Annotated in this window: 46 protein-coding genes (1 of these 46 cut by a window edge); 23 read left to right on the top strand and 23 right to left on the bottom strand. The window is 45.7% G+C overall.

Annotation, left to right across the window (positions count from 1 at the left end):
* Positions 1-682: the 5' portion of a multidrug effflux MFS transporter gene (locus tag EKG39_RS10345; RefSeq protein WP_126505664.1), read on the bottom strand. Its footprint begins 476 nt before the window's first position; 682 of the gene's 1,158 nt are visible here — the first part of the coding sequence; it begins with the start codon at positions 680-682; its stop codon lies beyond the left edge, outside the window.
* 101 nt (positions 683-783) lie between these two features.
* Here EKG39_RS10345 and EKG39_RS10340 point away from each other — a divergent pair, with 101 nt between their 5' ends.
* The gene (locus EKG39_RS10340; protein ID WP_126505663.1) at positions 784-1,566 is read left to right on the top strand and encodes an AraC family transcriptional regulator; all 783 of its coding nucleotides are present in this window, start codon (positions 784-786) and stop codon (positions 1,564-1,566) included.
* A 108-nt stretch (positions 1,567-1,674) separates the two neighbouring features.
* Here the strand turns inward: EKG39_RS10340 and EKG39_RS10335 are convergent, their stop codons facing one another.
* Positions 1,675-2,538, bottom strand: a complete 864-nt coding sequence (locus EKG39_RS10335; RefSeq protein WP_126505662.1) for a nuclear transport factor 2 family protein — start codon at positions 2,536-2,538, stop codon at positions 1,675-1,677.
* A 366-nt stretch (positions 2,539-2,904) separates the two neighbouring features.
* Between EKG39_RS10335 and EKG39_RS10330 the strand changes: the two genes are divergently transcribed.
* Positions 2,905-3,576: a Crp/Fnr family transcriptional regulator gene (locus EKG39_RS10330; RefSeq protein WP_126505661.1), complete on the top strand. Its 672-nt coding sequence runs from the start codon at positions 2,905-2,907 to the stop codon at positions 3,574-3,576.
* A 357-nt stretch (positions 3,577-3,933) separates the two neighbouring features.
* Here the strand turns inward: EKG39_RS10330 and tsgA are convergent, their stop codons facing one another.
* Entirely contained in the window at positions 3,934-5,112 is a 1,179-nt protein-coding gene (gene tsgA, locus EKG39_RS10325) for an MFS transporter TsgA (protein WP_126505660.1), read from the bottom strand.
* A 128-nt stretch (positions 5,113-5,240) separates the two neighbouring features.
* A complete protein-coding gene (gene deoD, locus EKG39_RS10320) occupies positions 5,241-5,945 on the bottom strand; it encodes a purine-nucleoside phosphorylase (RefSeq protein ID WP_126505659.1) in 705 nt (234 codons plus the stop codon).
* A gap of 282 nt (positions 5,946-6,227) precedes the next feature.
* On the opposite strand from deoD, the gene EKG39_RS23380 reads away from it, so the two are divergent.
* Positions 6,228-6,389, top strand: coding sequence for a hypothetical protein (locus EKG39_RS23380; RefSeq protein ID WP_185817566.1), 162 nt, complete (start codon positions 6,228-6,230; stop codon positions 6,387-6,389).
* Positions 6,332-6,769 (top strand): hypothetical protein, encoded by a 438-nt coding sequence (locus EKG39_RS10315; protein WP_126505658.1) that lies wholly within the window; start codon positions 6,332-6,334, stop codon positions 6,767-6,769. The genes EKG39_RS23380 and EKG39_RS10315 overlap by 58 nt, the downstream gene beginning before the upstream one ends.
* 17 nt (positions 6,770-6,786) lie before the next feature.
* Here the strand turns inward: EKG39_RS10315 and EKG39_RS10310 are convergent, their stop codons facing one another.
* The gene (locus tag EKG39_RS10310; protein ID WP_126505657.1) at positions 6,787-8,589 is read right to left on the bottom strand and encodes an HD domain-containing phosphohydrolase; all 1,803 of its coding nucleotides are present in this window, start codon (positions 8,587-8,589) and stop codon (positions 6,787-6,789) included.
* 369 nt (positions 8,590-8,958) lie between these two features.
* Positions 8,959-9,321, bottom strand: coding sequence for a putative quinol monooxygenase (locus EKG39_RS10305; protein ID WP_012143602.1), 363 nt, complete (start codon positions 9,319-9,321; stop codon positions 8,959-8,961).
* 567 nt (positions 9,322-9,888) lie between these two features.
* Between EKG39_RS10305 and EKG39_RS10295 the strand changes: the two genes are divergently transcribed.
* Positions 9,889-10,587 carry a pseudouridine synthase gene (locus EKG39_RS10295; RefSeq protein ID WP_126505656.1) on the top strand — a complete coding sequence of 233 codons (699 nt, stop codon included), beginning with the start codon at positions 9,889-9,891 and terminating at the stop codon, positions 10,585-10,587.
* A gap of 16 nt (positions 10,588-10,603) precedes the next feature.
* Here EKG39_RS10295 and EKG39_RS10290 read toward each other — a convergent pair whose 3' ends face one another.
* Together EKG39_RS10290 and EKG39_RS10285 are read right to left on the bottom strand one after the other, a co-directional pair.
* Positions 10,604-12,085: an FMN-binding glutamate synthase family protein gene (locus EKG39_RS10290; RefSeq protein WP_126505655.1), complete on the bottom strand. Its 1,482-nt coding sequence runs from the start codon at positions 12,083-12,085 to the stop codon at positions 10,604-10,606.
* A 221-nt stretch (positions 12,086-12,306) separates the two neighbouring features.
* Complete coding sequence (locus EKG39_RS10285) at positions 12,307-13,977, bottom strand: phosphoethanolamine transferase (protein ID WP_126505654.1); 1,671 nt, start codon at positions 13,975-13,977, stop codon at positions 12,307-12,309.
* Between the two features lie 212 nt (positions 13,978-14,189).
* Here EKG39_RS10285 and EKG39_RS10280 point away from each other — a divergent pair, with 212 nt between their 5' ends.
* From EKG39_RS10280 to EKG39_RS10245, 8 genes are all read left to right on the top strand, one after another.
* Entirely contained in the window at positions 14,190-14,630 is a 441-nt protein-coding gene (locus tag EKG39_RS10280; RefSeq protein ID WP_246028468.1) for a hypothetical protein, read from the top strand.
* 291 nt (positions 14,631-14,921) lie between these two features.
* Positions 14,922-16,283 carry a multiheme c-type cytochrome gene (locus EKG39_RS10275; protein WP_126505653.1) on the top strand — a complete coding sequence of 454 codons (1,362 nt, stop codon included), beginning with the start codon at positions 14,922-14,924 and terminating at the stop codon, positions 16,281-16,283.
* Between the two features lie 79 nt (positions 16,284-16,362).
* The gene (locus tag EKG39_RS10270) at positions 16,363-18,357 is read left to right on the top strand and encodes a diguanylate cyclase domain-containing protein (protein ID WP_185817565.1); all 1,995 of its coding nucleotides are present in this window, start codon (positions 16,363-16,365) and stop codon (positions 18,355-18,357) included.
* A 256-nt stretch (positions 18,358-18,613) separates the two neighbouring features.
* Positions 18,614-19,498 (top strand): AraC family transcriptional regulator, encoded by an 885-nt coding sequence (locus EKG39_RS10265; RefSeq protein WP_126505651.1) that lies wholly within the window; start codon positions 18,614-18,616, stop codon positions 19,496-19,498.
* Between the two features lie 540 nt (positions 19,499-20,038).
* A complete protein-coding gene (locus EKG39_RS10260; protein WP_126505650.1) occupies positions 20,039-21,652 on the top strand; it encodes an Ig-like domain-containing protein in 1,614 nt (537 codons plus the stop codon).
* Positions 21,653-22,228: 576 nt separating this feature from the next.
* On the top strand, positions 22,229-23,875 hold the full coding sequence (locus tag EKG39_RS10255; protein ID WP_126505649.1) for an amidohydrolase: 1,647 nt from the start codon (positions 22,229-22,231) through the stop codon (positions 23,873-23,875).
* Positions 23,876-24,262: 387 nt separating this feature from the next.
* Positions 24,263-25,159, top strand: coding sequence for a type IV pili methyl-accepting chemotaxis transducer N-terminal domain-containing protein (locus EKG39_RS10250; RefSeq protein ID WP_126505648.1), 897 nt, complete (start codon positions 24,263-24,265; stop codon positions 25,157-25,159).
* Between the two features lie 28 nt (positions 25,160-25,187).
* A complete protein-coding gene (locus EKG39_RS10245) occupies positions 25,188-26,864 on the top strand; it encodes a methyl-accepting chemotaxis protein (RefSeq protein ID WP_126505647.1) in 1,677 nt (558 codons plus the stop codon).
* Positions 26,865-26,967: 103 nt separating this feature from the next.
* On the opposite strand, the gene EKG39_RS10240 is transcribed toward EKG39_RS10245, so the two are convergent.
* Both EKG39_RS10240 and EKG39_RS10235 read right to left on the bottom strand, forming a co-directional pair.
* Positions 26,968-27,474: a GNAT family N-acetyltransferase gene (locus EKG39_RS10240; protein ID WP_126505646.1), complete on the bottom strand. Its 507-nt coding sequence runs from the start codon at positions 27,472-27,474 to the stop codon at positions 26,968-26,970.
* Positions 27,475-27,704: 230 nt separating this feature from the next.
* Positions 27,705-28,958 carry a YeeE/YedE family protein gene (locus tag EKG39_RS10235; protein ID WP_126505645.1) on the bottom strand — a complete coding sequence of 418 codons (1,254 nt, stop codon included), beginning with the start codon at positions 28,956-28,958 and terminating at the stop codon, positions 27,705-27,707.
* Between the two features lie 645 nt (positions 28,959-29,603).
* Between EKG39_RS10235 and EKG39_RS10230 the strand changes: the two genes are divergently transcribed.
* A complete protein-coding gene (locus EKG39_RS10230; protein ID WP_126505644.1) occupies positions 29,604-30,539 on the top strand; it encodes a substrate-binding periplasmic protein in 936 nt (311 codons plus the stop codon).
* Positions 30,540-30,649: 110 nt separating this feature from the next.
* On the opposite strand, the gene EKG39_RS10225 is transcribed toward EKG39_RS10230, so the two are convergent.
* The 4 genes from EKG39_RS10225 to EKG39_RS10210 form a co-directional block, all read right to left on the bottom strand.
* Positions 30,650-32,011: a DUF3300 domain-containing protein gene (locus EKG39_RS10225; RefSeq protein ID WP_126505643.1), complete on the bottom strand. Its 1,362-nt coding sequence runs from the start codon at positions 32,009-32,011 to the stop codon at positions 30,650-30,652.
* A gap of 202 nt (positions 32,012-32,213) precedes the next feature.
* Complete coding sequence (locus tag EKG39_RS10220) at positions 32,214-33,572, bottom strand: ATP-binding protein (RefSeq protein ID WP_126505642.1); 1,359 nt, start codon at positions 33,570-33,572, stop codon at positions 32,214-32,216.
* Between the two features lie 43 nt (positions 33,573-33,615).
* Positions 33,616-34,311 (bottom strand): response regulator transcription factor, encoded by a 696-nt coding sequence (locus tag EKG39_RS10215; protein WP_126505641.1) that lies wholly within the window; start codon positions 34,309-34,311, stop codon positions 33,616-33,618.
* Between the two features lie 45 nt (positions 34,312-34,356).
* On the bottom strand, positions 34,357-34,683 hold the full coding sequence (locus tag EKG39_RS10210; RefSeq protein WP_126505640.1) for a PepSY domain-containing protein: 327 nt from the start codon (positions 34,681-34,683) through the stop codon (positions 34,357-34,359).
* A 307-nt stretch (positions 34,684-34,990) separates the two neighbouring features.
* On the opposite strand from EKG39_RS10210, the gene EKG39_RS10205 reads away from it, so the two are divergent.
* From EKG39_RS10205 to EKG39_RS10195, 3 genes are all read left to right on the top strand, one after another.
* Entirely contained in the window at positions 34,991-35,920 is a 930-nt protein-coding gene (locus EKG39_RS10205) for a choice-of-anchor H family protein (protein ID WP_126505639.1), read from the top strand.
* A gap of 101 nt (positions 35,921-36,021) precedes the next feature.
* Positions 36,022-36,558 carry a hypothetical protein gene (locus tag EKG39_RS10200; protein WP_246028467.1) on the top strand — a complete coding sequence of 179 codons (537 nt, stop codon included), beginning with the start codon at positions 36,022-36,024 and terminating at the stop codon, positions 36,556-36,558.
* A gap of 219 nt (positions 36,559-36,777) precedes the next feature.
* Positions 36,778-39,213, top strand: a complete 2,436-nt coding sequence (locus EKG39_RS10195) for a TonB-dependent receptor (protein ID WP_126505637.1) — start codon at positions 36,778-36,780, stop codon at positions 39,211-39,213.
* Positions 39,214-39,357: 144 nt separating this feature from the next.
* Here EKG39_RS10195 and EKG39_RS10190 read toward each other — a convergent pair whose 3' ends face one another.
* Positions 39,358-39,792, bottom strand: a complete 435-nt coding sequence (locus EKG39_RS10190) for a carboxymuconolactone decarboxylase family protein (RefSeq protein WP_126505636.1) — start codon at positions 39,790-39,792, stop codon at positions 39,358-39,360.
* Between the two features lie 146 nt (positions 39,793-39,938).
* Between EKG39_RS10190 and EKG39_RS10185 the strand changes: the two genes are divergently transcribed.
* Positions 39,939-40,847 carry a LysR family transcriptional regulator gene (locus EKG39_RS10185; RefSeq protein WP_126505635.1) on the top strand — a complete coding sequence of 303 codons (909 nt, stop codon included), beginning with the start codon at positions 39,939-39,941 and terminating at the stop codon, positions 40,845-40,847.
* Positions 40,848-40,860: 13 nt separating this feature from the next.
* On the opposite strand, the gene EKG39_RS10180 is transcribed toward EKG39_RS10185, so the two are convergent.
* The 8 genes from EKG39_RS10180 to EKG39_RS10145 all read right to left on the bottom strand — a co-directional run bounded on the left by EKG39_RS10180 (position 40,861) and on the right by EKG39_RS10145 (position 49,833).
* Positions 40,861-41,112 (bottom strand): hypothetical protein, encoded by a 252-nt coding sequence (locus EKG39_RS10180; protein ID WP_126505634.1) that lies wholly within the window; start codon positions 41,110-41,112, stop codon positions 40,861-40,863.
* A 174-nt stretch (positions 41,113-41,286) separates the two neighbouring features.
* Positions 41,287-42,921, bottom strand: a complete 1,635-nt coding sequence (locus EKG39_RS10175) for a methyl-accepting chemotaxis protein (RefSeq protein WP_126505633.1) — start codon at positions 42,919-42,921, stop codon at positions 41,287-41,289.
* A gap of 170 nt (positions 42,922-43,091) precedes the next feature.
* A complete protein-coding gene (locus EKG39_RS10170) occupies positions 43,092-44,228 on the bottom strand; it encodes a hypothetical protein (RefSeq protein WP_126505632.1) in 1,137 nt (378 codons plus the stop codon).
* 366 nt (positions 44,229-44,594) lie between these two features.
* Positions 44,595-45,932, bottom strand: coding sequence for an MFS transporter (locus EKG39_RS10165; protein ID WP_126505631.1), 1,338 nt, complete (start codon positions 45,930-45,932; stop codon positions 44,595-44,597).
* Positions 45,933-46,438: 506 nt separating this feature from the next.
* A complete protein-coding gene (locus tag EKG39_RS10160; protein ID WP_126505630.1) occupies positions 46,439-46,726 on the bottom strand; it encodes a ferredoxin family protein in 288 nt (95 codons plus the stop codon).
* Positions 46,723-48,015 carry an FAD-dependent oxidoreductase gene (locus EKG39_RS10155; RefSeq protein ID WP_126505629.1) on the bottom strand — a complete coding sequence of 431 codons (1,293 nt, stop codon included), beginning with the start codon at positions 48,013-48,015 and terminating at the stop codon, positions 46,723-46,725. The genes EKG39_RS10160 and EKG39_RS10155 overlap by 4 nt, the downstream gene beginning before the upstream one ends.
* Positions 48,016-48,106: 91 nt before the next feature.
* On the bottom strand, positions 48,107-49,048 hold the full coding sequence (locus tag EKG39_RS10150) for an FAD-binding protein (protein WP_126505628.1): 942 nt from the start codon (positions 49,046-49,048) through the stop codon (positions 48,107-48,109).
* A gap of 11 nt (positions 49,049-49,059) precedes the next feature.
* The gene (locus EKG39_RS10145; protein WP_126505627.1) at positions 49,060-49,833 is read right to left on the bottom strand and encodes an electron transfer flavoprotein; all 774 of its coding nucleotides are present in this window, start codon (positions 49,831-49,833) and stop codon (positions 49,060-49,062) included.
* A 1,116-nt stretch (positions 49,834-50,949) separates the two neighbouring features.
* Here EKG39_RS10145 and caiT point away from each other — a divergent pair.
* The 5 genes from caiT (at position 50,950) to caiD (ending at position 57,561) form a co-directional block, all read left to right on the top strand.
* Positions 50,950-52,494, top strand: coding sequence for an L-carnitine/gamma-butyrobetaine antiporter (gene caiT, locus EKG39_RS10140; protein ID WP_126505626.1), 1,545 nt, complete (start codon positions 50,950-50,952; stop codon positions 52,492-52,494).
* A 58-nt stretch (positions 52,495-52,552) separates the two neighbouring features.
* Positions 52,553-53,689 carry a crotonobetainyl-CoA dehydrogenase gene (gene caiA, locus EKG39_RS10135; RefSeq protein ID WP_126505625.1) on the top strand — a complete coding sequence of 379 codons (1,137 nt, stop codon included), beginning with the start codon at positions 52,553-52,555 and terminating at the stop codon, positions 53,687-53,689.
* Positions 53,690-53,899: 210 nt separating this feature from the next.
* Complete coding sequence (gene caiB / locus EKG39_RS10130; protein WP_126505624.1) at positions 53,900-55,126, top strand: L-carnitine CoA-transferase; 1,227 nt, start codon at positions 53,900-53,902, stop codon at positions 55,124-55,126.
* Positions 55,127-55,136: 10 nt separating this feature from the next.
* Positions 55,137-56,690, top strand: coding sequence for a crotonobetaine/carnitine-CoA ligase (caiC, locus tag EKG39_RS10125; RefSeq protein WP_126505623.1), 1,554 nt, complete (start codon positions 55,137-55,139; stop codon positions 56,688-56,690).
* A gap of 85 nt (positions 56,691-56,775) precedes the next feature.
* Positions 56,776-57,561, top strand: coding sequence for a crotonobetainyl-CoA hydratase (gene caiD, locus EKG39_RS10120; RefSeq protein WP_126505622.1), 786 nt, complete (start codon positions 56,776-56,778; stop codon positions 57,559-57,561).
* The last annotated feature ends 110 nt before the right edge of the window (positions 57,562-57,671 follow it).

Raw genomic sequence — 57,671 nt, 5'->3', positions numbered from 1 at the left:
GTGCCAAAGCGTAATAGCTGAACAGCATCAGGTTAAACTGGGCGACCAGCGCCGCACTGCGCCATATCTTTCTGTCCCTCAGCATGCGTTTAGCCAGTGGCCACAACTCGACTCTCTTATCCGTTTTCACTTGGGTCTCAGGTAAAGCTTTTACACTTATCAGCAAAAGTACTACGGCTAACAGCAGCAGTACGCTGAATACGCCCGTGTGTCCCAGGCTTTGGGCAATAACGCCCCCAGCCAATAAGCCTATGACCGGGCTGATAGATATCCCCATACCCATAAGAGAGAAGACCTTGCCAAGCTCTGCAGGCTGGTAGCTGTCCCGTAACATGGTCTGGGTGACAACCGAGCCCACGGCGGCGCCGAACGCCGAGATGATTCGACCCAGCAGCAGGAGCTCGAAGTGTTTGGTAATTATGGCTGTCAGTGCACCTATGCCATAGGTTAGCAGGCCATAAAGCATGGCTCTTCGGCGACCCAGAATGTCACATAATCGGCCCCAGAACACTACGCCGAGGGCGAAGGCGATAAAGTAGACCGACAGGGTCTGTGAAGCCGTTTGCATATTCACGGCAAAAGCCTTGGATATGTGCGGCAGTACCGGGCTATAGATGGTTTCTACTATCTGCGGAAACATCAGCAGGGTAACCATAAGCCAAATTGGCGGGAGTTTCTTCATCGGTTGTTACTCGTTAACAGCTTTTCAATGACGGCAAGTATATTGATGTCACCGATGTCCGGTTATAATGATAAGAACAGAAAATATCAAAATAGAGACATATGGCATTTATCAAGCAGGAGAACCGTTTCGATGTAGATACCTTAGATCTGCCTGTGGTGGGTATCGCCGCCGATGTGGGCCGGCACGATTCGGGGATGCATAGTCACCAAATGGCTCAGCTGTTATATGCGCCACTTGGCTGCATGAACATCACCTTAGATAACACTCAGTGCATATTGCCGCCGACTAAGGCGGCATGGATCCCGGCGGGTGTCGAACACTGCGTTCAAATGCGTAATGTTGTGGCCTATCGCTCTGTCTATTTCGATATACGTGCGTTTCCTGATTTATCACAAGGGGTGAAGATCATCTCGGTGAATGCCTTACTGCAGGCGTTGATAGAAAGGATGGCAATGTGGGAGTGGGATAAGCCGATTAAGGAGCAAACTGCTGCCATGGCACTGTTAGCTGAGGAGTTGGAAGCGGCGCCAGAGGAACCTCTGCTTTTGCCTTTGCCAACAGACCCGCGGTTGAAGTCATGGTTATCTGCGTTGCGATCCGGGGAGGAGTTACCTTTAGCCCTGAAAATAATGGCGAAGGAGATTGGTGCCAGTGAGAAGACCATATCCCGGATTTTCAGTAAGCAGACCGGAATGCCCTATCAGGCGTGGCGCCAGCAGTGGCGATTACATGGTGCCATCGAGCGATTAGCTCTGGGGGGCTCGGTATCAGAGGTCGCCTTCTCGTTAGGCTTTTCCAGCGATAGCGCCTTTATCAGCTTCTTTAAACAACATCTGGGAAATACGCCGAGCCAATATATAAAGGTTAAAACAGCCTATTAACCCCTCGGGTTACTTACCTTATAAATCAATAGAAAAGTGCCCGATATTCAATGCAGATATCGGACACTTTTTAGACTTTTAACTTAGCGCCTTGGCGTGAATAGCGACTTAAAGACCGCCAAACTTGCCGTTGTTGTTCTTCCACTGTGAAATAGGCGCGATAGTTTCAATCACATCCCAATGTTCGGCGACTTTGCCATTTTCTATGCGAAACAGGTCGTAGAATGAGGTTTCTGCGCCGCCCAGAGTTCCCTCGCTGATGCTCAATACGAAATTACCTTCGCCGAGGACTTTATAGTTCTTGGTATAGATCATCTCTATCCCTTGTTGGGCCATGGCTTCGATCGCCGCACCTAAGCCAGACACACCGTCCCCGATCTGCGGGTTATGCTGCAGGTAGTTGTCACCATCGAAGTAGTTGGCCAGTTTATCGAACTCACCTTTTACCAATATGGTATCGACAAAATCGGTTACCAGGGCTTTGTTTTCTGCCGTTTTATCTAAATCTGTTACCGTCGTTGAACCATCTATCTGGCTATGGCCGCTCGGGTTGGGCTGCTCGGACTTAACGATGAGATTATCCCAGTGCTCGACAATGACGCCATCTTCGAAGCGGAACAGGTCGAACCCTATCTTGGGTCCGAAGAAGTTATAATCGGTATGAGTAAAAACGAACTCCTCATCTTCGAATGCGCGAACTACATTGACCCTGGCGCTGCCTTCGGGTAACGCCTGTAGTACGGCGCCAAATCCTGCCAGGCCATCGCCGACAGCGAGGTTATGTTGGGTGTATTCCAACGGGTTAATGTATGAAATCGCCTGTTCATCGCCGGTTTCTATGCTGTTGAGTACCGCAACGGCCTTGTCTTTATTAGATAGAGTCATACTTTCCTCATTTGAGTTGGAATCATCGTTACACGCCGTTAGTGAAACTAACGCCATTACCAGTGCGCTCGCTATGGTCTTTTTCATTGTTCTCCCTCATCTCAATGTTTGTTTTTCTTGATGGGATAAGCTTAAACTTCTGCTCAAAATAGCTGCAGGTTAATCGCGGCGAATAAATGGTGAATATCGAACCTTTGTGCTCATATGTGATTCACAGCCTCTATCCTCCCCCCGCTCTCTTCCGAGCCGCTGCAGAGTTACTGCTGAGTTTTGTAGCCTGGTTTTTGGTGTTTTAAGTGGCCTTGGCAGTTAATTGAGCCCGGTTGCATGAGTAGTAAGAGCGGGAAGGGGAGTTTGAACTAGCCTGTTTATCCCGCTTAATCTCGCATTAGTAATATGCTCGGGTATAATGGCTACATAGGCTAATTCAATTTTATTTCTATTTTATTCACTATGCAGTTAAAACCACTTTCGAAAGGTCGCTTTCATACGCTTTGGCAGCAGGAACATGCCGAGGTTGAGCAGATCATGCTCGATTGCATCAGTGAAACTAAAGTTGTGCCAGCTCATCAGAAACTGATGCAGCAGGGTCAGAAGGTGAGTTCACTTATCTTAGTGAAACAGGGGCGTGTCTCATTAGGGTACTGCGCCCGTAACGGTCGCAGCTTTCAGCTCGGAACTATGGATTGTGACTCACAGCTATTCGGTGAGATGGAGTTTTTTAGTGGTTACCTGTGTCAGCTTGATATTATTGCCGAAGAGAATGTAGAAATTGAGGTTATTTGCGGCGATAAACTGCAACAGGCGTTAACCAACAAACCTATGTTTGCGCTTTTCTTTGCCAGTGCCATTGCTATCGATTATCAAGACACTATAGATATCCTGACTCGTCGCATGTTATATCCTATAGCTTATAACATCGCTTATGATCTGTATCATCAGCATCTTAACGATCAACCTGTCGACGGCTTTACTAAGTGCTACCTTGAGGCCGAGAGGTTTGCGACAACCGATCGTGTGTATCGTCGCTCGGTAAAGAAATTGGAGGAGTTGGGGCTGATTAAAAGAGATAAGGAGGGCATAGTTATCTGTGATTTCGAAGGGCTAAAAGCCTATATCGAATAGCCTAGCTATTTATTTCGACCTGTTTATTTTGAGCTCTTTCTATCTACTTTTCTAATTCTATCTATGGATGAGAATAAAAGCCCTGCAAGCTTGACGATTAACTTACAGGGCTCCTGTCGCTTTCAATTCAGGCAATTTTAGATAAAGACAAACTACGCTGTTTATCATTCTGTTGACTGGCGTTCATCATCAACAAACTCAGCCGTTTGGCACGTCTCATCCTGATTTTTCGCATTCTTGCCTTCACTCGAATCGTTCTCTTGTTTCGCATGTCAGTTTGTTACTCAACCGGTCATTGTTCAAGATTGCAGTTGCGGCAATTATACCTATTTAAATCGGTATTTCACCATTAACAAGTTAAGCCCTTGCTAATTTGTTTACCGCTGTCTGACGTCGAGATATGATGAGCATACTTAAGATCATGGCGTAAATAACAGGGATAGCATACATCACGGTTTGCAGACCGATAATGGTTTCAAACATGGAGCTTATTGCCGGACTGAACATGGCACCTGCACTGCCGCTGATTAAAATGAAGGAGACATTTTTACTGCTGGCCTGCTTCACAAATGAGACGCCGTAGGCGATAAATGAGTTATAGAGCGCCGCACAGACGAAGCCGTAGCCGTACGTGAGGTACGACATCCATTCCAGTTTATCTGTGGTGACAATCACACTGGTGATGATTAAGGCCAGAGTCATCATTCCCATAAGGAAGTGTTGGATCTTCACCCGCGATACAATCGCAGTGGAGATAAGGGCGCCAACCAAGGCGGCCGACCAGTATTGAGTGATGATGCTACCCGCTTCTTCAAATGGAATATCGAACTTCTGTTTGACAAACATCGGAGCCCAGGTCAGGAAGGTATAGAGGGCCAACATGCCCAGAAATAGACCGATACCTGCACTGATTATTGAAAAATTCCATTCAGATTTTTCATCGCTATTTTCCCCTGAATCCTTATCTACTGCGCTCTCACACAGGTCGAAGTTAGTCATCAGGGCCATCATTGCCGTACCTAAGGCAACTAAACCAACGGCCAGGTAGCTGTAACTCCATGATAGTGCATTGCTCAGGGCGTACGTGGTAATGAGCGGAAATACCACTCCGGCGACATTAAATGTGGCATCTTGTACCACTAACATAGTGCTCTGGATCTTGTCTTTCCAAACCGAGACTACAATCGTGCCTGCGATACACAGACCCACACCGCCACATAGTCCGATAAGTGTCATGGCCATCATGACCACACTTAAAGATGAGGTGAAGTGCAGCGCCGTGGCGCTCAGGGCGATAGTCAGATAACTCATCAGGGTGATACGTTTAACGCCTATCTTCTCAATCAGGAAGAAGGCTGCAACGGTACCCGCTAACGCGCCGCCGTTGAGTAGGGAGAAAATTGAAGCGACTTCATTGACGTTAGCCGAAAATTTTTCTGCGATAGGTTCGATCAACATACCGAACTGAGTGGCAAAACCCGCCATGATAAAGTTGGCGAGAAAGCTCAACAGGGTGAGTGATATTTTGTTTTTCATCATCGTTCCTAAGTGTCTTTTATAAGGCTCGCAGTTGATCCATTATTTGTTTTTTTATTGGCACGTCATAAACTGCCATTAATGATATCGGTATACTGCGAGCGTGGACTGATAAGGCGTGTCTTGTATTAGCTACATGCAGTCTCTAAAGCCAACTCAATCATTTGGTTAAATGACAGCTGACGCTCTTCGGCTGATGTCTCTTCGCCGGTGAGGCAGTGATCTGACACGGTTAGAATGGCTAAGGATTCGATGCCCTGCTGGTGGGCCAAACCATAGAGACCGGCTACCTCCATATCTATACCAAGTACGCCGAAACGCTCCAGTGCCGGGATCATATCTTCATCGGGGTCGTAATACATATCGCCACTGAAGATGTTACCCACCTTGACGCTGATCTCTTTTTCAACCGCCGAAGTATAGGCCTTGTGAAGCAGGTCGAAGGTGGCCGAGGTCGCCATCTGGTAACCGCTGCTGCGCTTTGCATTAGTGGGAGAGTCAGTGCCTGCCGCTTGCGCCAGGATCACATCGTGTAGCTTCACATCCTGTTGGGTCGCGCCTAAGCTGCCGACACGAATGATACGCTTCACACCGAAGTCGTTAATCAATTCATGGGCGTAGAGCACCATAGAGGGGATCCCCATGCCATGGCCCATAACAGAGATACGCTGGCCCTTGTAAAAGCCTGTATAGCCCAGCATGTTACGTATGTTGGTGATCTCGACGGCATCATCGAGGAATTTCTCAGCAATGTACTTTGCTCTCAGCGGGTCGCCAGGCATGATAATAGTTTCGGCAAAGTCGCCCATCTGGCCGTTAATATGTGCAGTCATCAGTATTTTCTCTCTTACGTTATCAGACATAAGTCATAAATTGACTCGATACTACGACCGACAGCGGTAAGGCTATTAGGACAAAAGTCCGCAAGGGGAAATTAAAGTGAGAATATTTGAACTGATACAAAGGAGGGGGGAGTGAAAGGTTGGAAGTGATTGATGGGAGGTGATGCTTAGTTGGGGCGCAGATTTTCTCTGACCGGTTAATGGACCCGTATCTAAGCAAGTTTATCCATATTGTGTAAAATCAGATGGTGCATTTGGTAATTATGGTAAAAGATGAAAAAGTTATACGATGGTAAGAAGGTTAAGAAACAGGCTTTTATAGGCTGGTTGATCGCCATGACGGGTATTCTTCTGCAGTTTGTACTGGAAAACTTAGTGTGGGGAGAGAGTCGACCAGATATGGCGGCCTATATCGTAGGCGTCCCTTCGCCATAGGCGGGGTTATCTTTGCTCATGCACTTTTCACCATACTCTCGGGGGAGGAGCGTCATCCGTTAGATCGCCAGAGTGAAAATTTCGTCGATATCTATCAGGCGAATATGATCCGAATACGAAAGCACTTTAAGGTTTGTGCCGTCATTGCTGCGGTTGGTGTCGGCTTGCTGGTTCTGTTTTTTACCACTCACGTATCCATTTTTGGGGCGGGTTTTCCGCTGGTGATGCTCGGCATCTTCTTTTACGTTTTTGGGTTGTATCGTTGGGGGCGGTGTCCGGCATGTCATCATGTGGCAACCGATGGAACTGGCCGCTCCGTGCAGCTGAACTTATGTCAATGTCCCCATTGTGGTGCCAAGCTTGGGGCTGCAAAAACATAAGTTCGTCGGTATCGGATTTACTGGCTAATAATCAGTTGGTTATTTTCTAGCGACTCCTTTTCTCTATTAGCTGAAACTAACCAGTTATCCAGTTTATCGACCGAGCCGATACCGTCCTCTTTTATATTGACATGCAGGGTATCGAGCGAAATCTCTGTGCCTTCCAGCAGGGCATCAATCGGGCCTAACTCCCCCTCGATTGCATAGTGTTGCTTATGCAGTACGATAAAATCATCACCGTGTATCCTGAATATCAATGCGTCAGGAAATGAGCTGAGCAAGGATTGTGTTACATGGATAAGTATCTTATTGCCTCTCTCCCAACCCTGTTCTTTATTGTATTGAGTAAAGTTGGTCAATAAAATCAGATTAATGCAGTTATAGGGATCTTCGCTCTGCTTGTCACTGTTGATCAGCAGCATATTGTTAAGGTAGTCACGATTATAGGCGCCGGTTAACTGATCTTTGTAGAAGTAGGCAAATCGCTCTTTCTCTATCTCATTTACCGGCAGCTGGTTTGATTTCGGTCTGGCGATATCTTTCAGGGCTGTCTGAGCCGCCTCGACGACTTCAGCGTTAAACTGTTTATTTGCCAGCAGTTGAAGCTCTTCGAGTGCTGATTGAATAGTTTTTCTGCCCTTGTAGACGCGATCTGTCGTCATGGCATCGAATGCATCGGCCACGCTCATTATTTGTGACAATTTAGGGATCTGCTCACCTTTCAGCCCCTGAGGGTAACCGGATCCATCATACTGTTCATGGTGATGACGCACTATCTCGGCAATCCCCTGAAAGATATCTACCCGCTTTAACATCTGGTAGCTGGTTACTACATGCTGCTGAATAATCTTACGCTCTAAAGGTGATAGCTTGCCCGGTTTCAACAGGATAGAGTCGGGGGTAGATATCTTTCCCACATCGTGAACCATAGATGCGCGGTAGAGTTTATCTATGGCTTTAGCGCTGTAGCCCATCTGCTTTGCGATAAGCGATGCATATTGCCCAACACGTTTGGTATGACCGGCAGTATAGCTGTCACGATTTTCTATCATGTCGACGATGGAGAAAATGTGTTGCTCATAACTGGCTATTTTTTCTGAAATATACCGCCGGGTACGCCAGTACCCGAGCAAAATTGTGGCCACGCCAATCAACCAGACCACGACAACATAGGGGAGACTGGCTTTCAAGCGTGAAACTGCACTAGTGTAATAGGGAGCAAGTGCAATCGACGCCGATATTCCACCACGTACATCACCAACTGTATAGCCTTGATGACCATGACACTTCAGGCATCCCTCCTCGGTAAATAGCGGGATAATGAGCCGCATATGATCCTGACCATCGATGGGATGGATTTCGTGATGGGGAGTTCTGGTGTTTTCGATAATATTCAGAGAGTTAGACTCCCACTTGTCGGCTTTATTGTCGGGGTTGAGTGGCAAATTACTGATTATGCGTCCCTTCGTTCCGTAAAGCTCAGAGTAGTTTTTCATCGTCTGCTTGATTGCGTAAGCAGGATTCATGAGTGTTAACCACATACCAGCCTCAGTCTTTATATCACGGTTGGGGATATGGGAGAGGTAAGGGTTGGGCCTGGTCTGCTCGGTTATCGGTACATAGACCCCGCCGTGGGAAGTGACCCAGGAGCGGTAGGCCAGATCTTTTTTTATGCTTACAGTGGCTTCTTTGAATGCCAGCCTTTCGGCATGACGATTCTCCTGATTAAACCAATTTACCAGGATGGAAACGATTAAGATCGTCCAGACTAAAAACAGCGTTACTACAATGAATTTGAGATATGTGACTTTAGTATTCAACTATGACCCCGTTCTTCCATGACGCTATGCAACACCCAGTTCTCGTAAAACTCGGTTATCGTAAGAGGGTTCTGACCTTTCTCTGGAAAATGTTTTGATCCTATGTTTTTCAGGCTCAATAGATTTTTTGCCCACAATATCATCTCCCTGATTCTGTTGCAGAAAGGTTAAACTCCATCCTGAATTTAAGCAAGTAGAACAAACGTCGAATGTTAAGTATATCTATTTGATTTATTAGGTGCTGTTCGATTGCTTTAACTAGTTAGGTTTAGGGGGCTGCATGGCATTAGCTAGGTCTGTTGAGCATGGTACGGACGCTCTTACCTGCAGTTTATCACTGACAGGTAAGAGTAGAGGTGTTTCGGTATGTTATTTGGCGCCTAATCCAAAGATGGGGGCGTCGTAGTCGTATCCTTCGTCTGTGTATGCGGTGACGATGGCATCATCGACCAGGCCATCTTTTGCAATGACCTGTGTATTGAAGAAGTGGTGTATCTGTTTACGGCGGCCATGTGCCGCCCAACTCTCACCATCGGCCCATATTTCGTTAAACACTATGGGGTAGTTAGTCCGGGTGGCGCTGGGGTGGTCAATCTGACGTGTGAGCATATATTGAATGCAGCCTTGCTCACGCAGAGCATCTGGCTCGAGTGCTTTTAATACTTCAAACAATTCAGATTCTTTACCGGCTTTTGGGCGAAATTGTGCGATAACATAAACGCGAGTAGACATTGAATTGACCTCTTTTCATAGTTAAGAGAAGGGTTTAGTTGGCAAAAGTGGGGGAGAACCCCGTCAGTGTAAACTTACTCTAGTTTTAGACTCTAGTGTTCAGAAATTCTAGCTCATAGTGACTCGTGATGGCTAATACCAACCGGTATAAGAAAGTGGTCAACTCAGAGTTATTTTTGGCAGCATAATTCAAGGCGAAAGAGTGAGAGAATGGTGCTCCCTTTTGAACTCTCTCAACACAGAAGTAGGCTGCCAAAAACACTCCTGAAAGGCGAGTTTTAGCACTTGCGATACGGCGTTAACGAGTTTAAACCTAGTTTCACTATGTTTCTCACTCGTTGCGAGCAACATGGATGTTGCAAATGCCATTTATGCACGACTATATGGACATAGGAGGTAGAGTAGCGCATGGAGCAGTTACCGAGGAGCAATTAATGGCCTTGCCTCACAAGCGCTAAATTCTCGAAGAGTGACCACACCTTTATACCGATTGGTATAGTAGTTGAACTTAACATATGAATGAGGATAATAGCGGCCCTAGTTTCTTTTTATGTTGATAATTTTGTAATGCGCCTCGATAAATTTTTGTGTAAAAGTACTGAGTTGACTCGAGCCCAATCAGGTGAACTGATTGAGTCAGCTGAGGTGAGCGTTAACGGCGAGGTGATCACCGACCCAGCCGTTCAGGTACATGAAAATAATAGTATTACTCTGTCTGGAAAGTTACTCACCCCTAGGGCCTCGCGTTATATAATGATGCACAAACCCCTCAATACTCTCAGTTCAAATGTCGATGGCGATTATCCCTCTGTGATGAATTGTCTCGATATAGATAAGGTGTGTGACCTTCATATAGCCGGGCGATTAGATGCAGATACTACAGGGTTAGTCTTAGTTACCGACGATGGACGTTGGTCGTTTAATATTATTAATCCTAAATATCATTGTGAAAAAGTGTACCGGGTTAGCTTGCGCGACCCTATCAATGATGATGTCGCCGATAAATTTGCCTTGGGCGTGCAACTACAGGGGGAGATATCATTGACTCGCCCTGCGAAATTGGAGGTGCAGAGCCCCAAAGAGGTGCTGTTAACTATCACGGAAGGTAAATACCATCAGGTGAAGCGTATGTTTGCCGCCGTAGGCAACCGGGTTAACGGCCTGCATCGACAGCAAATTGGCGATATTACCCTCGATATTGAAGTCGGTCAGTGGCGGTATCTCACCACCGACGAAATTAATTCGTTTTCAGTGCTTCAGCTATAGTCCTGGCCGTTCGGAGTTATCGGTAATTTTCGTAGAGTTTATCCAGCGCGATAGATAGGCCATTTTCGGATACAATCCTTATATGTTTCTTGTCTATCTCTCTGGCATTACTCACACCGCATGAGTGGGCAATTAACCCTAAGCCGTAATGGATATGTTTGTTGTAGTTAGCGACTCTGAGGGTTTTGTCTTTGACATTTAAGCCTTGCTGTAAGCGTTTGTTATGGGTGGTGATACCCGTAGGGCAGGTGTCTTTATTACATTGCAGAGCCTGAATGCATCCAAGAGCGAACATAAACCCACGGGCCGATACAATAAAATCGGCGCCCAGAGCAAGCGCCCAGGCGACTTTGGAAGGGGTAATGAGTTTGCCTGATGCAATTACCTTGATCCTGCCTTTTAGTTGATGCCGTTCCAGGTGTTTTACGACCAGAGGTAAACTCTCTTTCAGTGGTAAGCCAACGTAGTCCATCAGTGATTGGGGGGCGGCGCCTGTTCCTCCATCAGCACTGTCGATAGTAATAAAGTCGGGGGCAGATTGTTCGCCGCGCAGGTCAATCTCTGCCAGCAGTTCATCAAACCATTCCATCGAACCGAACACGGCTTTAAATCCAACGGGCTTACCGGTCAGCTCTCTTATCAGCTCTATCATATCGAGCAGGTCAGCGACACTGCTTAGCTCTTTATGGCCATTGGGGCTTATCGAATCTTGCCCTTCGGGGATCCCCCGAATTGTGGCAATGTCGGCGGTGACCTTTCGGCCCGGTAAAATGCCGCCTTTCCCCGGTTTGGCTCCCTGACTGATTTTTATTTCAAACATTTTCACTTCCGGATGAGCGGCAATTTTATAAAGCTTCTCCTTGCTAAGTCTGCCCTGTTCATCGTTGACGCCGTATTTAGCTGTACCGATTTGAAAAACGAGATCGGCCTTTCCCTCCAGATGGTAGGGGCTCAGCCCACCTTCTCCTGTATTTAGCCAGCAACCGCACAAGTGGGCGCCATGGGATAGGGCCTGAACGGCGGGTTTAGATATGGCGCCATAACTCATCCCAGAGATATTAAAAATTGAACCCGCAGTGTATGGAAAACGGCATCCTTCGCCTATGGTTATTGGGCCGGGTGCCACGGAATCCTCCTCCAGTGTCGGAAAGGCGCAGTTCATAAACATGATGGTGCCCGAGGGGTCTAAGCTAAGTGTTGAGCCGAAAGGAATGGTGCGGTCGACATTTTTTGCCGCCTTATACACCCAGCTTCGTTCGGCGCGGTTGAAGGGCATCTCTTCACGATCCATCGCCATAAAGTACTGCCTGAAAAATGCACCTTGTTTTTCGAGAATATACCTGAATCTTCCTATAACTGGATAATTGTGACGAATGGCTTGTTTGTGCTGTTTGATGTCAGCTATATAGAGGTAGATAACGACCAGTGCGCCGGTACCTATGACAAAAATAAACAGACTCGCAAGGAAATCGAGACTAAGAAGAATGAAATCGCTCATTAATGGCTCCTTAGCCCTGCTTTAGTCTCACTACAGGTGGTTTATGTTTTTTGATAAGAGAGTCTCGGTCATCCGTTTCTACTGCTCCCATTAGTATAGTTACCGGGTGAGAAAAAGCCGGGTATGAGAAAGCTTGGTATGGTTATGATTTATGCCGATATACAGCCTATTAAAAGATGAAAAGTTGGAGGCTTGCTTTATCTCCAACTACTCGCCATTAGTTAATTATTTACTCGAGTGAGCCTCATACCTTCTTGAATCTGGGGAGTCATACAGCTTGCAAACATATCCAGACTTTTATCATATTGCGTCGAGTGAACATTCAACATACCCAACATACTATGGAAAATATTGTCGTGGCTGAAGGTATCTTTCTTAGCGCGGTTTTGAAGGCAAGTGGTATCAATATAGGGGCTGCGATGCTCGGGAAACCAGGCCAACAGAGGGATATGCTTTTGCTCTTCTGGGGCGAATGCATAGGGAAAACCGTGAAGGTAGGCACCGGACTCGCCGAGAGACTCACCATGATCCGAGACGTATAGCATAGAGGGTTGTACACTCTGTGGCAGGGCATTCAGACTCGATATGACCTCAGAGAGTACCAGATCGGTATAGGCAATCGTGTTGTCGTAGGTGTTGACCAGAGACTCAGGTGAACAGTTTTGTATATCACTTCTTTGGCAATCATCCTTGAAAGGGCGCGTTTCACTGGGGTAACGTTTGAAATAGGTCGGCCCATGAGAACCTATCATATGCAGTACAATCAGGGTGGTCGGAGCGCTTAGGTGTGCAAGTTTCTCTTGCAGCGGCTCAATCAGCACCTCATCGAAACAGTATTCGCCATCACAAAGAGGGTTATTGGATTTTACATCGATATTGATGGTGGGCACGCGTGCACACACACCTTTGCAGCCGTTGTTATCTATCCAAAGCACATCGACTCCGGCAAGCGATACCAGGTCCAATAAATTTTGTTCATATTCGGCATCAAGTTCATCGTAACTGCTTCTGGTCAATGTCGAGAACATGCAGGGGAGGGAGACCGCGGTTGCCGTACCACAGGAAAACATCTTCTCAAACGATATCAGTCCGAACTTTTCGGTGGCCTGATTAGTCGGCTTAGCATAGCCGTTGTATGAGAAGTTTTGAGCTCTCGCCGTCTCGCCCACCACCATGACAATCACCTTTTTCTGCCCATCACCAGCGCTATCCAGAGTGGGGTGTTCATCCAGGACTTTAAAGCTTCTCGGCTCAGTAAAGTAGTGGTCTCTCGTATATTTGAAACTGTCGACCAGATATGGAAAGGGGATCGAAGATTTTTGAAGGTGTCTGTTGTTGCGCCCGACTGAGGCGTAGTTGGGGTAAAAAATTGCGGCTATGATGAGGATTGAAAGGAGTGAGATAGTGATCAATTTTATTCTGGATATTAAAGATTTTATCCTTGGGTATTGCTGGACTTTTACACACAAGATAAATGTGGCCGGTAATACTCCGGTAAAGAGAGAGAAGGCTGCCACATGCCAGTTCAGGTAAGACATAGCCTCTGCGGTGTTGGTTTGTGCGGAGTTTTGGATCATACCGTAATCGAATACGACACCGTAACTCACCTTGGCATAGAAGACTAATGACGAGATAAGGGTCAAACCGATCAGGACGGGCTTTAGAATGGGTCTGGCTGAAAAAAGTGAAAACAGAATTGTACACAGGTTGAATGCCATTATCGGGACTGTAGCCAGAAACAGCAGGTTAAATTTTTCCAAGGACAGAACTGTGGTCGTCACCTCTTTAAGAAAAGGGAAGTTAAATACCAGAGTAAAGTAGAGTGCGACCAACAGAATAAGCTGATTAGTGCTCAACTGGCACTTTGAAAAACGATTAAACAAAGCTGACATGATTTAAAGCCCTAAGATAGAGATGAATTGCGGTGTGATTTTGATGCTCATCCCTAAGTGCTGGCAGAATATCACCGACATTGGCTCTGGAGTGTAAGCGGTTGTCCGCCTTGAGTAAGCGTTTGTAAGCATCCTGTAAGTGGAGGCCCAGGAAGCTAAATTGGAGGGGGTGAACTAGGCTTTAGATTGAGATTAATAGAAAGGAAGCGGCGATGAATAGAGAGCTGGTGTTCTTCAGCAAGCGAGTGCGAGCCGTTTTTCAGAAAAACGGAGATAAGATAAGTTTACCTTTCTTCTCCAGTTTCCCGAAGAACTCCTGTCGGGGGGCTTCCATCTACCTTGGCTACTTGTTAAATGAGCGTTTCCCTGACTCTATGGTTCAGCTGATCCATGGTTTGCATCGATATCAGAATGAACATCACTATTGGCTCGAAGTCGACGGTTATACATTCGATATAACCGCAGATCAGTTTGATCAATACAGCTCTCCCATCTACGCATCACTAGCCAATCCGCTGCAAGCGTACTTCTCTGTTGTTGAACGAAGTTGCGTGACCAAATCATATATTGGTTATGATCTGGAAGAGACGCTGAAGAGTGATATTTTGAGAAACGTAAGGGAGTTACTGAGTAGTTGTAAAATGCCTTTCTGAATTGGCTACACCGCCAGAGTTCGCATTAGTAAGATGCAAACATGCTAGTGCTTCCTGGTAAAGGCGTCAGCATCGAATTTGAACTTTCTCTTTCTCTGTGGGTTTTATCTTAGCGACTTTGAGCATTGAATTATTAGTTGATTCGACAACTAAAACTGGAAGTAGATCAAAAGAGCCTCACTAATATACATAGCAAGATTGCCATACTCTTTTTAATCGCTATATTAAATGTAACAAAAAATAACAATTAGCTAGAAGCTAGTGAGCTACCCGGCTGGATTAAGGGTCTTGATGAATAGTAAAAGAAGAATTCTAATCGCACTTTACCTTTTCTTAGCAGTACTGACTTGTCTGCTGAGCGGGCTAGTTTACTTTCATTATGACGTAAACGATAAGGCGCACTATGTAACCTCTGAGGCGTGCCAGCAGTGCCACAGTGTCAGATATGATTCCTGGAAAAACCAAACACTACACCCCATCATGTTTCAACCTGTTAATAACCTCGATGAGATACAAGGTGATTTTGACATCGATACTCCAGTTGTCACCTTCAAAAAAAAGGAGATTGAATTTGTCATAGGCAATAAGTGGGAGCAGGTCTATGCCAGAATGATCGATGGAGAATATTATCTGTTTCCTGCTAAGTGGCTGATAACGACCCAGCAATGGGTCCCATATAAAGTTGATAGTTGGAGAGAGACTCCCCTGTCGACCAATTGTAATGGTTGCCATACCACAGGATTTAATTCCGATACTTATGAGTTTTCTGAGTATGGGATAGGTTGTGAAGCCTGTCATGGGCAGGCGAGTAAACACGTAAAGCAGCAACAGCGACTCGCCCCGGATAGCCTGTGTGCGCTTTGTCATGCTAATGATCTTCCCCCTGAAGATAATGAGATAATCGTGTCGGTTAAAAACTCCGTCTGCGGGCAGTGTCATAGCCGAGGTCAGCAGAGTCGAGGGAGCGAGCATATGCAAACCAGCTTTAATTTTCCGCTGAACTATAAACCCGGAGAAGAGCTGCCAGCCGATTATCAGCAATCAACGAAGCAAAACGACAGTAAAGGCAAGAATTGGTGGGCTACAGGATTATCAAAAAACAGACATCAGGAGTTTGCGGACTTTTCGGTATCGGCGCACAGTAAGTCTCTTCGAAACTTGAAAGAGAAAATGACACCAGACAGAGGTGAACTCACCGATGAGTGTCTCGAGTGTCACTCGGCAGATTATCTGTTTGCGGAGGAGGGAAATAAACCAACACTCGAAACGGCTCAGGAGGGGATATCTTGTGTGGTTTGCCACGACCCCCATGGATTAGATCGTGAATTTAAATCATTACATATGAGTGCCGAACGTTGTGGATCTTGTCATCTGGATAGTTTTTCAAATAAGGCTGCCGATACCGGCAGGGCGCATACCCCCTGCCCACCGAGTGCGGCTACATGTGCCGATTGCCATATGCCCTACATTATTAAGTCCGGCGGGGCTTTTCCTATTCGAAGCCATGCTTTTAAAATTGTACCGCCTGTTGCGACAGAGGCTTTGAATATGCCTAACTCCTGTCAAAATGGTGGTTGCCACACAGATAGAACATTGGATTGGGTTAAACAGGCATTTGATGAACACTATCCGGAATTTACCGGAAATGAATAGGTTACCAACAGGGAGTAAGTTAACTAAATACTTTCCTTTCACGAAGAAGATTGGTTATAAACTCACGGGGAGTTTCCTTGTGGCTATCCTGTTTGTGCTTGGGGTTGGCCTGTTTTTCAACCTTAAAATGGTTCAAAGTAATTATTCACACCTGATACATTCTGAGTTTCATGGCATTTTAGATGCTCATGAGTTTGCAATAAAACAGTTTGTCACCGCGTCCGAGACCTGGTCCAAGCATTTAGCGGATGAAAATGAGCTTAAAGAAATTTTAACCCGATCCGAATTGTCTGTAGAAAATGTAGAGCATTTCTTTATGGAACATGAGGTTGTTTTCTTCGAGAACACGTTCGTTAATCTTCTCGATAATAAGGGAAAGGTGATCTACTGCTCCCATCAATGTGATTATCTAGGGAACTCGTTTTTAGGTGTGGAACTTATCCGGCAGGTGACAAGGTCATTAATGACTAAGAGTGCGATTGTCGGAGATAGCAACAAGTTTGCATTTTATGCTGCCAGCCCGGTATTCAAAAAGGGCTCAATGACCGAGAGTATAGGCTTTGTCATTGTTGGGAAGATTATCGATGATAATTATCTGGCGGATATTCAACTGGGTGATGATGACATTGAGATGGCCATCGTTCGGGATCGGGCGGTAATGGCATCGACAATAAAAATCGATGGAGAACCGCTTATCGATATCCCCCTGCCTTATCTGGAATATCTACAGTTATTAAAAAAAACCGATTCAATCATTGAGATTAAATTTTTAAAGCAGAAGTACTTTGTAACCGCTAAAGATCTTGTTCAGATGAGTGGTGGTATGCCTGGTTCTATCTTGCTGTTAAAACCTCGTAAAGAGCTTGAAAGTATCGAGTCTGCCCTGTTTTCTCAATATGTGTATCTGACGCTCTTGTCTGTGGTGATCATCATGGTATTAGGTACCGTCATCACCAGACGTCTTCTCTCTCCGGTGCTCAATCTGACGAAAGCCTCTATCGAGGTTGCCAGTGGAAAGTTGGGGATCAGGGCCGAAATCCAGAGCAATGACGAGTTTGCCTTATTGGCCAATAATTTCAATGCCATGCTGGTAACCATAGAGGAGCAGCATAGCTTTATTCAAAAGCAAAATGAATCACTGGAAGAGCGGGTGGAGGAGCGAACCCAGGACCTGCACCTTGTGATGAACGATTTGAAAAAGCTGACCGTTGCTGTTGAGAAAAGCCCTGTTGGCATGCTCATCACCGATTCGACGGGAATTATAGAGTACGTCAACCCAATGTTTACAGAGCTGTCCGGCTATTCCAGGGAGGAGGCTGTGGGGCAAACGCCGCTAATATTACAGTCAGAACATACCAGTGAAGATAAGATTAAACAGCTCTGCCAACAGGTCTCTCAGGGACATTCCTGGCGGGGAGAGTTTTTGAATAAGACGAGTAATGAACAGCTGCTGTGGCATAGAGTGTTGATCACGCCAATTACGAATGAGGATGGTCTGATATCTCATTACTTAGGGTCGATAGAAGATATTACTGAGAAAAAAGAGAGTGAGGAGAAGCTAATTCAGCAGGCAACATTTGATACCTTAACTCAGTTACCTAACCGCTTCCTGGCCGAATATCGGCTGAATCAGACACTCTCGGCTGCCCAAAGAGACGGCAAGAAAGGTGCCTTGCTGTTTCTCGATTTAGACAACTTTAAAGAGGTTAACGACACTCACGGACATCACGTCGGGGATGAACTTTTGAAAAAAGTGGCGGCGCTGATGAATAATGCGGTAAGAAAAGAGGATACCGTTGCCCGACTTGGGGGGGATGAGTTTCTGGTGATATTGAATCATATTCAAAAGCGTGAAGATGTGGAATCCGTTGCCGATAAGATCATAAAATTGGTCGCACGAGGTGACTTGGTTGAAAATTGTTCCACAAAGGTGTCTGCCAGTATCGGCATTGCCATTTTTCCTGATGATGCAACGAAGGCTAAAAAGTTGATGCAAAAAGCAGATACTGCCATGTATGTGGCCAAAAAACAGGGGAAGAGTCGTTTCAGTTTTTTCAGAGATGAAGATAATTAAGTTATTAGGTTCGTATATTAATAATAATTCTATTTACATTGGAAACTTAGTGTATTTTTATGCCTTTTTTATCAGTTTTTAATTAATTTGAGAACTTTGACCTGCTTTACTCAGATCCTTATTGATTGTTCCCGTTACAAGCCACATAGTGAAAGGGTAACAGTTAGCTATAACTTTGCTTATTCAAGATATTTACAAGAGTAAGTCAGTGTTAAGAGCCATTTTTAACGGGTAACAAAGTAAAGAATTGAAATTAATGAAAAACATGGAAAATGTACCAAATGTTGAATTTCGTGCACCTAACATTCAAAAGTCGGGAGTAGAAGTTTTAGATCTCGATATTTTTTATAATAAGCTATCTCAGTGTAATTTTGACCCTTCAAAGCCTCACCGAATAAACTACTTTTGCTTTATCTATATAACTCAGGGGCAAGGTGGTCACTTTATCGACTTTCAGTATCATACTTTCCAGAAGGGCAGTTTTATATTCGTCAATAAAAATCAAGTGCATGCGTTTGATTTAGACAGTCGTCCTCAGGGAAAGATGATCAATGTGACAGAAGCATTTTTCGACTCGATCCTGACCAATATTCGCATTCCTCTTTTTACGCCCACGCATCTGGTGAGCTCATATCTGCCAGTTTTTACCTTGAGTGACTCTTTGACCGAGACTTGTGATGCCTTGTTGCTGGAGATCGATAGGGCTCAAACACCGGCTAACAGCGACCCCTTATTGATACAGTTGCTGTTTTCATCCCTGCTGGTGGCGCTAGCGCGTGAACGAAAAAGCAATACCGAGCACTTGAGTGAGACACAGGCAATGCGCTTCAATCAATTCCTGTTGTCTATTGAGGAGAAGTTCACTCAGACCAGAGAAGCCTCGGCTTATGCCGAGATGCTGCATATTTCCTATAAGTCATTGAACCAACTTTGTAAACTGGCATGTGATCAGACCGCTAAGCAGCTGATAGATGCTCACACAATATTGGAGATCAAGAGAAGGCTCATCATAGATAACTCTCAGGTACAGGAGATCGCTTATGAACTGGGATTCGATGATGTACCTTACTTCGTCAGGTTTTTTAAGCGGCACACTTTACTCACTCCCTCTCAGTTCAAAGAGTACTCTAAAGCGAATTAATTCAGTTCCGACTCCGCTGACGCCCGACCACCTTTGAAGGGCGTCTGGCTTGTGAGGGCTCCAGCCTCCCCCCCCCAGATTTGCACTCCCACGGAATGGTCAGATATTCGGTGCAATTGGTACGAGTTCACAAAATGACTGCAAGGTTCGAAAAGCACCATTTTTAAGCCAATAAGTCTATGCCGTAAAGCGAACCTTTCTACTACTTTTATGGTATTGGAATATGAAGCGAGAATAGTTAATTACATTACATCTAGACAGCTTAAGCATTAACCTGGCTTTTTAGATATTGTCAGTGAGGACATCTTTTATGTCTTGAAGGTTTAACTGTTGCTGCAAGTAATGTGATTGGCCGTACAGGCTCGAATCATATTTTAATTGTTATACCTCATTGAGTTAATGACTTAACTTATGAGGTATGACTGTTAAATAAAAAGTGCTAATCGGAAAGACGATATCTGTTTTGAACTAAGGTTCTAACGGTTCTACAATAAAAATAACATCCAATATATTGAGCAATAAATATATTAAGGGCATGTCATGATGAATATAAATGAGATACACATTCCATATAAGAAGTTAATACTCGCGGGTATGATCTCTTTGTTGGTGGCTTGTGGTAGCGATAACGATGATCCAGCTCCTCCACCACCAGAAGATAATAATCCGCCGATTGCGAATCCAAGCACTGCTGAAACCACTATCGGTAGCAGTATCCTGATCGACGCCTTGGCCAACGATACCGATCCAGATGGTGACCCGTTGACTATCGAAACCGTGACCGTGACATCTGGCGCAGGAACGGCATTGATTCAAGATAATAAAATCTTGTTCGTGTCAGATGAAGTCGGTGCCACAATTCTCAATTACACCATCTCTGATGGTAATGGCGGCGAGGCTGAGTCGACTGTCACTGTCGTGGTGCTATCAGATGAAGTGGCCCTGGCCTATGTTGGTACAGATACCTGTGTCGTCTGTCATACAGATAAGAAAACCTATTATGAGACGGGTCATAACTTCAAGCTGACAAAGGTTAATGGAGAGAAACCTATCTACCCGTTTTCCTCCATTCCTAATGGGATCCTGGAATTTTTCGATGTAAATAACACGCTGGGTAACCCTTCCAGCTGGGCTGATATCAGTTACGTTATCGGTGGTTACAAGAGCAGTACCATGTTCATCGACCAGAATGGCTACATCATGACCGGGAATGCGGTTGGTACATTCCCTGTTCCAGAGGGGACTGAAGCGAATGCCCACATGACCTGGCCCTGGAACCCGAATGATGCACCGGATTCACATGGCTATGACTACTGTGGTAGGTGTCATACCACAGGTTGGCAGGATTACACCGAAGGTGCCGGTGATAATCGAAACCTGAATAGGCAGGATGATATGCCGGGAATGGGCGGCACCTTTGCTATGACCGGGGTTCAGTGTGAAAGTTGTCATGGCGCAGGTAGTGAACACATTAAGGGCCCGACAAAACATAACATTGTTAAATTAGCAGAAGCACGTGTTACTGGCGATTACACTGCAGATGATATGGGATATGGTAAGGCGGCAACCTGTCAGGAGTGTCATACCACAGATGATGCCGTCAGACGTTACCCGGACTATCAGTCTCCCTTTGAGCAGAAATTTGGTGGCGTAACTCTGAATGCACGCTTGAAGCGGACCTCCGGCTTTGGCCCCGAAGGGCGCAGGGATGGCCGTGGCGGCCGTCATGCTGCGACAACCTTGATAGGTGCCGATCCGGATACTGGCGTGGCCATGGGTAAGAAGAAGGACTTCACCTGCTCAACTTGTCATAACCCTCATCGCTCTGAAAACTATCAAGATAAACCTGGCCATGGTGACGCGATGGTAAGAGAGTGTACTGACTGTCATACCAAGGAGTTTGCCGACGTCCCTGGTAGCGAAATCGCTTCAGCCGCTCACGAGTTCATCGCCACGTGCACCGATTGCCACATGCCTAGTGAATCTCACCTGCTCAAGATCGATCTCGAGGGGGCAAAAGAAGACCCGAGACACTTCTCTGCAGACGGGCTGTACATGAAACCTTGGCTTCGTGCCTACGACAGCTGTTCAGGTTGTCATGCGGATGACTATGATGCGCGCGCGGCGAAGATAGGACAAATTCATAAGTATTAGTATAAGTATAAGTATTTGAATTAGTTTTCCTGCAATTTCCTGAGGCAAACCCTCTGAAGCCTGTCCTTTAAGGTAAGTCCTTTGAGGTAAGTCCTTTGAGGTATCAGTCCAGGGTAATGCCAGTCACTTATCAGTGACTGGCATTTTTTTGGCTTTTTTTCCGATTGCGAGCCCATTGTCCTTCCATTTTCAGCCTGCCCGTTTATTACCGTGAAGCTGAATCCGCCAAATATAGCCCTAATTACCCTCACGTAATGCTTGTCTGGTTCGATATGCACTATACCCTCGTCTGTCAGATTCGATTATTGTTGCTCTTGCAGGGATATACTAAAGCTAACGAGTGTAAAAATAATTAAAACAGTTCGAAGTCAGACCATCACAGTGTAATAAGATCCATATGTAGATAACACCTTCAACAATCTCCCCCCTCCAACCCTATGCCGGTCAATCATATTGACCGGCATTTTTTTGTTTCAGTTCCATTATCTTTTTTCTGAGTAATTTTCTTGAAAATTTGCGCAATTATTACCCCGTGATAATATCAAACAGATATAAACGGGAGCAGTTCATAAAATGATGAAAAAAATAATAAAATCACTTCTCGCCAGCAGTATTCTTCTTAGTTTCAGCACCTTGGGTGAAACGAGCTTAATCACCAATATCAAAGGCTATAGCATCAATGATGGGAAGTTAACCCAGTTCAAGGCCATGACCTTTAAAGGGGACAGGGTCGATAGACTTTTCTTTCAAGGTGAGTCATTACCGGATGATGCGGATTTGAAACATATCGATGGTCAGGGGCAAACCATGCTGCCGGGACTCATCGATGCTCATGGGCATGTCTTGGGATACGGTCTCAGTCTGATGCGGGTACAACTTCGAGGGGCCGAGTCTGAGCAAGACGCGGTGGAGCGGGTGCGCTTATTTCGCGCTGAAAACCCTGAGCTGAGTTGGATCCAGGGACGAGGATGGAATCAGGTTCTTTGGCCGGAAAAGTCATTTCCAACGGCTTTGAGCCTGGACAAACTCTTTCCTGATACGCCGGTCTGGCTCAGGCGCATCGATGGTCATGCCGGCTGGGCGAACAGCGCTGCCATGAAGCTGGCCAATATAGGCGTCGAAACTCAGTCACCCAAAGGAGGGGAGATCGTTCGTGATGCCAACGGCTTACCTACCGGGGTATTTATCGATAATGCCATGGATCTGATCACTGAAAACATTCCCTCTCTGACGCGCTCTGAGCAGGAGAGTGTGCTGCTTACCTCTATGAATGCACTGGCAAAGCTTGGGCTCACCAGTGTTCATGATGCCGGCGTGGGAAGTATGACTCTGGAGGTATATAAGTCGTTGGCTAAGTCTGAGCTGATGCCTATACGCGTCTATACCATGGTCTCTGCGGCAGATGAGCAGTTTAAGACTCTGATGGAGAAGGGGCCCTACCTGGATAGCTCAGATAAGCTCGCGATCAGAAGCGTTAAAATATCCTCCGATGGAGCCCTGGGAAGCCGCGGTGCAGCACTCATCGAAGATTACAGTGATCTCCCCGGTCACAGGGGGTTACTCCTCTATTCAGACAAGAAGCTGATGGAGACCATGAAGATGGCCATGGAGGCGGGCTTTCAGGTTAATACCCATGCCATTGGCGATAATGCCAATAAACTGGTGCTGGATAACTATGAAGCCTTGATTAAACAGACCGGAACCCGGGAGTTAAGACACAGAGTTGAGCATGCTCAGGTGCTAAGGCTCGAAGATATTCCCAGGTTTGCCAAGCTCAATGTCATCGCCTCGATGCAGGCGACACATGCCACCAGTGATAAAAATATGGCCGAAGACCGACTCGGTAATAAGCGTATCAAGGGAGCTTATGCCTGGCGGAAGCTGCTTGAGTCTGACGCTATCATTGCCGCAGGTTCAGATTTCCCGATTGAATCGGCTAACCCCTTCTTTGGTCTGCACGCATCAATAACTCGTCAGGATCATAAGAATCTGCCCGAGGGTGGCTGGTATAGTCAGGAGAGGATGACGCTTATCGAAGCTTTGAAGAGTTTTACCCGTGATGCCGCGTTCGCTGCCCATCAGGAGAATCTGATTGGTCAACTCAAACCCGGAATGAAGGCCGACTTCATCTTAATCGATAGCGATATCTTTAACGTTGAACCTGAGCGTTTATGGCAGACCAAGGTCAACCAAACCTGGGTCGATGGAATGAGAGTTTTTTGAACGGGGAATTGATGTGCCTGACATTCATTATGTGTGTTCGGGCAATACTTTTGGGGGAAATCCGCTCGCATCGATCTTGACGGCTTGGTGGAAGTGGTTGGTTAGAAATAGCCAAGGGTCTAATGGCTCTCAATTCTATTTGAGGTGATAATTTACTATGCTAGTAGAGTTGCTGTTCGAATAAATTTTTGGTTTTATAACTTTAAAAATCTGTAAAGTAAACTGAACGAGTTTAACCATGAGCTTATATCATAAGTAGTTGGTTAAACAGCTTAACTTTGTAGGAATAGCGAGAGCTATTGGCATATTATTGAACTATAGTTTTATTTAACCTGAACTCGGGTTATTTAGCTGAACGTGTAGGCTTTAATTGAAAGGATCTCGAAAATGAAACTTTATAACCTGTTTATCAGCATGTGCGTTTTATGTGGCTTGATGTTTGGCTTTAGCTTTTCAGCTTACGCTGAACCCACCTCGGCTGAATATGGTGTGATCTTGAACCTCTCCGGTAAGCAACGTATGTTGTCCCAGAAGATGTCCAAAGAGGTGACTCTGATAGGGCTGAGTGTCGACGCCGAAAAAAACCTATCAAACTTATCGGCCACCTCATCACTGTTTGATAAAACCCTTAAAGGTTTGAAAGAGGGAGACGCATCTCTGGGACTGCCTGCTACCGAGAGTAAACGTATCGTTCGCCAACTCGATAAGGTTGCCGGCATCTGGGCCGAGTTCTATCCCGTCATTCAATCAATTATTACCTCTAAGGCCGTGTCTGATGAGCAGTTAGCAGTGATTGCCAGCCAGAATCTTCCCTTGCTGAAACAGATGAATAAGGCGGTGGGATTATATGAAAAAGAGGCGAAGAAGAGTGGGCTGAAAGCGGCACCGGGTCTTGCTGCCACCCTTAACCTTTCGGGTAAGCAGAGAATGCTGACTCAGAAGATGAGTAAAGAATTTTTTCTCATAGCCCTGGGCCATGACGTTGAGCAGAATAAATTGAATTTGCTCGAAACCTACTCCCTGTTCGACCGTACCCTTAAAGGGTTAAAAGATGGCGACGAGGTGTTAGGTTTACCCGGTACAAAACCCCAACACATCCGAGAGCAACTGGATGTGGTTGATGGCTTATGGGTTAAGTTTAAGCCTTTGGTTGAACAGGGCGCCGATTATAAAACGACTGCAATATCTCCGGCTCAAGTTGACGCCGTTGCCCAGTCTAATCTCCCGTTACTCAAGCAGATGAATGCCGCAGTTAAGCTATACGAGAAAGAGGCGGCGAAATAGTAGAACTTAACTTAGCGGGGATAACTTTATGCTAATAAAAACAAAGTTATATGCAAGTGGCGCTCTACTGTGTGTTTTGCTTATCGGGATTAGCATTGGCGCTATGGTCTCTTTCAATGGCCTGATTCAACGTTTTGAGCAGGTTGTCGATGCATCATCGAGTAGTGCAAAGAGTGCCGAGAAGGCCACGCAAGGCTCGGCCAGCGGAAGCCAGCAACTCGGCGTCGTCAATGCCGACATGATGTCGATTGTCGATGGTATCAAGCGTGCAAACCAGAGAACAAAACTTATCAGTAAGAAGGTTGATGATATCAACGAGACACTGACCGAGTTGATGGGCACAATCGAAGAGCTATCGGAAGATGTGACCGACGAAGATGCGCTGTCTATTCTGGAAGAGGTCAGCGATGAGATAGGTGATATCAGTGAGCGACTCAGGCGTGAGGCATTAATTAATATTGTCGATTCGTCTAAGAATATGGACAACTTCAGCGTTCAAATTTCACAGCAGGCTGCTAAGGTCTCCGAGTTAGACGCTTTCTTGCGTCAGCAGGTTGAGGTGAGTCAATCGACCATGGATACCAGCGCCGAAATTAAAGAGTTGGCGACTGAAGCTTCCGGCGAAGTGCAATGGCAACAAAAACTGTTTGTGTCTGCGTTAGTGATTTTGGCCTTGCTGTCTATGGCTGCCGCGTTCCTTATCGTGCGGGCCGTTATTCACCCTATCAATAAGACTGTGCACCTTATGCAGGATATTGCCGATGGTGATGGCGACCTTACTCAGCGGCTTGAGGCGGAGGGGGACGATGAGATGGCATTGATTGCCGGCGCCTTCAATCGTTTCGTTGAAAAAATTCAGGTTCTGCTTACCGATGTCACCCACTCAATGGAGGAGTTACGTCAGGCCTCGAATCAAACCCTGCAGGCCATGACTGATGGCAACGAAGCTATGCATAAACAGCAGCAGGAAGTTGAACAGATAGCCACCGCAATCAATGAGATGAGTGTCACCTCCCAGGAAGTTGCCCAGAATGCCATAGGTGCCGAAACGGCGGCGGTTGAGGTCAATGGGCATGCCGATTCGGGTAAGTTGGTCGTTAACAGTGCGTTGAGTTCGGTTGCCAGCCTTGCCGATGAAGTACAGAGTGCTGTGGATGTCATCGATTCATTGGATCAAAAGTCTTCCTCTATCTACTCCGTAGTTAATGTTATTCAGTCGGTATCGGAGCAGACAAACTTGTTGGCACTGAACGCTGCCATCGAGGCCGCGAGGGCTGGTGAGCAGGGGAGAGGTTTTGCAGTCGTGGCCGATGAAGTCAGAGCCCTTGCTGCAAAGGCGGAAAGTAGTACCAAGGATATTCGGGAGATCATCGATGAGATCCAAACTCTGACCAAACAAGCCGTGACGGCAATGGAGTCGAGCAAGACGGTGAGTTCTGACACCCTGCAAGGTGCGCAATCTGCGAGTGAGGCGCTGGATGCGATAACCGGCTCCATGCATACCGTGACAGAGATGAATACGCAAATAGCCCATGCGGCTACAGAGCAAACCGGGGTAACCGACGAGTTGAATCAGCGAGTGATTCAGATTAACGAGTTGTCTAACCTTACATCGCTTCAGGTGTCGAATACGGTAGAAACCTGCGAGTCGTTAAATCGCATCAGCGAGACGCTGTCTAATCAGTTGACCCAATTTAAGGTCTAGGTTTGACTCGAAAAAAAGTAAGCGGGAGCCAAAGGGCTCCCGTTTTATATGCTAAAGGTTTGTTTATTCGAAAATGCAGCAGTGGCTTTAGTCTTAACCTGTCTTAAGTCGTTAACTGCTTATGAAATACCGTGACCTTATGTCCCATATAGCTATCTCTTCCACGTTCAATCATGCCCACTTTTCTGGCTAATGCTTCAGAGCCTTTATTACCTAACAAGATTAAGGCTATGGCCTCATCGATACCAAATTGCGGGAACGCTTCCAGCGCCTTACTTCCGGCTTCGAAGCCGATCCCCTTGCCCCAATATTCAGGCAGATAGCGATACCCCAATTCGACTTCGTTAAATTCGGTAACAAATTTGGGTCCGCAAAACCCTATGACGCGTTTATCGGCTTTATGCTCGACAGCCCAGCGGCAATAACCTAACTCTTCATAGCTTGGTAGTATGACTTCATTCAATATCTGCTCGGCCTGAGATATTGATGACATAGGCTCGCCTGGAATATAGGTCAATATCTCCGGAATGCTGTTAAGCAGGTATATGGCATGAGTATCCTGGTCGTTGAAGTGCCGTAAAACCAGCCTGTCCGTTTCAGCAATAATCAAATCTAGCTCCCCCTCTATCCTTGATGATGAATGCATTTAACCTATTTATAACATATGCACCGTTAAGAGTGATAGATATCTGGTCTGCTCTGAGTTTAGGTATTTTGTAAGCGGGAGTGTTGATGGGGGCGGTGCGGCTGAACTTGAAGGTTAATCCCGGTTGGTAAAAGACAGAGTGAAGTGTGCAATTACTCTACTCTGTCTTAGCGTGTTCCATTGTTTTATTCTGACTATTTTACAACAGCTTGCTGAAATCGATTGCCGAACACACCACCGATTAGCAAAAATATCAGATAGACCCAGCCAGACAATGAAAAATTAGCGATAGGGGTAAACAGGGCGCCCACATTACAACCATTGGCGAAACGAGTGCCTAAGCCCATCAGCAGGCCGCCTAAGGCGAAGAGCGCGAACTGCTTAACTGAGTGGTTAAGCTTAAATGAGAAGGAAAACCTTCCCATGAAGAGTACCGCAATTAAGGTGCCCAGCATGATCGCAAAGTTCTGCACCGAAATACCATGACTAAAAAATGGGGTGGTAAACATGGCCGCAGGGCGATGAGTAAAGTTGGTTATATCATCTATGCTGACGCCTAAGGCCATTAGGCCTTTAGCGAACCAGATCCCGAATGGAGTCGACGCGCCCCATCCTGCGCCTGTGGACATCATCATCACACCGAAGATCAGGGCGATAACGATTGCCGTGCTCTTCATATCCCACAGGCTCCCCAGCCACTGTCGATAGCTGTCGACACTCAATAGGGTGAAGCCTTGCTTAGTCTCTCTCGGTGTCATGTTTTGACGCGCGATCTCTCCATCGACACCTAAGAATGAGCCATTGGTGCGACGGTAGTTTTCATACTTCTTGGCATAAAAAACCACGATGCCGGCGAGTGTTATCGTCATCAACACAGCCATGAAGTATCCGTTTAACGGGCCTTGGCTAAATAGATCCGGAAGGTAGACGCCTTTACCCATGAAACTGGCTGAAGACAATGCCGTCGTGGTGATCCAGCTCTGGGTCGCCTGAAGCGGAAAGCCGATAAAAACACCTGCACCGAAAAACAACAGTGTGGTTAATGCTCGGGGAACATCACTCACCAACTCCACCATGACGCCTGTCGCACAGCAGCTCGACAGACTCATGCCTGCGCCAAACATCACGCCACCGACGAGTAAGCCTAAGTTGATTGGATTAACCCAGAGATCATAATTATTGATATCAGAGTTGAGTAAGATTCCGGCATTGATTATGGCGGTCACCACAAACATCAGCATCAAGGTTTGCAGGAGTTGAGTCGAGCCGCGCCTGTAGGCACGGTTAACACTGCCGGCAAAACCAATTGAGCCTTTGGCTAAGGCGAACCCAAGACTCAAACCGAGCAGTAAACGTAAAAAAAGAGATGAGTCCTCAAGCAATGTGCCACCCAAGACTATGGTGGCAATAAGGATTGAGACGGCAGAGAAGGCTTGTTTTTTATTCATTAATACAACAATTTTAAATTAAATGACGTAGATAACAGAGAAGTGACAGTGGCTCAGTGGCCATGGTTCAACTGATAACAACACAGAAGTTAAATGATGGGCGAATTGTCGGGATAACTGAGTCCCGTGTCCAGTGTTTGATATGACCATTTGGAATATCTTGGTTCCTCCGGCTATATTGAGTAGGAAGTAATATTAAGCAGGAAGTATTATTGGGTTGCGCTTAGACAAGCGTAAACAGACTGAGACACAGTCTGTAGCGGATATATAAGTGGATAGTTAGCCCTTAGCTTCATAGATTCGCTTATCGTTTAAGATACAATTTAATATTTGTACCGGCTCTCGAACTATTGAGGGCCCACAACACTAGCATGTTAAGTTTCTCTTTAAATAAGTCACTTTTCAGGTATCAGATCCGTGAGCTGTTAGGACGTTTAACCTAAAACTCCTCGTCGTGTTTCCTGTTTGCGTCTGTCTACTATCTGTTTAACATATCTGTGACTAATTCAGGCTTGTCTTTGAGTTCGTCTGGTTCCTTGCTGTCTTCCGGTTTCGATGGGCAATGACTTGCTTGGATGGACAAAGGGGAATTCATCAACTAAAAGATCTTTAGGTGTATAGCAAGATAAACCGATGGAGAGCATCTTGAGTCATTGCATTTATTCACCGAGTACTCATTTCTGGTATAGCCTTGTCATTCGTTGGTTAGGCCGTAGTCTTTGCCTTTTAGGGTTAGTGCTGACTATGGCGGGAATTTCAGGGGGAGTTATTGGAACATCTATGGCTGCAGAGACACCAGACAGGCCATTTCGAATCTGTTTTGAGATGCAAGATAATATGCCTTTTATCCAGGGTGTACCCGAGGATGGCATGGTGCTACTCGGTGAACATGGTGTCCTACCGGATCTGTTAATTCTTGCGGCGGAGCAGCGTGGTATAGAGTTAAACTTCTCCTTTATGCCTTGGAAGCGTTGCATTCAGCAGCTGGGTCAAGGCAAAGTCGATGGGATCATTGCCGCTATCTGGTCTTCAGAGCGTGACTCTTGGGGCGTATTCCCTAAAGCTGGGGAAGTGGCAGATAATGAGATGGCGATCTGGTTTGTCGATTACCTTATCTATACTAAATCAGGTTCTGAGCTCAACTGGGACGGCAGTCATTTCTCGGGTGTTCGCCACGGTATCGCGGCACCGTTAGGTTACATTGCCTATAAAAAATTGAGTGAACTAGGAGTGCTGTACAATCAAAACCTCTCCCTTACCGATGGCTTCGCCTTATTGGCCTTGGGGCGGTTAGATGGTTATGTGGTAGAGGAGACTATTGGCCGCCGAGTGGTTATGGATCTGCAACTCTCCGATAAGCTGGTATCGATAGCCCCTCCCTTTATGCGTGTACATTGGTTTATGCCCGTCTCTCATCAATGGTATAAGGCGCACCCTGAGTTCTCACTTCAGTTCTGGCTTACCCTGTCGGAGATCCGAAAAACTCAGGGGGAGGCCTTGTTGCAACATTATCTTGAGCAGTACTCTGACCTCAACTCCCGGCTTAAATCTGGATCTGCTCCGAACTTAAGCGATAGATGAAGTTATGAAGCGAAAACCAAAGAAAATACCGCTAAGTAGCGGTATTTCTTGGTTAATTACATTGGGTTTGTTACGTGGGGGCCATGGTGTTTAGCACCCGAGCAGATTCATTAATCGCGTATCTTGGTCCGGGCTCCGCTTTGTTGATGCCCCCCGTTCTTATGGCTTCTATTAGCAGAGGAGTGACTCGGTCTGCTGGAGTTATGACTTTTTACAGGTTGATGACTCTGCTTTGGTTGTATAGAGCGTTGGGGCTGATGGCTTTTCACTGGTTGATGACTCTTCACTGGCTTATGGCTATTCGCTCGCTGATGGTTCTGCATTGGCTGTGTAGAGCGTTGGGGCTGATGGCTCTTCACTGGCTTATGGCTATTTGCCCGCTTATGGCTCTTCATCTGTTTGTGGCTGGGAGTCTGGTGCAATTTACTGGTAAATTGCTGTTCACGACTCTTACCTATTTGATGGTTTAGCTTATGGCTTCTATTTAGCTCGCGGCTGTTGGCTTTACCCTTATGGAGTCGGCTGTTGCTTACGTTTGCGTGATTTAACTGATGACGCTCGGCTTTTCTCACCTGCTTGGTATGCGCCATGCTTGGACGGTGGCTATTATATCTTTGCTTCACATGGTTACTGCGATACGCGACACCCCGTCTATGTTGTGGCTTATGCTGCCAGCGCTGAGCTCCGTGGCTGGTGACGATTCTGCCTCTGTGACGATAGTGGTGTGAATTATGATGGTGCGTCACCACAACATGATGCTTGTTCCAATGGAATGCACTGAAATGGTAGTTAAAGGTGATATGTATGCCTGTGTTCCAGTAGAAATGACCGTAGGGGCGGCGCACATAGTAAGGGTATGGTGCCCAATATACCGGAGGGTAACGGTACCAGCGCCAGTGACCATAGACGACTCTAGGATCGTAGTAGGGCACGTAGATCACTTCTGGTTGTGCGGGCTCAATGACAATCTGATTATTAACCCGTGTCACCGATACATTGTCCATCTGGGACAAACTATCGGCCTCATCGGCTTGCTGTCTCAATGATTGAATACTGGCTAGTAATCGGGCCTCATCCTGAAGAAATGCATCACCCAGATTTTGAGTCCAGGTTAAGTCGTTACTGAGTTTCTCAAGCACGTTGGGAAAGGCGAGCAGGGCGACGACACTGGGATCCCACTCTTTGCCTGCTGCCTTCTCCATTAATTGCTCGGCTGGCAGAAGTGTATTTTTACTCTGCAACCGACTGGCTTCCACTACTTCCAGAGGATAGGTTGCCGCAATGAGTATGTGAGTGAGCAGACTGTCCGGATACAGGGCGATAGGGGCAAGCATCTGCTCGAGTTCAGCTTCGCTGAATATCGACTGTGCGTTGTCATTGGTTATTTCTCGGGCACTGACATCTTGCATCAGCGCTACCGGAGTGAAAACTATCAATAAGGATAGGTAACACCATTGGATGAATGTTTTCATGTTGCCTCCAAACTCTTATATTTGACTTTAAAGCCATAATAAAGAGTCGAAGATGAACACAAGCTGAAAGGTAGAATTCTATTTGTAGGGGGGCTTTCTATGACCAATTCCCGGCTAAAGATTTCCCCTGTAGGAGCGGCTTTAGCCGCGAAGCTTTCTCTAACAAGATTCCCGGCTAAAGCCAGTCTTACGCTAAATGAAGTTAGCTTTTCCCTTGGCTGAAGCTTATCTCAAATTTAGCGCCGCCGAGATTTTCTGAAGTGGTCACTGAAAGCGTGCCGTTGTAGCTGTCGATAAGATCGCGCACGATGGCCAAGCCAATGCCATGCCCCTGCATGTAAGAGTCGGCGCGGATGCCTCTCTCAAATATCTGGCTCTGTTGCTCGGGGCTAACCCCTTGGCCGTCATCCTCTATCGCTATGTTCAACTGAGAGTCATTCGAGCTGACACTCAATAACACCTTTGATTTCGCTGCCTTGCAGGCATTATCGAGCAGGTTACCCAGTATCTCTGTCAGATCTGACTCATCGCCCTTAAAGATGGCCTCACTATCGACAGATTCGGTGATATCGATTTCGGGGGGCCGGTATATTTTCCTCAGGGTTCTGACAAGCTTTTCACTGACGGAACTGACCTTGATGCCTAAATGCCACGAAGAACCCGCCGCACTTTGAGCGCGTTTGAGTTGATGACCGATGATTTTATTGATCACGGTTATCTGCTCAAAAGAACTCTGGCTGAGATCTTTCTGACTCTGAATTACGGCTAAAGGGGTTTTCAGACTGTGGGCCAGATCGGACAGGGCATTTCGATATCTTTTGCGTTGGCTCTGCTCGGTATTGAGTAAGGTATTGAGCTGGCGCGCGACAGCTTGCAACTCTGTAGGATAGTCTGCCTTGAGCTGCATGGCACGGCCCTGTTCGACATCACTGAGCTCCTGCTTAAACTTCGCCAGGGGCTTTAAGGTCCAGAGCAGCCAAGCAAGCTGCACGCCAGCCAAGAGTACCATTAAGATCAGCAACCAGGTCCAGAGCTGTCGGGTAAACTTATCTATCTGCAGCTGAAAGTTGGCCTGATCTTTTATTATATGAATAGTGATGGGGAATTGCTGATTTTGTCTTTGTTCGAAACTCGCGCTGAAGCTATAGATAAGATGGGGCTTACCCTCCAGCAGTATTTCGCCGAACTCACTCTGACCCGTTGCCGGGTGTGGTAAGTTTTGAGGTGTTTGAGACGCAAGAAAGGAGTTTGATTGCCACAGCAGATGTTTAGCCGATATTCCCGGCGGTTTCCCCTGTGTCGATATCAGAGCATATAAGCCGGATTGAATGACATTAAATTGATTTTCAACCAAGAGTTCAGGCATGAGTAAACGGTTATTGTCGACTTCTGTGACCGCTAAAACGGAGTAGAGGTAAGCGCTGAGCTCATTTTTAGCGGCGCTTTTCACTTGTTGTCTGAAGGCGTCGTTAAGGGTGAAACCAATCAGGGGCAGCAGGACCAATATCAGTAACAGGGCACTGACAATCAATCTGGCCTTGAGTGAGTTTAACAGGCTCATATTGGATTTAGCTCCTGTCACCGGTTGAGTCCCTGAGGGTGAATTACTCATCGTTTGTTTGAGTTTTTTGCATCTTAGTTAATCGATATCCTTGTCCCCGCAAGGTTTCGATGAGGCCAAATGCGTTATCCACATCCAGCTTTTTTCTCAGTCTTCTGATAAAGACTTCGATAACGTTAGAGTCCAGGTCGAAGTCTTGATCGTATATATGCTCCGTGAGTACGGTTTTAGAGATGACTTGGCCCGGGTGCAGCATAAAATATTCAAATAGCTTATATTCTGTTCCGCTTAGAGTGATCATCACATCGCCTTTCTTGACCTCTAAGCTGCTGGTATTGATGCTGAAGGGGCCGTTCGTAACCACAGGGCTGGCTTTACCTGCCGAGCGGCGGATAAGTGCCTTGAGTCTGGCAACTAACTCCTCGGGATGAAAGGGTTTAGTGAGGTAATCATCGGCGCCGGCGTCGAGTCCTTCAACCTTATCTTGCCAGCTGTCACGGGCCGTTAAGATCAAAATCGGGAAATCTATCTCCTGCTCCCTCAGAGTTTTGATTAATGCGATGCCATCGAGCTTGGGTAAACCAACATCAATAATGGCTGCATCGTAACGGTATTCGGTGCCCTGAAACAGGCCAATTTCACCATCATCGGCCACATCTATATTGTAATTTGCATCGACTAAGTGCTGTTTTAAATTGGTTTGCAACTCAATATCATCTTCTACCAGAAGTACTCTCATGGTTTTTAATCCTTAGTCATAAAGTGCTTTCTTCTCAAGGGGAAGCTAATTTCTACGAATGCTGCCGGTTTGGGCATCGACGGAGACATAAAACACCACTCCCTCGTTCGATATCAACTTAACTCTGTAACCCGGATGACCATTGACTCGGCTCGATTGTGCCTTGAGCACTTTTCCCTGATATTGACGTTTAACTAACTGAATTGCCTGTTCACGATTTCTGACCTTGAGCTGTTGGGGGGCTTTTTTCGATGTCTGAGCGGCGATGCTCATCGAACTGGCGCCAACCCCGGGTAGTTGGGCACTCGATGCCTGTCCGAAAAACGGAATAAGAATGCAAGTTGTGAGTACCAACATGGAACCAAATTTCATTAAATGCCCCGCTCTGTGCCAGGATAGCTGTTATAGGCTAGTGTAAAAGATCCCGTCATATTAAGAAACTATCAATGGCCTTATCCTGAATGCCTGTTCTCTCTTTCCTTTGGCTTCTAGCTGTATATATCAATAACCGATCCCAGATGAACGTTAGCTGAATTTGCCTGGTGGTGTTTGAAGGGGGGGCTTTAACGCAGAAGGGGGGAGTTTGGTTAATTGTTCAATTTTTGACGTTCAGCTTGTGTTCACCTTAACCCGTCTCTAATGGCCTCAAGAATCGAAATAAATTGATGAGGCTTTCAATATGAATACTAACTCGAATATGAGCCAAATGAAGCAAAGCAGTATGTTCATTGCCACAATGTTGAGTGCTCTGGCGCTGAATTTTTTTGCATCGACCACCGCCAGTGCAGATACATTGAATAAAGCTGATGTGCTCGAAGGCACAGGTTTGAGTCAGCAAACTTTCTCCGTGGGACGGAAGTTTGCTGAACCATCGACACAAGCTGAAGGTCTGAACCTTGATGGCACTAATGACAGTGCCCAAACGGATAATGAGCTGTTGCAAATGCTCACTCAGAAAAAACAGCAACTGCTGATAAGCGGTGAAGATGTTAAAGCTGGTGGGGTGAGAACCAGAGAAGAGGTGATATTAGCCCATAAAAATGGTCAAACGTCTTCAAAGTATGCCAAACAAAAAATGGCTGGGGAAGCCGCTCAATTCGCTAACCCTATTTTCCATGAGTTTTCTATCTATGAGGCCAGCAGTCGACTGTTTACAGACAATGATCTTGACGGTTACTACCAAACGTTCAGCGTGACCTTCGATGCCGATCTAATCGGGTTTGGTAGTTATGAACGCGCCGATGTCTATGCAGAACTCTATTTGAGTCGGGATGGAGGCCCTTGGGTACACTACTATTCCACCGATATATTCACTATTATCGGTGACTCCAGCGACGATGACTTCGAGGTGTTAACCACGCTGCATACCGGCTACCCGGCAGACTATTACGATGTGCTGATCGACCTTTACGAGGTGGGGTTCGATGATATTGTTGCGACTATCAGCTCGGATGACACAGATAATCTCTATGCTTTGCCGCTGGAGAGCAGTGACCGAGATGAAGTCTATATCGGTGATAGCAGCAGTGAGGGACATGGTGGCGGATCACTCTCCCTGCTTGGCTTATTCATTCTTGGATGTGTCTCGCTCAAGCGTCGTTTTTTCTAAATCGAGCTTATTCGGGGTTTCCGCTTTATTCGTTATGAGCTTGGTATTACAATGCCAGGCTCATCTGTTTAATGCCGATAGAACAACTAAGCCGCTATTTTATGTCTATTACTCAAATCCAAGACACTCAAATCCAAGACACTCAAATCCAAGACTCTCATTCGCAAGACATTCAATCAATAGACTTGCGCTCTCCGGAGTGTGGGGCAACTCATGGGCGGGTTCAACTTACTGGTTGTAGCCAGGATATTGCACTGTGGATATGGGAAAACCTGGTGCCCTCATCGGGACGCGCCGACACCCTTCAGGGAGAGGTGATCCGTGCTATCGAATTGCTGGCCTGGGAAGCGCAGAATAATGGTAATCTCAATTGGGATAAGGAGTTCGACAGATTGGTCGACTTCCTGAGAGAGGTCTTTACTTCCAGTGGTTCGGTGATTGCCGCGACAATGAATGAAGAGGACAAGCTATCGGCGGCAGAGGATCTACACAGACTCAGTAATTTTCTTCTGCCTACCGAGTTAGATAGCCGGGTTTATATTGAAGAGCTGCCCTATGTAAAGGAAGATCTCTACGATAGGTTAACCGAACACTTAATCGGTTACTGCCGACAATCACCGGAAGTTATCTATCTTTAGCTTATAAAATAACCGTATAAAGCTAGCCTCGTTATAGCCGATTAAGTCAGTTGATTAACACTTGAACAGTCAATTTGTCTTTACATTGTAAAAGTTACCGCTGGATCCCGCTAAAACCGGCATACGACGCACACGTTTGTATCATAGCCTGAAACAGGTGTTGTAATCTAAATGCAAATCGTTATCATTCGCTCAATTATTTGAGGGGGATGATAACAGATGAATCAATTTCGTTTTTCACTACTTGCAGTTGCCTGTGCTTCAACATTTTTACCTATGACGCTTCATGCGGCGCAGGCAGAAGGGCTGGAAAACACGGACGTAGAACGTATCACTGTCTATGGAAGACAAAATCAGGTAGTTATGAATTCAGGGCTAGCCACAAAGTCAGATATGTCTTTGATGGAAACGCCAGCGGCGGTCGTTATCGTCGATGAAGAGCTGATAAACGCTCAGGGCGTCAACAGCCTGCAGGATTTAGTGCGTAACATCAGTGGCGTGACTCAGGCGGGTAATAACTATGGTATCGGAGATAATCTGGTTATCCGTGGCTTGGGCGCAAATTATACCTATGATGGCATGTATGGCGGTGCGGGTTTGGGTAACACCTTTAACCCAACGCGGTCACTGACCAATGTCGAGTCGGTCGAGGTGCTAAAGGGACCTGCAACCGGGCTTTATGGCATGGGCAGCGCCGGTGGCGTGATCAACCTGATTGAGAAGAAGCCGCAGTTTGAGTCTAAAAACGAATTTGGTGTTGAGGTCGGTCAGTGGGACACCTATTCGTTAAGCCTGGACAGCACAGGTGGTTTAAGCGATAAGCTGGCTTATCGGGTCGTGGCTAAAACGGCACGCAGCGACGGTTATCGTGAAATCGGCACCGACAGGGATGAAGTGTACAGTTCACTTAAATATGTGTTTGACGATTCTCAGGACCTGATGCTATCGGCCTCCTACATCAAAGATTCAATTGCCGTCGACTCTATCGGTCATCCAATCCGTATCTATAATGCCGACTCTGTCGGCGGTAAAACCGCTGGTGAGGCAAGCTGGGAAGACTTGATTAATGACCCTGAGGGTAAAGGGATCCAGCTGACTGATGAGCAGCGTCAGCAGTTGGCCGATTCATTAGCCAGCAGTGATGGCATGACGCCTTATGAGTTTGGTCATGCGGGCCTGATCTCACCTATGGCGAAAGATAACGAAGGCGAAGAGTTAAGGTTTAAGCTGACTCATAACATCTTCTTCAACGACAATCTGTTCCTGAATCAGCAGCTGCAGTACCGTGATTACACTTCAGGCTTCTCTCGCCAGACGGGCGCCTATAACTATGTCTACTGGAACCGTCGCGGCACTATTAATGCCGATCCTCGCGCACCTCTGGTCGAAGATGATGTCCTCTATCCGTTTGCCGCGCGTCGTCAGGAATACCGTCAGGTGTCCGCCGATGAGACATCATGGCAGTATTTTGCCGATCTCAGGTATGATTTCGAGTTTGCGGGTATCGATAACGAGCTGTTAGTGAATGCTAACTTCGAAGACAGAAATATTCGCTTCAAGCAGTACTCTATCTATGATGCCGACAAGGTTATTAAGAATAAGGCCGGTGAGGTGATCTATCAGGGAGCGCTGCCTTATATTTATGATATTCGCAAGCCAAATTGGGCTGAAGGGAGTTTTGAGGATCACGATCCTCTGATGACCAGCAACTATAACAAGAAGGTCAATGCATGGGGTGTCGGCTTGCAGCATGTCGGCTATTTCGATTATGGATTTACCACTCGTATCGGCGTAGCCTTTAACGAGATCAAGCAGAGCTATGAGCACTTAGGTGTCGATGAACGCTATCGTGCCAGCGCCGCAGAGCCTACACCGGAAGCCGATACCAGTGACAACGGCGTAACCTATAACTTAGGTGTGACCTACATGCCGACGGACGATCTTTCCTTCTTCGTTAACCACTCTAAAGGGCGCACGGCTTATGGCGTCTTAGATAGCGTCGCGGGGAATGGTAAAGACAGAAAAGACTCTGAGTCAGTGAGTGACGACCTGGGGATGCGCGTTAAAGCGTTTGACGATCAGATGTTGACCTCTCTGGTATTCTTCAAGAGCTCACGCACTAACCTGAGGTACAATAATCAGGATTTTGAAGCGGGTGTTAGTGGGCCTCAGGTTCAGGAATTTTTCTATGATGGCAGCGAAGAGACCACAGGTGTAGAGCTGGATATGAATGCTCACCTCAATGATCAATGGGCCATCAACGTAAACGGTGTTTATCAGGATGCGCGGGATAAGAAAGACCCTACACGAAGCAGCTATGACACCCGCCAGAAAGGGGTACCTTACGTCACAGCCAGTGCCTGGGTCACCTATGGGGCGCAGTGGTTCTCACTGAGCAGTCCGCTTGATATCAGTCTGGGCGCAAAATATGTCGATGAGCGTAGCACTAACTCCAGTTCATTCGGTATCCCAACCGGGTATGTACCGAGTTATACCGTGGTGGACACTGCAGTCAGTTACCAGGCCGACAGTTGGAAGTTACAGCTAAACGTGAATAACCTGTTTAACGAGACCTACTACAGTAAGGCGATGTTCTTAGGTGGTATGCCGGGTGAGGAACGTAATGCTAAGGTGACATTTAGTTATCAGTTGTAGGCTCAGACGTAAGTTATAAGCTGTCAGCTACGAGCTACGAGCTACGAGCTACGAGCTAATGCTATAAGTTTGATATCAGGCCTCTATTTTTAGAGGCCTGATGTTTATTCACTCATTCATTTAGTCGCGTACTTTAGTCGTGACTCAGTGTTTCATCTGTGTTGCCAAGGCAAAACGATTCCAGGCGTTGATCATAATTATTTGCATCATGGCCTCTGCGAGCTGCTCTTCTCCTAACTTCTCCACTGATGCCTGATAATTCGCATCGGAGACCCCTGAGTCGGCAATTAATGTCATCTCATCTGTTAATGCCAAGACCGCCCGCTCTTTGTCATCGAATAACGGCGATTCTTTCCAGGCCGATATCGCAAACAGTTTATTTTGGGATATTCCTGCTTTTAAGGCGACTTCTGTATGCATCTCAATGCAGTAGGCGCACTGATTGATAATAGAAGCGCGTATCTTGATCAGTTCTTTTAAATGAATTGATAGTGTGGTTTCTGCCAGGTAGTTTTCAACCGACATCATGGCGGTTAATGCGGCGGGTTGTGTTTGGGCGATATCAATACGTTGTGTCATCTTGCGTCCTTTATTGAAGTTTAAGACTGCTTTATTGCGATGAGATAATTGTGCATAATTCTAATTATTAATTGAATACGCGTATAAACTGAAATAGCTTTGCGTAATTTGCAAAGGTGGTTCGAGTACTACTGAGGAATTCAAAGATGTTAGAACTGATTAAGGTATTTCATCAGGTTGTCGAATCCGGCAGCTTTTCTCAGGCTGGTCATGCTTTGCATATGGCACCATCTTCCATTGCGCGTAATATCGACAGCCTGGAGGCTCAGCTTAAAACGACGCTATTTAAGCGGAGTACTCGACAACTTATTCTGACTGAAGAGGGAAGCTATTTTTACACCCAATCAGGACAATTAGTGGATCAAGCTGATAGTTTACTGATAGAGATGCGAGGTTCGAGAGATGTACCTCAGGGAATATTAAAAATATCAGTGTTTGAGAGTTTTGGTAACTTATGCCTGGCACCGATAATTCCTGAGTTTCTGCAGATGTACCCGGATGTTCAAGTTGAGCTCGATCTAGACAATAAACTGGTGGATCTACATAGCGATAATGTCGATCTCGCTATTCGAATCGGTGTGCCAAAAGATAGCGGTTTGAAGGCGCGAAAATTAATGGAAAATCGAACCTTATTGACCGCGACGCCAAACTATTTAAACCAGCATCGCACTATCGTACATCCCGGCGATCTACATGGACATAATTGCTTATTGATCAGTCAAGAACGGCAGAGAAATCATTGGCACTTTAGCCAAGGGAAAAACAAGCAAAAAGTAGCGGTTAAAGGCAATTTCATTTCAAAAGGTGGCTCTCCTTTACTCACCGCAGCACTTAAAGATTGTGGGGTACTCTTGTTATCCGAATGGATGGTAAAACCATATTTAGAGAGCAAAGAGTTAATTAACATATTACCGGATTGGACTGCTAGCCATTGGGAAGAGGGAAGTGGTGAAATTTTTGCCATTTATAAAGCTGCTCAATATCCAAAGCCTCATATACGCGCTTTTCTCGATTTCCTAATCGAACGATTAAGCCTGTTATCGATAGAGAAATAATTAAGCACTGAGCTTATTTAAACGTAACCTTGCCGCCTACCATCTTAAATGCCGGAGTGCCCCTGACTAAAGTATCTCGGGCAAATAGCTGACCGCATCCGGGGCAGGTGCAGGGAACTTTAGTATAGTCTTCTACAATGCGCTCCTTAAAGCATTTCACTAAGGCGCCTTTGCCTCCTTTGCGGTATTTAAACAGTTGGGCTTTACACTTAGTGCAGAAGATGTCGACGGTGCGGGAGGGACCTTTCTTATTGGGTTTTGCCATCAGCTCTCTCAGTATTCTGCGTGAATGGTTGCAAAGGGGATGCCTGTGAGCCGCCTGTAGGGCAAATACTCGCGGCTATTGTAATAAAAAGTTGTGGTATTAGCTAAAAAGAAAAAGGCTCTCTGACTGTGTGCCAGAGAGCCTAGGTAAGTTGGGACTTTCTACTGATTGGGATTAAGTCGTCTTAAATTGATCGACCATGCTCTTGAGACCCAAGGATAGTTGGCTTAGCTCGATACAGGCTTGAGCAGTCTGTCCTGCGCCGGTTGCCGCCTCCGATGAGGAGACATTGATGGTTTCTACGCTACGACTGAGATCTTCGGTCACCGAGTTTTGCTCGCTGCAGGCACTGGCAATTTGAATGTTCATCGCCGCAATTTGTGTGACAGCCTGTTCTATCTCGGAGATCTTCTCACCGGTAGAGTGTGTTTGTTCTACGCAGCCACGGATCATTTCACAGCTCTGCTTGGTCGCGGCTCCAGCCTCGACGGCGCGAACTTGCAGCTTCTCGATTATCTCGACAATCTGACGGGTTGAATCCTGAGTTCTTCCGGCCAAGGTGCGGACTTCATCGGCAACGACGGCGAAGCCTCGTCCCTGTTCGCCGGCGCGCGCCGCTTCGATGGCCGCATTCAGGGCCAACAGGTTAGTCTGTTCGGCAATACCACCGATAACATCGACCACCATGGAGATACTCGCTGAATCTTTCTCTAGCTGTGCCACCATTTCACCAGCATTCTCAATCACCTCTGAGACCTGCTGGATCTCGATAATGTTCTGTTGAACCTCTTGATTGCCTTGATCGGCACGCTCGGTTGCCGAGTTTGCCGAACTAGAGGCATCTTCGGTATTCATAGCAACTTCGTTGACGGTCGCCTGCATCTGCTGCATCGCGGTGGCAACCATAGTGATCTCATTTTGCTGCTGTGACATGCCCTGAGATGACTGCTCGCTGATGGCGCTGACCTCTTCGATTGAGGAGCTGAGTTGCACCACGGCGCCGCCTATCTCATTGACCAGCTCACGCAAGTTCTTCTGCATGCTGATACAGGAATCGGCCAGCTGGCCAAGTTCGTCATTACCTATCTGGTCACGCTTTATCTGATAGGCCAGGTTACCATTTGCGATCTCTTCGGCCATAGTCATTACGGCGCACAGAGGGTTGCGAATTTGTCGTCCCAGGAAGAGGGTCATCATGGCCATCAGTGCAAATAAGGCTCCAACACCAATATAGGTTTTTATGGTTGCAGTGCTAACGCCTTCGAGCGTATTGACACGGTCTTCATCGGTACGGGCAATGTTAATTTCAGTCAGTTGGGTTAAGGCGTCCTGCATATGGTTAAACTGCTTGTATGAACTCAGCAGGTAGGTGTTTGCACCTGCAAGATCATTTTGCAGCACGATGTCATTGAAACCACTCTGGGCGGTGAGGTAGTTTTGCCAGTTATCTCTCGCCAGTTTAAAAGCCCGGCGCTCATCCTCTGTCTGTATGCTCTTTTCATAGGTGTCGATCATGTCGGTGACATCATCAATCATGCCGTCGGTGGTCTGCATCCAGCTCTTCATCGCCGGATCGCCGATACTGGGCAGGAAAGAGAATTGATCCCGGCGGATAAAGATGGTGACAAATTTAATCTTCTCTACCAATAAAACGTTAGGTAGCACTTCATCGGTCAGCGTCAGGATATTATCGCGTGTATTGTTTAGTCCCGATATAAACAGCATGCTTAGGGCAATTACAGCGACGGCGATACAACTGAAGGCCAGGGCGATTTTGTTATTAACCGATAGGTTTTTTAGGTTGAACATAACCAGAGATCCTCATTCCTTTGGTGATAAAAAAAAAGCCTTCGATAGGGCGAAGGCTGGGTCATAAGATGTCCATTTAATGCGTCGAGATGAGAACGTGCTGACCCTTAATAGGAAGAGGAGCAATCAACCTGGGTGTAGTTGACTGCCTGCCTCCTCCGTGCTTGTGCTTAGAAGTAGTAAGCCATTGAGATGTTGAAGCGCTTGTCCCAATCATCACCGACTTCAGGCAGACCGATATGGTCGTTGTTTGCCGTTGAGAAGGTCATGTTCTTACCCATGATGAAGTCGATTTGAGTGTAAGTAGGGCCAGCGGCAATCGCAGCACCTAATACGTTCTGCATACTGTCATCGTAGGTTTCATCGGCAACATCAGGAGTCATTAGGCCGAAGTCATTGTAGAACTTCACGCTACCCCATTCTGTTGGAATTGTTTTAGCCAGGTTGACACTGTATACCTGCGCCTTAGAGGCAATTTCATACTGCCAGCTGACCACTGCGATGGCGATCTTATTGTCATCCATGCTATCTGCTGCATCATATTCATACTGCATGGCTTGAAGTTGCAGGTTCCAGCCATTGAACTTGCTGTCAAGGCTAGCGGCAACGGCATATCTGTCGCCATTGTTACCGGTTTTAGCGTTGTAGATTTGACCTGCTTCAATTGAGGCACCAAAAGTGGTTGAACCGCCCTTATGTTCCATTGTGTACGCTTGGCGAAGGTTAATCTGGTTGGTCTCTTCATTGTTATACTCGGTACCATTGATAGTGCCGGTATACAGATCAGCTGCGTACTGTTTGTTTTCGCTTGGTCCATATTCGGCGCTCTTATAGAAGGCCATATCAGTGTGCCAACCATTTTTCTCGAAGGTCGCTTTTACACCAATATCATAGTCATCTTCGAAACCAAGGTAGTAGGGTAGGCCGAACCAGTAGCTGTTAGAGATATAGCCTATGTTACCGAATGGAACTTGGTTAATACCAAATTGAAGTTCCCAATCAGGATTCAGATCGTAGAAGCCGTAGCCATATTTGATGTAGTTAGTATCGGCAGTAAAGCGGTAATCTGATTTTAGGCCCCAGTTACCAAGTTTCCCGTCGAATCGTAGTGATGCCATGTTAAAGGTCATGTCACCACCTTTATCTTTTGAGCTCTCACTGTAGTCTTTATATGAGTAGTTAATACGCACGCCACCGTGGATATTAATACCATCTTCTTCAGCCGCAGCTACTGTGTTGAAACTACTTAATGCAATAGCGCTTGCAATAAGAGAGATACAAAACGTTTTGTTAGTTTTCATCATCATTATATTCCAATTATATTAAAAGTTTTTAGTACTTAATGTGTACTTATATTTTTGAAAGTGGTTTTGCTTATATAAAACGTCTGAGTAATTAAATACAGGTAAGCAAACTCCCCCCCGTCTAATTACAGGTTATATATTTAATTCATAGATTCCGTACATATTCGACATCCATTTCGGAGTGTGCGGATATTCTCCTCTTGTGGCTTTGTCTCTGTCTAATATACATCTTGATATATCGACGAATAAAACTCAGACATATAGACTTAATTAATAAGTGTATATCTATGTTGTTAGTTTATTGAGCCCCGCACTTTAACTGTACATATTTTCAGATGTACGGGGCTCATTTTCATTATGTAAAGCGAGCTATCTGTTTAATTCAACCGAAGTAGTAAAATCAACTGAACTGGTCGTTTCTAATGTTAACCCTTTTGTTTCCGGTGCCATAAATACAGAAACAACTAATCCTATCAGTGATATCGCAGCGCCTACGAGCAATGTGGATGAAATGCCATAAGTGGCCATATAAATGGGCAGCGCATAAGTCGAGATTATGGTACCGATTCGGCTGAAGGACATCACTGCACCAACGGCTGATGCTCGGATCTCTGTAGGAAATAGCTCATTTGGATAGAGCCACTGTAGGATCCCTGGACCACCAGAGAAGAATGCGTAAATAGCAAAAGCCGCTACAATCAGCCAGATACTTGGGTTTTCCACTATCCCCAGAAGTGCCAGGGAGGCGGTCATAATACCAAAACTACCAATTAAGAGAGGTCTGCGACCGATAGAGTTAAGCCAGTACATCGCAGGAATACAACCAGCCATAAAGAATATACTGATAACGATATTGCCCAGAGCGGCATCTTGTCCCTCAGTAAATCCAAGTAGCTCGATTATTTGAGGCCCAAATGTATAGATGGCGAACATTGGAATAACCTGACAGCTCCATATCGTACCGATGAATATAATTCTTTTTAAATAGATAGGTTCAAATAATTTACTGTACTTAGTCTCTTCAGCCTCTTCAAAACTAATATCTACATCTTTTCCAAAAAACTGATGCATTATTTCACGACACTCTTCCACGCGGCCTTTTTTAAGTAACCACCTTGGGGATTCAGGTAGGTGAAAACGTCCAAGTAGAATAACAAGGCATGGAATAACCGCGCTACCAAACATCCATCTCCAGCCATCTTGAACATCGTAGAGAAGGTAGCCAACCATATTGGCTGCAGTAGCACCAACGTACCACATGGCAGCGATGAAGCCCATGGTGAATGCACGTTGTTTGGTTGGTGAAAACTCGGCAACCATAGAGGTAGCGATGGGGTAATCGGCGCCAATTACGATACCAATTAAGAATCGTAAGATGACTAATTCGATGGGAGATGAGACAAACATGGTTGCAAATGACAATACGGCAATGGCAACAATATCAATCATAAACATTTTCTTTCGGCCAACTATATCAGCCACATAGCCAAATAGGGCAGTTCCGATAAACAAACCGGCCAATGTTGCTGCACCAACTAAGCCTATCCACTGTGCATCTAAGCCTAATTCTGGTGTAAGTTGTTGAAGAGCAAGACCAATTATGACTAATACATAACCATCTAAAAATGGACCGCCACTTCCCCAAAGCATTATTTTTCTATGAAGTGGAGTAAACTCCATATCATCGAAGTTTTTCTTTGAATTCATACTACTAACCACCAACTTTATTTGTTCTATTAAGAGTGTTCGCAACTATCCTGACTGCGAAAGGTTATAAAAACGCTACAAAATTATTATTGAATAATTTTGGGCTAGCGAATATTTCACCGAATCAGATAATCCCACGTCAAAAGTTTACAACATTTACAATTTAATAATGGTGATACAACCAATATTTTTGATCATATTTTTAATATTTTTTATTTAAATGTTGAAATTTATTTTTAACATAGGGTAATGCTTTATTTGGTTGAGCTTTATTTTTAGCTTCTACCGCGCATTGAACAAATAAGCCTATGGGCTTTACATTTTTATATTAGGTTTTTCATATTTTAAAATGAACACACGCGCTTATTAACCAAGCTAAATCCAAACATGTAAAGTTACTGCTCTTATAATTGTGTAATCAATAACTTTAATCGATATAACATTATTCTGACTCTAACTGTAGGGGCCAGAAACTTGGGTATCAACAATACCCAAGTTAAAAATGTTTATCCGTATCGGTATTCGATACCGAATGTGCCCCTTGGGTATTCCCACTTTTCCAAAATGGTGTCACCACAAAGAAACTTACAGGTACCGCATTCCAGACAACCGGCAGAATCAAAACGGATAGTGCCGTCATCTTCTAGCTTATATAGTCCAGCGGGACAGGCATTAACAAGTTTACGGTATTCACTCATATTAGGATTATCTTTTAAGATAATATGTGGATGACCTTCATCTACATGAAACTTATTGACGCCAAGTTTTACGTCTACATTGACTTTTTCGGTCATATTGCAGTCACTCCTTTAATGCCATCTTTAATCAGGTTCATGTAACCCACTTCTTTACAGTGTTTCATGAGGGTCTTCCGAAGTGGTTGTGATTCGCTGCCATCTACTGTGAACATGCTTTCCATTATGTCGGCAACCATCTTTGGATATTCGTTGAAGATCCTTGGAGTCTCCATGAAAGCTGGTAGGTTCTTATAGAGTTTCAGATCTTTCATTACAAAGCTGTCTTCCAAAAGAGTTTGATATGAAGACAAACCTTGTGCACTGAAATCCTTGTTTTCACGTGCAGTTAATACGGCTTTTGCTGCAGCTTCACCAGAAGCGATGGCAAGATCCATACCGCGGACGGTGTAACCTATGTTCAAGCAGAAACCTGCCGCATCACCCGTGATCAACACGCCATCATCGACTAACTTAGGCACCATATTTAAGCCAGCTTCCGGCACAACATGACCCGAATACTCGAGTAGTTTTCCGCCTTCAAGCAGAGGCTTAATGATTGAGTGATTTTTGAAGTCTTCAAGCATTTGTGGAACGGTTTTATCTGAGCTGCCAATATCATGCAGTCCGCAAACGATACCCAATGAGACTGTAGTTTGGTTGGTATAGATGAAACCACCACCCATCAAGCCATTTGATGGAGAACCGGCGAACAACCATGCTGCACCTTCATCATCAGAGAGATTAAATCTGTCCTGAATGACCTCTTTTGGAAGCTCGATCAGCTCTTTTGCACCTACAGCCATGGCATCTGCGTTTACTTTAGGTTTTACCATGCCTAATTTTTCACCAAGCACTGGGTTAACACCTTCGGCCAAAATTACCGAGTTAGCCATCAACTCATCACCGTCTGCATTAACGCCTACGACTTTGCCATCTTTAGTAATCAGTTCATCGACACGAATACCGGTAATAAACTGGGCACCAACCTCTTCGGCTTTAGCCATCAACCATTGGTCAAAGTCACCCCGTAATACGGTATAAGATTCTTGTGTCGATGTTTGTGAACGGCCATTATGGTAGTCCAGTGTGACGCCGGTATCATCGGTTAGGAAGGTGACTTTTTCTTTAGTAACTTTTCTTTCTACCGGGGCTTCTTTAGCAAAGCCGGGAATAATCTTCTCCAGACTATGAGCATAGAGTCGGCCACCGGTCATGTTTTTACTGCCGGCATAGTTACCGCGCTCAATAACGAGAACGTCCGCTCCCTCTTTTGCTAAAACATAAGCGGCAACGCATCCAGCAAGCCCGGCTCCTACGATAATCGCGTCAAATGCTTCTTCTTCCATACAAATTTACTCTTCACATAATTTGGGTTTTAACACCGGACATGAATGTGTCCGGTGTTACGTCGGGAGATTAATACGACCCGATCTTCAATTAACCTTTAAAGGCGCTGATCAGTGCCGGTACAACCTTATTCAGGTCACCAACAATGCCGTAGTCAGCATATTGGAAGATTGGTGCATTCTTATCTTTGTTTACCGCAAGAATAGTTTGTGAACCTAATGCGCCAACCATATGCTGGATCTGTCCGGAAATACCCAGAGCCAGGTAAAGTTCAGGTTTAAGCATGACACCTGATACACCGATGTAACGCTCGCGCTCCATCCATTTTTCTGTTTCGGCAATTGGACGAGAACAACCAAGCTCTGCGTCAAGTGCTGCACCGAGATCCGCTGCCATCTGCAGATTTTCCTGCTTGCCGATACCGCTACCAATAGCGATAACGCGTTTCGCCTTACCTAAGTCGACGCTTTCACCTTGCTTAGCACGGCGCTCGATACACTTGATAGCCGCTTTAGGTTCGATAAATGATACAGAAACCGCTTCACCGGTTTTTGAGCTGTCGGCTTCGCCAGCTTCGAACACGCCATTGCCGATAGTGACGATAGCTACTGGCGATACGATTTTCTCTTCACCGATAGCCAGGCCGCCGTAGACCATGTGCTTGGCTGTTACGCCATCAGCTACAGTGACTTCAGAGGCGTCGTTGATAACACCGGCATTAAGTTGTACACCCAATTTTGCAGCCAGTGCTTTACCGCGCTTGGTAGCACCAAGCAGCATCAAGGTATTTGTGTCGCCATTTGAGATGGCGTGAGCCATAGTCTCGGCATAATCTTCAATAATCTTGCTGGTATCTTTCTCGCCCAGGTAATACACATGGGTTGCACCCAATGAGTATGCTTTCGCTATCTCATCTTCAGAACCAATCACGAAAGCCGACACTTTTTCGCCTAGTTCAACACCACCGGCGATAACTTCAGGTAAACGGGAAGCGATATCACTAAATACCCATACATTAGACAGTTTGCTCATCATTTTTCCCCTTACTTAAGTGCTTTGCGCAGGTGTTCTGCAAATTCTGCGACTTGGTCTTCATCATCGCCGTCAATAATGATCTGCTTACGTTCAGCCTGCTTTGGAGCCAGTACAGAAACTGATTCAACAAGAGCCGGAATTTCGGCTAGGTCGATCTCTTCGGCTGCAAGTTTAGTTACCGGCTTTTTACCTGCGGCTAAAATTGTCTTCATCGATGGAATCGATGGCTCGTTGATGTCGGCTGAAACTGAAATAACGGCAGGAAGCGTGATCTCCAGAACTTCAACTTCATCGTCCAAGGATCTTTCAACGGTAACCTTGCCTGCTTCGGCAGAAACGATTTTGCTGACGGCGTTGATAGTGGCAACTGCCAGTAGTTCACCAAGCTGCATACCAACTTGCTGTGCATATAGGTCACCAGAACCATCACCACAGACAATCAGGTCGAAACCGGTTTTCTGTGCGGCGGCTGCAAGAACGCGAGCCGTTTGATGAGGTAGAGTCTGTTCAAATTTTTCGTCAACCACCACTGTAAGGTCGTCGGGACCGCGAGAGAGGATATCTTTACGGGCTTTAGGATTATCCAGGGCCTTGCCACCTACACTCAGAGCGGTGATCTTGCATTCATCAACCAATGATTTGATCTCTACAGCAGCTTCTACCGCATTGAGATCAAATTGGTTGATCTTTGGCGCTGCTTTGCTTGTGTCCAGAACACCGTCAGCTTTCACTGCGATATCTTGCTCTTCAGGAACTAATTTGTAACACGTAATAATTTTCATTATTTCTCCAGTTTAGATATTACATACTTCTAAATTTGATGTATGGCATATATTATTTATGGTTTTACTTATATAACTTCTGATAACGTTTTGACGGTCAAACCGCTGTATGCTTATTGTTTGTTGCCAATCCGGCGTATCAACAACGTTAATCTATCGGTATTGCAAATAAATCATATATAGCGACATCAATATGTATCTAGTACTTAGTTTAAAAGTATATTGTTTTATTGCTGCATGTTGATTTAGTAAGTGGTGCAATTATATGACTAGAATTATCAGCGCTAATGTTAGACGGGTCACACTTATTAAGTGTTTGCTGTTAGTGTTTCTAACGTTAATATTAGCCGTTCTAATAGAGCTCTTTGGGTATGTTGTTTAGCTCTTTAAATACAAGGGGTTTTAGTTGTTGTAATAATAATATTAGCTCTGCTAATAGTGTCGGTTTTAACTGGTTTTTACATTGATTTTTAGTGACTCTAATATTAATGTTAGCTCTACTAATACGGGGTTTTAGCAATACTAATATCACTATTAGAAATACTATTTGGCATACTGTTTTCAGTCCCGTTTTTTTACTTTTACGTCATAGTTTTGTATCTTTACTTTGGTTCTGCTTGTTTATTTTTGTCTTTTTAAATCAGCTTGTTGCGATTGCTTTTGTTTGGGTTTTGTTTCAGGTTTATACTGGTTCACTGATTTTTCACTGCCTTGCTTTTACCTCTTTCAACCTCATCTTTATCCCCTGTTTTGTGATAGGAATAACACTATTTTTTAAGTGGTTTTTTTTGTTTTTTTTCTATTTCAAATGAACGTGATAACGATCACTGAATAAGAATGTCAGGGAATGCATTATTCTGCCGTCAACCAATGAATATTAATTAATAAATTATCTCTATTTAATTGTTGGTTATTGTCTGTTGATAAGAAAATGAAAAAGGTGTGTTAGGTTATTTTGATTTGCGTTTTTAACTACTCTTAATTGTTAGCCTTTACTGTCAGAATTATTATCTGAATTGCTATGAGCTAATTGATGGATTTGATAAATACACAGATTGAAAGAACTTCGAAGCCTTAACTATTATCCTCCTAAAATAAAGAGGGAGATGTATTAAGATGAATGAAAAAACTATGGATGTGGACCTCACTGCAGGAAAAAAGAAGAAGGTTACTATTGAACCTAAAATCTTTTTTCCTTCATTGCTTATCGTCATTTTGCTCTCTTACTTGACTGTAAGAGATTTGGATGCGGCTAATATTGTTATTAAGGATGTCTTTCACTACTTGACTCACTCTTGGGGATGGGCATTTGAGTGGTACATGATATTTATGGCTGCGGGTTGGGCCTGGTTGGTCTGGGGACCTTACGCTAATAACCGCTTAGGCCAGGAGAAGCCCGAGTTCAGTACCGGAAGTTGGATCTTCCTGATGTTCGCATCTTGTACTTCGGCTGCCGTACTGTACTGGGGATCGTTAGAGGTCTATTACTATGTGACCTATCCACCTTTCCAGCTCGAGTCCCTCTCGGTTCAGGCGAAAGAGCTTGGTGTCGCGTATAGTCTCTTCCACTGGGGCCCTCTGCCTTGGATGGGTTATGGCTTCTTCACTGTTGCTTTGGGTTACTTCCTGTTCGTTAAGAAGATGGATGTGGTTCGTCCCAGTGGCACATTAGAGCCAGTTTTAGGTAAACATCACAAAGGTATTCTCGGTACGTTTATCGATAATGTCTATGTGGTTGCCTTGATCCTTGCTATGGGTACCAGTCTTGGTTTGGCGACACCTTTGGTTACTGAGTGTATCCAATGGCTGTTCGGTATTCCACGTACCATTGAAGTCGATACTATCGTCATCTCTTCATGGATTATCTTCAACGCTATCTGTGTAGCCTTCGGTTTGACCAAGGGTATTAAGATTGCCAGTGACCTGCGTAGCTACCTAAGTATCATCATGCTTGTTTGGGTGTTCCTGATTGGCGCAACCAGCTTTACAGTTAACTACTTCACCGAGTCAGTCGGTGTGATGTTTGATTACCTGCCTCGTATGCTCTTCTACACCAGCTCTATCGGTGAAGGCAGCTGGCCACAAGACTGGACCGTGTTCTACTGGGCGTGGTGGGTTGTGTACGGTATCCAGATGTGTATCTTCCTGGCTAAGATCTCTCGTGGTCGTACCGTTCGTGAGCTTTGTCTGACTATGGTTGCGGGTCTAACTGCTTCTACCTGGTTCCTTTGGACCATTCTTGGCAGTAACACCATGAACTTGATGAATGAAAATATCATCAACATGCCACAGCTTATCGCTGACCATGGTGCACCACGTGCCATCATCGAGACCTGGGCTGCACTACCAATGAGCACCATTACCATGTGGGGCTTCTTCATCCTGTGTTTCCTTGCAACGGTCACCTTGATCAATGCCTGTTCTTACACCTTGGCCATGTCTACCTGTAAGGGCGCTGATGCCGACAACGAGCCACCAGTTTGGATCCGTGTTGGTTGGTCTGTACTCGTAGGTATTATCGGTATCGTGCTGTTATCACTGGGCGGACTTAAGCCACTGCAGACGGCGATTATTGCCGGTGGTGCACCGCTGATTATTGTCAATATCTTAGTGATTATCTCTTTCTTGAAAGATGCACGTAAAAACAAATGGGCTTCTTAGTGTTGGCCTGACAGGTCATGACTTTGAACCAAGTAGTAGTAATTTATAGGAATAAACGATGGATTTTAAATTAAACGACGAACAAGAGTTATTTGTTTCTGGTATTCGTGACTTGATGGAGAAGGAGAACTGGGAAAACTATTTCGCAGAGTGTGACGAAAATAGCCAGTATCCGGAAAGATTCGTCAAAGAGTTAGCCGAGATGGGCATCGACAGCCTGTTACTTCCTGAAGAGCACGGTGGATTCGACGAAGGCATGGTTACACTGACTGCTATCTGGGAAGAGCTGGGCCGCTTAGGTGCACCGACTTATGTGTTGTACCAGTTACCAGGAATTGCAACGGTATTAAGACACGGTAACCAGGACCAGATCCAAAAGATCATGGAGCTACGTGGTACCGGTAAGCAGATGTGGAACTCGGCCATTACTGAGCCAAGTGCAGGTTCTGATGTTGGTAGTTTGCTAACTACTTACAAAAGAAAGAACGGCAAAGTTTACCTTACTGGTAGCAAGTGTTTTATCACAAGTGCGGCGGGTACGCCTTACATCGTGGTTATGGCTAAAGACGCCGACTCAGAGAAGCCAATCTTTACCGAATGGTTTGTCGATATGTCTAAGCCAGGCATCAAGTTAGGCAAGTTACCTAAGCTTGGTCTGAAGATGGACAGCTGCTGTGAGCTACAGTTCGATGAACTTGAGCTTGAAGAGTCAGACATGTTCGGTGAAGAGGGCAACGGCTTCTTACGTGTTAAGGAGGAGTTCGACTCTGAGCGCTTCTTAGTTGCACTGACCAACTATGGCGCGGCTTACTGCGCCTTCGAAGATGCGGCTAAGTATGCCAACCAGCGTGTTCAGTTCGGTGAGACTATCGGTCGCTACCAGTTGATCCAGGATAAGTTTGCTCAGATGGCTATCAAGCTTAACAGCATGAAGAACATGGTTTATGAGGCAGCCTGGAAATGTGATAACGGCGTTATGACATCCGGTGACTCGGCAATGTGTAAATACTTCTGTGCTAATGCCGGTTTCGAAGTTATCGATTCTGCAATGCAGGTTCTTGGTGGCTACGCCATCGCCGGTGAGCATCGTATCAGCCGCATGTGGCGTGACATCCGTGTTGACCGAGTGTCTGGCGGTTCAGATGAGATGCAAATTCTGACCCTTGGTCGCTCTGTACTTAAGCAATACAGATAATTAATGCTGGGTTAATCCGTACGGCAAGGCCTCCACAGTTTATGTGGAGGCAATTCAAATTCTTGCTCTGTTCCTGAAAACGCGCATCTGTCTTCATCACGTTTTCAAGAGCCCGTACGCCTTATCTTCAAATCCGTTTGAGTCTTTATCAAAGATTGCCGACACACCGTCGTGCAGAGTCTTAGTTTGAATATAAAAGAGAAGGGTATTATGTCAAATAAATTAGCCACTCCTACATTCGGCCCGCTATCCGGGGTTCGTGTTGTATTTTCCGGTATTGAGATCGCAGGGCCGTTTGCTGCCCAGATGCTTGCCGAGTGGGGCGCAGAAGTTATCTGGATTGAGAACGTAGCTTATGCAGATACCATACGTGTACAGCCTAACTATCCAGAGCTGTCTCGTCGTAACCTACATGCCTTGTCTCTGAACATCTTTAAAGATGAAGGTCGTGATGCTTTCCTTAAGCTGATGGAAACTACCGATATCTTCATCGAAGCGAGTAAAGGTCCAGCCTTCGCTCGTCGCGGCATCACAGACGAAGTTTTGTGGGAGCGCAATAAGAAACTGGTTGTTGCCCACCTTTCTGGTTTCGGACAGTACGGCACCGATGAGTACACCAATCTTCCTGCTTACAACACAATCGCTCAGGCATTTAGTGGTTACCTGATCCAGAACGGAGACAAGGACCAGCCAATGCCGGCCTTCCCGTATACGGCTGATTACTTCTCAGGTATGACGGCGACAACTTCAGCCTTAGCGGCCCTATACCGTGTTCGCGAAACCGGTGTCGGTGAAAGTATCGATATCGCCATGTATGAAGTGATGTTGCGTATGGGTCAATACTTCATGATGGATCACTTCAATGGCGGCGAGATGTGCCCGCGTATGACCAAAGGTAAAGATCCTTACTATGCCGGTTGTGGTCTGTACACCTGTGAAGATGGTTATATCGTCATGGAGCTGGTTGGTGCGATGCAGATAGAAGAGATGTTCAAGGATATGAATATCTCCCACCTCTATGGTACCGAGGAGATCCCTGAAGGAACTCAGTTGATCCACCGCGTAGAGTGTCCTTTCGGTGAGCAGGTTGAAGAGAGTCTGGATGCCTATATGGCGACTCGTTCCATCGAAGAGGTGTTAGCGAGATTTGCTGAGCTGAAAGTTGCCTGCGCTAAGGTATTGACGGTTCCAGAGCTTGAGTCTAACCCACAGTATGTTGCCCGTGAGTCAATCACACAGTGGAAGACCATAGACGGTAACACCTGTAAGGGACCTAACGTGATGCCTAAGTTCAAGAATAATCCGGGTCAGATCTGGCGTGGCATGCCAAAGCACGGCATGGATACCGCAGATATTCTGAGTGACATCGGTTATTCACAAGAAGAGATCCAAAGTTTAAGTGAAAAAGGCTTGGCCAAAGTCTCTGGTAGTAAGTGAGGCATTGAGAATGGATATCGTTGGTAGCAAAACAATCAGATGCATGTGGGAAGAGCGTGCTCGTAAATATAGTGATAACACAGCGTTAGTTTTTGAGGATGCTGCTGGCGATGTCCGAGAGTTAACTTATAGTGCACTTAATGGCGAAATTAATAAGGCTGCTAATCTGTTCCTTCAATTAGGTATTAATAAGGGGGATAAAGTAGCTGTACAGTTATATAACAGCCCTCAATTTATATTCTGTTGGTTTGGATTAGCAAAAATAGGCGCAGTTATCGTTCCTCTTAATACGCAATATGTATATGGGGAGTGTAAATACATCATCAATAAGTGTGATGTAAAAGCTGCGGTTATTGAAGAGGAGTTTCTGCCTATCTATAAACAGATAGAGCAGGATGATGATAACTCGGTCGATAATATCTTAGTTACCAGGACGGTAAATTCAGAGTTATCGGGTGCCATTAACTTCGATATGCTTTTGAGTCAACAATCTACTCAGTTAGATAAGATTGTGCCGCTGAGCAGTGATGATGTTGTTGAAATATTATGTACTTCAGGCACCACTTCCAGACCCAAGGGCGTGGAGATCACCCACTGTAATCTTCTGTTCGCAGGTTATTACACAGCCTGGCAAACCAACTTGAGAGCCGATGACACCTATCTGACTATGATGCCAAGCTTTCACATTGATTTTCAGTGTAATGCCGCCATGGCAGCGTTCACCGTTGGTGCTCGTCTGGTCATGCTTGAGAAGTACAGCGCGCGTAAATTCTGGAAGCAGGTTTGTGATTACAGGGCCACTATCACCCACAGCATGCCGATGATAGTCCGGACTCTGATGTTACAGCCCGAAATGCCCGGTGAGCGTGATCATTGTCTGCGCGATATGTTGTTTTTTATGCATATTTCAGATCAGGAGAAGTTAGATTTTGAAACGCGATTCAATGTTGAGCTGTTTAACTCCTATGGCATGACCGAGACCTTAGTCGGCCTGATTGGCGATACGCCCGGTGAAGAACGTCACTGGCCGTCTATCGGCAGGCCCGGGCTCTCTTATGAAGCCAAGATCACCGATGAAAACGGCGATGAAGTTGCGCCGAATGTTGTAGGTGATCTGCGAGTCAAAGGGGTTCCCGGAAGAACCATCCTCAAGGGGTACTATAAAGACCCGGAAGCGACAGCTGAAGTGTTGACTGCCGACGGCTGGCTCTTTACCGGTGATAAAGGGTATGTCGATGAGAGGGGCTTATTTTATTTTGTCGATAGAAAGACAAATATGATTAAACGCTCCGGAGAGAACATATCAAGCAGTGAAATTGAAAAGGCACTGATGTCTCATCCCTATATTTTAGATGCTGCGGTTATCGGTGTGCCTGATCATATTCGTGATGAAGCGGTTAAAGCCTTCGTTATATTTAACGATGGCCTATCCCTGAGTATCGGTGAAATACTCGACTACTGTGCTGAAAATATGGCGAAGTTTAAAGTTCCATCTTTCGTAGAAATAAGAGAGTCATTCCCAAGAACTTGTACTTGCAAAGTAGATAAAAAACTTCTTGCGTGACTTTAAGTTGTATTGAGTGAATTAAATTTAGTGAATTAATCTTTTAATGAGAGTCATCAGGGATGACTCCAAACGGAGTATTAGCATGAGCGAATCATTACACGTCACCCGAAATGGCAGCATTTTAGAAATTACCCTGGACAGACCCAAGGCCAATGCCATAGATGCAAAAACAAGTTTTGAGATGGGCGAGGTGTTTCTGGCATTTCGTGAAGATCCTGAACTACGTGTCGCGATTATTACAGGTGCAGGTGCGCGTTTCTTCTCAGCTGGTTGGGATCTGAAGGCCGCTGCCGAAGGTGAAGCTCCTGATGCTGATTTTGGTCCTGGCGGTTTTGCCGGACTGACAGAGATCTTCGATCTGGATAAGCCAGTAATCGCAGCCGTTAACGGTTATGCGTTTGGTGGTGGCTTTGAACTTGCGCTTGCCGCAGACATGATCGTTTGTAGCGAAAATGCCAGTTTTGCTCTACCTGAAGCCAAGCTGGGTATTGTGCCGGACAGCGGCGGAATGTTGCGTCTGCCTAAGTTACTGCCACCTGCCATAGTCAATGAGTTGATGATGACCGGCCGTGGTATGGGCGCCGAAGAAGCACTACGTTGGGGCGTCGTTAACCGTGTGGTTGAAAGTGACAAACTGATGGAGAGCGCACGTGAGTTGGCACAAGAGATTGCACAAGGTGCGCCTTTAGCCATTGCCGCGATTAAAGAGATCTATCGTGAAACCAGTGAATTATCGGTCGAAGAGGGATATCGCCATATCCGCACCGGAACATTGAAGAACTATCCATCGGTATTACGTTCTGAAGACGCGCTAGAGGGACCTTTAGCATTTTCTGAGAAACGCGATCCTGTTTGGAAAGGCAGATAATCTATCGATTAACCGCCTTTAATACGCTGTGGGACCTGGTGCTCCCGGTCCCACGGCTATACCAAATGCATTAAAAGTCATTATAGCCCGTCGGGCTGAGCGTCAACTTG

The organism is Shewanella atlantica (assembly GCF_003966265.1).
Lineage (GTDB): Bacteria > Pseudomonadota > Gammaproteobacteria > Enterobacterales > Shewanellaceae > Shewanella > Shewanella atlantica.
Note: the sequence above shows the minus strand (reverse complement) of the source record. Positions and strands in the feature narration are given on the sequence as shown.

Bases quoted from the DNA above. Each gene is read 5' to 3' on its own strand.
- EKG39_RS10340 (WP_126505663.1), top strand. From the start codon at position 784: ATGGCATTTATCAAGCAGGAGAACCGTTTCGATGTAGATACCTTAGAT.
- EKG39_RS10335 (WP_126505662.1), bottom strand. From the start codon at position 2,538: ATGAAAAAGACCATAGCGAGCGCACTGGTAATGGCGTTAGTTTCACTA.
- EKG39_RS10330 (WP_126505661.1), top strand. From the start codon at position 2,905: ATGCAGTTAAAACCACTTTCGAAAGGTCGCTTTCATACGCTTTGGCAG.
- tsgA (WP_126505660.1), bottom strand. From the start codon at position 5,112: ATGAAAAACAAAATATCACTCACCCTGTTGAGCTTTCTCGCCAACTTT.
- deoD (WP_126505659.1), bottom strand. From the start codon at position 5,945: ATGACTGCACATATTAACGGCCAGATGGGCGACTTTGCCGAAACTATT.
- EKG39_RS23380 (WP_185817566.1), top strand. From the start codon at position 6,228: ATGAAAAAGTTATACGATGGTAAGAAGGTTAAGAAACAGGCTTTTATA.
- EKG39_RS10305 (WP_012143602.1), bottom strand. From the start codon at position 9,321: ATGTCTACTCGCGTTTATGTTATCGCACAATTTCGCCCAAAAGCCGGT.
- EKG39_RS10295 (WP_126505656.1), top strand. From the start codon at position 9,889: ATGCGCCTCGATAAATTTTTGTGTAAAAGTACTGAGTTGACTCGAGCC.
- EKG39_RS10290 (WP_126505655.1), bottom strand. From the start codon at position 12,085: ATGAGCGATTTCATTCTTCTTAGTCTCGATTTCCTTGCGAGTCTGTTT.
- EKG39_RS10285 (WP_126505654.1), bottom strand. From the start codon at position 13,977: ATGTCAGCTTTGTTTAATCGTTTTTCAAAGTGCCAGTTGAGCACTAAT.
- EKG39_RS10280 (WP_246028468.1), top strand. From the start codon at position 14,190: ATGAATAGAGAGCTGGTGTTCTTCAGCAAGCGAGTGCGAGCCGTTTTT.
- EKG39_RS10275 (WP_126505653.1), top strand. From the start codon at position 14,922: ATGAATAGTAAAAGAAGAATTCTAATCGCACTTTACCTTTTCTTAGCA.
- EKG39_RS10265 (WP_126505651.1), top strand. From the start codon at position 18,614: ATGAAAAACATGGAAAATGTACCAAATGTTGAATTTCGTGCACCTAAC.
- EKG39_RS10260 (WP_126505650.1), top strand. From the start codon at position 20,039: ATGATGAATATAAATGAGATACACATTCCATATAAGAAGTTAATACTC.
- EKG39_RS10255 (WP_126505649.1), top strand. From the start codon at position 22,229: ATGAAAAAAATAATAAAATCACTTCTCGCCAGCAGTATTCTTCTTAGT.
- EKG39_RS10250 (WP_126505648.1), top strand. From the start codon at position 24,263: ATGAAACTTTATAACCTGTTTATCAGCATGTGCGTTTTATGTGGCTTG.
- EKG39_RS10245 (WP_126505647.1), top strand. From the start codon at position 25,188: ATGCTAATAAAAACAAAGTTATATGCAAGTGGCGCTCTACTGTGTGTT.
- EKG39_RS10235 (WP_126505645.1), bottom strand. From the start codon at position 28,958: ATGAATAAAAAACAAGCCTTCTCTGCCGTCTCAATCCTTATTGCCACC.
- EKG39_RS10225 (WP_126505643.1), bottom strand. From the start codon at position 32,011: ATGAAAACATTCATCCAATGGTGTTACCTATCCTTATTGATAGTTTTC.
- EKG39_RS10220 (WP_126505642.1), bottom strand. From the start codon at position 33,572: ATGAGCCTGTTAAACTCACTCAAGGCCAGATTGATTGTCAGTGCCCTG.
- EKG39_RS10215 (WP_126505641.1), bottom strand. From the start codon at position 34,311: ATGAGAGTACTTCTGGTAGAAGATGATATTGAGTTGCAAACCAATTTA.
- EKG39_RS10210 (WP_126505640.1), bottom strand. From the start codon at position 34,683: ATGAAATTTGGTTCCATGTTGGTACTCACAACTTGCATTCTTATTCCG.
- EKG39_RS10205 (WP_126505639.1), top strand. From the start codon at position 34,991: ATGAATACTAACTCGAATATGAGCCAAATGAAGCAAAGCAGTATGTTC.
- EKG39_RS10200 (WP_246028467.1), top strand. From the start codon at position 36,022: ATGTCTATTACTCAAATCCAAGACACTCAAATCCAAGACACTCAAATC.
- EKG39_RS10195 (WP_126505637.1), top strand. From the start codon at position 36,778: ATGAATCAATTTCGTTTTTCACTACTTGCAGTTGCCTGTGCTTCAACA.
- EKG39_RS10190 (WP_126505636.1), bottom strand. From the start codon at position 39,792: ATGACACAACGTATTGATATCGCCCAAACACAACCCGCCGCATTAACC.
- EKG39_RS10185 (WP_126505635.1), top strand. From the start codon at position 39,939: ATGTTAGAACTGATTAAGGTATTTCATCAGGTTGTCGAATCCGGCAGC.
- EKG39_RS10180 (WP_126505634.1), bottom strand. From the start codon at position 41,112: ATGGCAAAACCCAATAAGAAAGGTCCCTCCCGCACCGTCGACATCTTC.
- EKG39_RS10175 (WP_126505633.1), bottom strand. From the start codon at position 42,921: ATGTTCAACCTAAAAAACCTATCGGTTAATAACAAAATCGCCCTGGCC.
- EKG39_RS10170 (WP_126505632.1), bottom strand. From the start codon at position 44,228: ATGATGATGAAAACTAACAAAACGTTTTGTATCTCTCTTATTGCAAGC.
- EKG39_RS10165 (WP_126505631.1), bottom strand. From the start codon at position 45,932: ATGAATTCAAAGAAAAACTTCGATGATATGGAGTTTACTCCACTTCAT.
- EKG39_RS10160 (WP_126505630.1), bottom strand. From the start codon at position 46,726: ATGACCGAAAAAGTCAATGTAGACGTAAAACTTGGCGTCAATAAGTTT.
- EKG39_RS10155 (WP_126505629.1), bottom strand. From the start codon at position 48,015: ATGGAAGAAGAAGCATTTGACGCGATTATCGTAGGAGCCGGGCTTGCT.
- EKG39_RS10150 (WP_126505628.1), bottom strand. From the start codon at position 49,048: ATGAGCAAACTGTCTAATGTATGGGTATTTAGTGATATCGCTTCCCGT.
- EKG39_RS10145 (WP_126505627.1), bottom strand. From the start codon at position 49,833: ATGAAAATTATTACGTGTTACAAATTAGTTCCTGAAGAGCAAGATATC.
- caiT (WP_126505626.1), top strand. From the start codon at position 50,950: ATGAATGAAAAAACTATGGATGTGGACCTCACTGCAGGAAAAAAGAAG.
- caiA (WP_126505625.1), top strand. From the start codon at position 52,553: ATGGATTTTAAATTAAACGACGAACAAGAGTTATTTGTTTCTGGTATT.
- caiB (WP_126505624.1), top strand. From the start codon at position 53,900: ATGTCAAATAAATTAGCCACTCCTACATTCGGCCCGCTATCCGGGGTT.
- caiC (WP_126505623.1), top strand. From the start codon at position 55,137: ATGGATATCGTTGGTAGCAAAACAATCAGATGCATGTGGGAAGAGCGT.
- caiD (WP_126505622.1), top strand. From the start codon at position 56,776: ATGAGCGAATCATTACACGTCACCCGAAATGGCAGCATTTTAGAAATT.